43 protein-coding genes are annotated in these 47,903 nt (G+C 64.5%); 10 read left to right on the top strand and 33 right to left on the bottom strand.

Annotated features, from left to right (window positions below):
• The 5 genes from ACREPD_RS08575 to ACREPD_RS08595 all read right to left on the bottom strand — a co-directional run.
• On the bottom strand, positions 1-507 hold a 507-nt coding region (locus ACREPD_RS08575), incomplete at its 3' end, for a glycosyltransferase (protein ID WP_431598925.1).
• Positions 500-1,714 carry a hypothetical protein gene (locus tag ACREPD_RS08580; protein WP_431598926.1) on the bottom strand — a complete coding sequence of 405 codons (1,215 nt, stop codon included), beginning with the start codon at positions 1,712-1,714 and terminating at the stop codon, positions 500-502. The genes ACREPD_RS08575 and ACREPD_RS08580, both read right to left, overlap by 8 nt.
• Positions 1,692-2,105, bottom strand: coding sequence for a hypothetical protein (locus ACREPD_RS08585; protein ID WP_431598927.1), 414 nt, complete (start codon positions 2,103-2,105; stop codon positions 1,692-1,694). Before ACREPD_RS08585 ends, ACREPD_RS08580 begins: the two co-directional genes overlap by 23 nt.
• A gap of 711 nt (positions 2,106-2,816) precedes the next feature.
• Entirely contained in the window at positions 2,817-3,443 is a 627-nt protein-coding gene (locus ACREPD_RS08590) for a CoA transferase subunit B (RefSeq protein ID WP_431598928.1), read from the bottom strand.
• 1 nt (position 3,444) lies between these two features.
• Complete coding sequence (locus ACREPD_RS08595; protein WP_431598929.1) at positions 3,445-4,179, bottom strand: CoA transferase subunit A; 735 nt, start codon at positions 4,177-4,179, stop codon at positions 3,445-3,447.
• Between the two features lie 222 nt (positions 4,180-4,401).
• On the opposite strand from ACREPD_RS08595, the gene ACREPD_RS08600 reads away from it, so the two are divergent.
• From ACREPD_RS08600 to ACREPD_RS08610, 3 genes are all read left to right on the top strand, one after another.
• Positions 4,402-4,950, top strand: a complete 549-nt coding sequence (locus ACREPD_RS08600; RefSeq protein WP_431598930.1) for a hypothetical protein — start codon at positions 4,402-4,404, stop codon at positions 4,948-4,950.
• 224 nt (positions 4,951-5,174) lie between these two features.
• Positions 5,175-6,524 (top strand): phosphomannomutase, encoded by a 1,350-nt coding sequence (locus ACREPD_RS08605; protein ID WP_431598931.1) that lies wholly within the window; start codon positions 5,175-5,177, stop codon positions 6,522-6,524.
• An 11-nt stretch (positions 6,525-6,535) separates the two neighbouring features.
• Entirely contained in the window at positions 6,536-7,939 is a 1,404-nt protein-coding gene (locus ACREPD_RS08610) for a mannose-1-phosphate guanylyltransferase/mannose-6-phosphate isomerase (protein ID WP_431598932.1), read from the top strand.
• A 49-nt stretch (positions 7,940-7,988) separates the two neighbouring features.
• Here the strand turns inward: ACREPD_RS08610 and rfbD are convergent, their stop codons facing one another.
• The 6 genes from rfbD to ACREPD_RS08640 all read right to left on the bottom strand — a co-directional run bounded on the left by rfbD (position 7,989) and on the right by ACREPD_RS08640 (position 12,955).
• Positions 7,989-8,879 carry a dTDP-4-dehydrorhamnose reductase gene (gene rfbD / locus ACREPD_RS08615; protein WP_431598933.1) on the bottom strand — a complete coding sequence of 297 codons (891 nt, stop codon included), beginning with the start codon at positions 8,877-8,879 and terminating at the stop codon, positions 7,989-7,991.
• The gene (rfbC, locus tag ACREPD_RS08620; protein WP_431598934.1) at positions 8,876-9,433 is read right to left on the bottom strand and encodes a dTDP-4-dehydrorhamnose 3,5-epimerase; all 558 of its coding nucleotides are present in this window, start codon (positions 9,431-9,433) and stop codon (positions 8,876-8,878) included. The genes rfbD and rfbC overlap by 4 nt, the downstream gene beginning before the upstream one ends.
• On the bottom strand, positions 9,430-10,317 hold the full coding sequence (rfbA, locus tag ACREPD_RS08625) for a glucose-1-phosphate thymidylyltransferase RfbA (protein ID WP_431598935.1): 888 nt from the start codon (positions 10,315-10,317) through the stop codon (positions 9,430-9,432). The genes rfbC and rfbA overlap by 4 nt, the downstream gene beginning before the upstream one ends.
• 14 nt (positions 10,318-10,331) lie before the next feature.
• On the bottom strand, positions 10,332-11,387 hold the full coding sequence (gene rfbB, locus ACREPD_RS08630; RefSeq protein WP_431598936.1) for a dTDP-glucose 4,6-dehydratase: 1,056 nt from the start codon (positions 11,385-11,387) through the stop codon (positions 10,332-10,334).
• Positions 11,388-11,524: 137 nt separating this feature from the next.
• Positions 11,525-12,289 carry a class I SAM-dependent methyltransferase gene (locus ACREPD_RS08635; RefSeq protein WP_431598937.1) on the bottom strand — a complete coding sequence of 255 codons (765 nt, stop codon included), beginning with the start codon at positions 12,287-12,289 and terminating at the stop codon, positions 11,525-11,527.
• Positions 12,290-12,460: 171 nt separating this feature from the next.
• On the bottom strand, positions 12,461-12,955 hold the full coding sequence (locus tag ACREPD_RS08640) for an EamA family transporter (protein WP_431598938.1): 495 nt from the start codon (positions 12,953-12,955) through the stop codon (positions 12,461-12,463).
• A 69-nt stretch (positions 12,956-13,024) separates the two neighbouring features.
• Here ACREPD_RS08640 and ACREPD_RS08645 point away from each other — a divergent pair, with 69 nt between their 5' ends.
• The 4 genes from ACREPD_RS08645 to ACREPD_RS08660 all read left to right on the top strand — a co-directional run bounded on the left by ACREPD_RS08645 (position 13,025) and on the right by ACREPD_RS08660 (position 16,518).
• Entirely contained in the window at positions 13,025-13,771 is a 747-nt protein-coding gene (locus ACREPD_RS08645) for an electron transfer flavoprotein subunit beta/FixA family protein (RefSeq protein ID WP_431598939.1), read from the top strand.
• Positions 13,771-14,712 carry an electron transfer flavoprotein subunit alpha/FixB family protein gene (locus tag ACREPD_RS08650; protein ID WP_431598940.1) on the top strand — a complete coding sequence of 314 codons (942 nt, stop codon included), beginning with the start codon at positions 13,771-13,773 and terminating at the stop codon, positions 14,710-14,712. Before ACREPD_RS08645 ends, ACREPD_RS08650 begins: the two co-directional genes overlap by 1 nt.
• Positions 14,713-14,813: 101 nt before the next feature.
• Positions 14,814-15,557, top strand: coding sequence for an NAD-dependent epimerase/dehydratase family protein (locus ACREPD_RS08655; RefSeq protein WP_431598941.1), 744 nt, complete (start codon positions 14,814-14,816; stop codon positions 15,555-15,557).
• Positions 15,547-16,518 carry a glycosyltransferase family 2 protein gene (locus ACREPD_RS08660; protein WP_431598942.1) on the top strand — a complete coding sequence of 324 codons (972 nt, stop codon included), beginning with the start codon at positions 15,547-15,549 and terminating at the stop codon, positions 16,516-16,518. The genes ACREPD_RS08655 and ACREPD_RS08660 overlap by 11 nt, the downstream gene beginning before the upstream one ends.
• Here the strand turns inward: ACREPD_RS08660 and ACREPD_RS08665 are convergent.
• Genes ACREPD_RS08665 through ACREPD_RS08675 form a run of 3 tightly spaced genes read right to left on the bottom strand, consistent with a single transcriptional unit; the run spans position 16,502 to position 19,595 of the window.
• Positions 16,502-17,320, bottom strand: coding sequence for a glycosyltransferase family A protein (locus tag ACREPD_RS08665; RefSeq protein WP_431598943.1), 819 nt, complete (start codon positions 17,318-17,320; stop codon positions 16,502-16,504). The two genes, ACREPD_RS08660 and ACREPD_RS08665, sit on opposite strands and share 17 nt — an antisense overlap.
• Before the next feature lie 32 nt (positions 17,321-17,352).
• Entirely contained in the window at positions 17,353-17,799 is a 447-nt protein-coding gene (locus ACREPD_RS08670) for a GtrA family protein (RefSeq protein ID WP_431598944.1), read from the bottom strand.
• The gene (locus tag ACREPD_RS08675; protein WP_431598945.1) at positions 17,796-19,595 is read right to left on the bottom strand and encodes a hypothetical protein; all 1,800 of its coding nucleotides are present in this window, start codon (positions 19,593-19,595) and stop codon (positions 17,796-17,798) included. Before ACREPD_RS08675 ends, ACREPD_RS08670 begins: the two co-directional genes overlap by 4 nt.
• A gap of 117 nt (positions 19,596-19,712) precedes the next feature.
• Between ACREPD_RS08675 and ACREPD_RS08680 the strand changes: the two genes are divergently transcribed.
• Positions 19,713-20,732, top strand: coding sequence for a glycosyltransferase family 2 protein (locus ACREPD_RS08680; RefSeq protein ID WP_431598946.1), 1,020 nt, complete (start codon positions 19,713-19,715; stop codon positions 20,730-20,732).
• Here ACREPD_RS08680 and ACREPD_RS08685 read toward each other — a convergent pair.
• The 16 genes from ACREPD_RS08685 to ACREPD_RS08760 form a co-directional block, all read right to left on the bottom strand.
• Positions 20,729-22,789 (bottom strand): hypothetical protein, encoded by a 2,061-nt coding sequence (locus ACREPD_RS08685; RefSeq protein ID WP_431598947.1) that lies wholly within the window; start codon positions 22,787-22,789, stop codon positions 20,729-20,731. The two genes, ACREPD_RS08680 and ACREPD_RS08685, sit on opposite strands and share 4 nt — an antisense overlap.
• Positions 22,790-22,893: 104 nt before the next feature.
• A complete protein-coding gene (locus ACREPD_RS08690; RefSeq protein WP_431598948.1) occupies positions 22,894-23,262 on the bottom strand; it encodes a hypothetical protein in 369 nt (122 codons plus the stop codon).
• Positions 23,263-23,494: 232 nt separating this feature from the next.
• On the bottom strand, positions 23,495-25,915 hold the full coding sequence (locus tag ACREPD_RS08695) for an LTA synthase family protein (RefSeq protein WP_431598949.1): 2,421 nt from the start codon (positions 25,913-25,915) through the stop codon (positions 23,495-23,497).
• A 171-nt stretch (positions 25,916-26,086) separates the two neighbouring features.
• Positions 26,087-27,094 carry a methyltransferase domain-containing protein gene (locus tag ACREPD_RS08700; RefSeq protein WP_431598950.1) on the bottom strand — a complete coding sequence of 336 codons (1,008 nt, stop codon included), beginning with the start codon at positions 27,092-27,094 and terminating at the stop codon, positions 26,087-26,089.
• Positions 27,095-27,143: 49 nt separating this feature from the next.
• Complete coding sequence (locus ACREPD_RS08705; protein ID WP_431598951.1) at positions 27,144-27,752, bottom strand: D-glycero-alpha-D-manno-heptose-1,7-bisphosphate 7-phosphatase; 609 nt, start codon at positions 27,750-27,752, stop codon at positions 27,144-27,146.
• Positions 27,749-28,447 (bottom strand): sugar phosphate nucleotidyltransferase, encoded by a 699-nt coding sequence (locus tag ACREPD_RS08710; RefSeq protein ID WP_431598952.1) that lies wholly within the window; start codon positions 28,445-28,447, stop codon positions 27,749-27,751. Before ACREPD_RS08710 ends, ACREPD_RS08705 begins: the two co-directional genes overlap by 4 nt.
• Position 28,448: 1 nt before the next feature.
• Complete coding sequence (locus ACREPD_RS08715) at positions 28,449-29,027, bottom strand: D-sedoheptulose-7-phosphate isomerase (RefSeq protein WP_431598953.1); 579 nt, start codon at positions 29,025-29,027, stop codon at positions 28,449-28,451.
• Positions 29,024-30,052 (bottom strand): dehydrogenase, encoded by a 1,029-nt coding sequence (locus ACREPD_RS08720; RefSeq protein ID WP_431598954.1) that lies wholly within the window; start codon positions 30,050-30,052, stop codon positions 29,024-29,026. The genes ACREPD_RS08715 and ACREPD_RS08720 overlap by 4 nt, the downstream gene beginning before the upstream one ends.
• Positions 30,049-33,501 (bottom strand): class I SAM-dependent methyltransferase, encoded by a 3,453-nt coding sequence (locus tag ACREPD_RS08725; RefSeq protein ID WP_431598955.1) that lies wholly within the window; start codon positions 33,499-33,501, stop codon positions 30,049-30,051. Before ACREPD_RS08725 ends, ACREPD_RS08720 begins: the two co-directional genes overlap by 4 nt.
• 39 nt (positions 33,502-33,540) lie before the next feature.
• A complete protein-coding gene (locus ACREPD_RS08730) occupies positions 33,541-34,899 on the bottom strand; it encodes an ABC transporter ATP-binding protein (RefSeq protein ID WP_431598956.1) in 1,359 nt (452 codons plus the stop codon).
• Entirely contained in the window at positions 34,889-35,683 is a 795-nt protein-coding gene (locus ACREPD_RS08735) for an ABC transporter permease (protein WP_431598957.1), read from the bottom strand. The genes ACREPD_RS08730 and ACREPD_RS08735 overlap by 11 nt, the downstream gene beginning before the upstream one ends.
• Positions 35,684-35,685: 2 nt before the next feature.
• The gene (locus ACREPD_RS08740) at positions 35,686-36,876 is read right to left on the bottom strand and encodes a cystathionine gamma-synthase (protein ID WP_431598958.1); all 1,191 of its coding nucleotides are present in this window, start codon (positions 36,874-36,876) and stop codon (positions 35,686-35,688) included.
• 131 nt (positions 36,877-37,007) lie between these two features.
• Positions 37,008-38,378 carry a pyridoxal-phosphate dependent enzyme gene (locus tag ACREPD_RS08745; RefSeq protein WP_431598959.1) on the bottom strand — a complete coding sequence of 457 codons (1,371 nt, stop codon included), beginning with the start codon at positions 38,376-38,378 and terminating at the stop codon, positions 37,008-37,010.
• Positions 38,379-38,633: 255 nt separating this feature from the next.
• Positions 38,634-38,852 (bottom strand): YdcH family protein, encoded by a 219-nt coding sequence (locus tag ACREPD_RS08750; protein WP_421569117.1) that lies wholly within the window; start codon positions 38,850-38,852, stop codon positions 38,634-38,636.
• A gap of 398 nt (positions 38,853-39,250) precedes the next feature.
• Positions 39,251-40,147, bottom strand: a complete 897-nt coding sequence (locus tag ACREPD_RS08755; protein ID WP_431598960.1) for a hypothetical protein — start codon at positions 40,145-40,147, stop codon at positions 39,251-39,253.
• Positions 40,144-40,548 carry a DUF4398 domain-containing protein gene (locus tag ACREPD_RS08760; RefSeq protein ID WP_421569115.1) on the bottom strand — a complete coding sequence of 135 codons (405 nt, stop codon included), beginning with the start codon at positions 40,546-40,548 and terminating at the stop codon, positions 40,144-40,146. Before ACREPD_RS08760 ends, ACREPD_RS08755 begins: the two co-directional genes overlap by 4 nt.
• A 98-nt stretch (positions 40,549-40,646) precedes the next feature.
• On the opposite strand from ACREPD_RS08760, the gene ACREPD_RS08765 reads away from it, so the two are divergent.
• Positions 40,647-41,777 (top strand): PilT/PilU family type 4a pilus ATPase, encoded by a 1,131-nt coding sequence (locus tag ACREPD_RS08765; protein ID WP_431598961.1) that lies wholly within the window; start codon positions 40,647-40,649, stop codon positions 41,775-41,777.
• Between the two features lie 37 nt (positions 41,778-41,814).
• Here ACREPD_RS08765 and maiA read toward each other — a convergent pair whose 3' ends face one another.
• The gene (maiA, locus tag ACREPD_RS08770) at positions 41,815-42,480 is read right to left on the bottom strand and encodes a maleylacetoacetate isomerase (protein WP_431598962.1); all 666 of its coding nucleotides are present in this window, start codon (positions 42,478-42,480) and stop codon (positions 41,815-41,817) included.
• Positions 42,481-42,488: 8 nt separating this feature from the next.
• Positions 42,489-43,478 (bottom strand): fumarylacetoacetate hydrolase family protein, encoded by a 990-nt coding sequence (locus ACREPD_RS08775; RefSeq protein ID WP_431598963.1) that lies wholly within the window; start codon positions 43,476-43,478, stop codon positions 42,489-42,491.
• A 489-nt stretch (positions 43,479-43,967) separates the two neighbouring features.
• Here ACREPD_RS08775 and ACREPD_RS08780 point away from each other — a divergent pair, with 489 nt between their 5' ends.
• Entirely contained in the window at positions 43,968-45,380 is a 1,413-nt protein-coding gene (locus ACREPD_RS08780; protein WP_431598964.1) for a DEAD/DEAH box helicase, read from the top strand.
• Between the two features lie 64 nt (positions 45,381-45,444).
• On the opposite strand, the gene ACREPD_RS08785 is transcribed toward ACREPD_RS08780, so the two are convergent.
• Complete coding sequence (locus tag ACREPD_RS08785) at positions 45,445-47,748, bottom strand: TonB-dependent hemoglobin/transferrin/lactoferrin family receptor (RefSeq protein WP_431598965.1); 2,304 nt, start codon at positions 47,746-47,748, stop codon at positions 45,445-45,447.
• Positions 47,749-47,903 lie beyond the last annotated feature (155 nt).

A 47,903-nucleotide genomic window follows, 5' to 3' on the forward strand; every position in this document is an offset into this window, starting at 1 on the left:
GTGCAGCGCACTGACCTTGATCGCCATGAAGTTGCCGAAGCTGATGGTGCGCCCGGTGAGCAGCTGGAAGATGAATTTGTACACCACGTAGAACGCGCGGAAGCGCAGCGTTTCCACCCGGCTCCTGCGCCGCGCCACCGCCACGTCGACCGTGTCGTCGCGCACCGCGTCCAGCAGCGTGGCGATGGTCTCGGGCAGGTCCTCGCCATCGGAATCCATCACGATCACCCGCGTGGCGTCCGGCAGGTTCTCCTCCACATAGCCCAGACCGACCGCGATGGCCTTCTGATGGCCGACATTGCGGCGCAGCTTCAGCACCACCCCGCTCACCCCGGAGCCGGAGAGCTGGAACGGCTGCACCGGTTCGCGGATGGAGCCGTCGTCCACGGCCACCACGAAGACGCGGTCGCCATACAGGCGCGCCAGCTCGGTGAACAACCGGGTCGAGGCCACGTGGTCTTCATAGACCGGCGTCACCACCACGAACGACTCGCTGGACTCAACCATTGTGTTCTCCTGCAGCATTGCGCGGGGCGGCCTGTTTCCACTGGTCCAGTACCATCACCACCGCGTACATCAACAGCAACTGCACCGGCAGCGCAACGCGCTTGGCACTGGTGGCCAGGTGCCACACCAGGTCGTGCGGGGTACTCAGGTAAACGATGAACAGCACGCCGAAGTAGGCTGCGGCGACAGCCAGCCCGGCCCGGGCGGCGGGCACGCGCCAGGTGCGGGTCCACAGTACCAGCAGCAGCACCAACGGTACCCAGACGGCACTGCGCAGCATGGCCTTCAGGATCAGCAGGGTCGGTGCGATGTCGGGCAGGCGCGCCAGCAGCTGCCCCTTCAGATCACTCTGGGCCAGGTCGTTGCCCAGGTCGGCGCCGGCAACGGCCAGCTTCCAGGCAACCAGCGGCAGCATCGACACGGCGAACGCGGCCAGCAGCGCCCACGGCATGCGGCGGTCGCGCAGCAGCAGGGTGGCCACCGCGACAACGCCCACCAGGATGGCCAGCACCGCACCTTCGTTCTTGATCAGCGTCAGCACCGCCGACAGCGCCGCATACGCAGCGAGGTTGAACCACGCCCCCTCGGCGGGGTCTCTGCGCGGCTGGATCGCCACGGCCAGGGCGGCAACCGCGTAGACGGCCAGGAACGCGTCCATGTACCCGTCAACCAGATACCGGCCGCCCACCTCCAGCACCGCCACCGCGAACAGCCCGGCGGCCCACCACGTGCGCAGGCTGCGCGCGATCAGCAGCAGCGCCGGCAACAGCAGCAGCGTGGCCGCAGCCTTGGGGAAGATCTCGTTCCAGTGGCCGACCACCTTGGCCGACGTGGCCGACCACAGCGGCAGCAGCGAGGGGTAGTCGTTGTGGCTGAAGATGGCATAGCCATCCAGCTGGGCGTACAGCGAGCCCTCCAGGTAGATCCGCTTGGCGTGCAGCATCCAGATCGAGCGTGGGTCCCATTCGTCGGTGGGGCTGCCCAGCGCGAGGACCAGCAGCACGGCCACGATGCCCAGCATCCAGGCCGCGCGGCCGTCGCGCAGGGCCAGCAGCGACCAGAGCGCGCACAGCAGCACGGCGATGAAGGCGATCTGCGCCGGCAGCCCTACCCAGCCGAACGCGGCGAAGGCATAACAGAGCAGCACGCCAGCCAGCATGGCCAGCGCCGGGCGGGCGCCCGCGTCAGTGGCAGTCAACGAGAACAATGCGCTCACTCCTTGCGATTTCGGTGCAGTTTGGCTGCTGGGGGCCCGGCGTGCGCCAGAGCATCAGGCCCTTGTCGGCCCAATGCACACGGCGCGGGTACAGCCCGTCCCATAGGCGCTCGCGCACCAAGGGGTCTTCCCAGAGGCCCGATGCCAATGCAACCGGCGCGCCGCTTTGCTCGTGGCGAAGCAGCTCGCGGGCCTCGACCACTTCGGGCGGTACCGACTCGGTCCAGCCCGCGTCGGCAACGAAGGCTTGGCGCAGGAGCGATCCGCTGAAATCGACGTCTTTGGCGATGCCGCGCAACCCTACTACCAGCGCCGCCGCGATCACCAGACCGGCCAGCCAACGTTGCAGAACGGAGGGGTTCCCCTTCCTGGGCTTTATCACGGCAGCATTCCAGAGTTACCAAGGCCAAGCCGGAAATTCTAGCATTGCGCTGAAAAACGGATCGAAGCAGCAGCCGCGCCGGGAGCAGGTTGTGCCGCGGCCGTACGGCAGCGACGCATCGGCAGCCTGTCCGCCGCACGTAGGAAGCACATTCGCAGCCGACCGCCGGTAGGGTCGGTCCCCAGACGACTGCACGGAACGCCCCAACGTCCGGTAACGCATGACCACAATCGACACCGTGCTCGTCGCGCGTAAAACAGCGCAGCAAATGCCATAAACGCCATCGCGGATTCCCCCGCAACCAACGCAGAACGCCGTGCAGCGGTCCAAATTGCGGACCACATCGCAATATCCAACATCGTTGCCACACAACGCTCTGCAAGCGCATCGAGGCATATCACGTCACAACGATTGATGCCATCAAAGCACCCCACACGCATCAACAGATACAACCAACTTCCGCTACCGTCGCAGCGTACGCATGGTTAACCCTCGGAGTTTGAAAGCTCCTCACGAGTAGTCTTTGCGTTCTGCGTCGGGAGGGTGACGAAATACAACACCCTCGCGGAAATACGTCGCACCGCGTGCCGATAGGCGGCTTTCAACCTCCCGACATCCCTCGCCATTCCGGCGAGGGGCTATCGCCTCCACGCACGTCGGTGAATGGCTGGAAGAAGGCAGCGACGCATGGCGTCGCTCTACGGCGCGAGGTCAGCCGAAGCTGACCCCGGTCTTCTCCTTCAGCTCGTCCGTGCTCACGCCCGGTGCCGCCTCGACCAGCACCAGGCCGGCGTCGGTCACGTCGAACACGGCCAGGTCGGTGATGATGCGGTCCACCACGCCCACGCCGGTCAGCGGCAGCGTGCATTCGGGCAGGATCTTGTGTTCGCCGTTCTTGGCGGTGTGCTCCATCAGCACCACCACGCGCTGAACGCCGGCCACCAGGTCCATCGCGCCGCCCATGCCCTTGACCATCTTGCCGGGCACCATCCAGTTGGCCAGATCGCCCTTGTCGGTGACCTGCATGGCGCCGAGGATGGCCAGGTTCACGTGGCCGCCGCGGATCATGGCGAAGCTGTCATGGCTGCCGAAGTAGCTCGCCCCCGCACGCGCGGTGACGGTCTGCTTGCCGGCGTTGATCAGGTCTGCATCCACCTCGGCGTCGGTCGGGAACGGGCCGATGCCGAGCAGGCCGTTCTCTGACTGCAGCCACACGTCCACGCCCTCCGGAATATGGTTGGCCACCAGGGTCGGCAGGCCGATGCCCAGGTTCACGTAGGCACCGTCGGTCAGCTCGCGGGCGGCGCGTTGCGCCATTTCGTCGCGGGTCCATGCCATGTCAGTTGCCCTCCGCACGCACGGTGCGTTGTTCGATGCGTTTTTCGGGGGTGGGGTTGTGCACGATGCGGTGCACATAGATGCCCGGCAGGTGCACCTGGTCCGGGTCGATGTCGCCCACCGGCACCACCTGCTCCACTTCCACGATGCACAGCTTGCCGGCCATGGCGCAGGCCGGGTTGAAGTTGCGCGCGGTCTTGCGGAACACCAGGTTGCCCGCCTCGTCGGCCTTCCACGCCTTGACCAGCGCGACGTCGGCGCGCAGGGCGGTTTCCATCACGTAGTGCTTGCCGTCGAATTCGCGGGTTTCCTTGCCCTCTGCCACCACGGTGCCGTAGCCAGTGGCGGTGAAGAAGGCCGGAATGCCCGCGCCGCCGGCACGCAGGCGCTCGGCAAGGGTGCCCTGCGGATTGAATTCCAGCTCGAGTTCGCCGGCCAGGAACTGCCGCTCGAATTCCTTGTTCTCGCCCACGTAGGACGAAATCATCTTCAGGATCTGCCGCGTTTCCAGCAGCTGGCCCAGGCCGAAGCCGTCCACGCCGGCATTGTTGGAGATCACCGTCAGGCCCTTCACCCCGCTGTCGCGCAGCGCGGCGATCAGGGCCTCGGGAATGCCGCACAGGCCGAAACCGCCGACCGCCAGGGTCTGGCCATCGGCCACCACGCCCTGCAGCGCCTCGGCGGCGCTGGCGTAGCGCTTGCCGCGCCGACCGCCGTTGTCTGGGGACTTGCTCATCTACGCCCTCACCTCGTTGATGTGAGCCGCCATTGTAGCCGTCCGGGTGGGAACCGTCGGCTTCGCTACCCCGGAAGTTAGCCATGTGGCTCTTCCGGACCCACGTTCGACAACTCCTCAGGGTGACAGACGTTGCGCGACGCCAGTCTCAGTATTTTTGCTGCCTGGAAACGTATATTCATCCTCGCGCAATGAATGCGCGCTTCCAAGGAATGAAAAGGAATGAAGAGGAATTTGGTAATCGGTTTGGCAGCGGCGTGCCTGATGAGCGGCGGAGTAATGGCGCAGGATGGAATGTATCTTGGCCAGAACCAAAATGGCGTCGCTGCTTCGTCCAATGGTGTAGCGGCGATCCCCGAAGGCGTCCTGTTGGTTGAGCTGGAACGATGGGTAGCCAAGGACGACAGTTTCTCTGTGCGTCCGGCCCCGAGCTGGCAGGTGCATCCGGGTCGGCGAGAAGGCGTACTGGGATTCGTCTCGTTTACGGAATTCCCTGGCAGCGTCCCGCTGTACCACTGCATTGCCAACGACTACAGCGACAGGTTTACGTCGCGACAAGCCGATTGTGAGGGGCATATTCCGATGGCGTCTGCCCCCATCACGGGCAATGTCTCTCCCACCCCGCTACCCGGCACCGTCGCGCTCTATCGCTGCCTGCGTACCGGACTCAGTGGTGGTCGTTGGGGAGACCATTTCGACTCTACGGATTCAAATTGTGAGGGTGTGAGATCCACCATCAATGAAGGCGTCATGGGCTACATCTGGCAGTAGCCGGGCGTATATGCGTTCGGATGCGGCTGATCCGACCCAACACGTAGGGGAAATCGCCCTGCTCAGCTGGTCCCGCGCCGCACAATCCCAATGATCCTCCGTCTCCCGCCGGGGCCAGCTTGTTTGGCCCCGGCGGCTGCGTCCGATCCCCAGTGAATGGGCTGTAAGCGCTACCGTTACAGGCCACCGGTTAGACTACCCAACTGACCTGTACGAGGACCGACATGACACTTCCCGCATTCAAGGCATACGACATCCGCGGCCGGGTGCCGGACGAGCTGAACGAAGACCTGGCGCGCCGCATCGGCGTGGCGCTGGCCGCGCAGCTGGACCCGGGCACCGTCGTGGTCGGTCATGACGTACGCCTGACCAGCCCTGCGCTGCAGGACGCATTGGCCGCCGGGCTGCGCGGCGCCGGCCGAGAGGTGTTGGACATTGGGCTGTGCGGTACGGAGGAGGTCTACTTCCAGGTGGACCACCTCAACGCCGCCGGCGGGGTGATGGTGACCGCCAGCCACAATCCGATGGACTACAACGGCATGAAGCTGGTCAAGCAGCAGGCCCGGCCGATCAGTTCGGACACCGGCCTGTTCGCGATCTCCGATGCGGTCGAGGCCGACACCGCGCTCGCGGCCGAACCGCGCGCCGGCATCCAGTCGCACCCGGACAAGGGCGCCTACATCGAGCACCTGCTCAGCTACGTGGACCGCGCCGCGCTGAAGCCGCTGAAGCTGGTGGTCAACGCCGGCAACGGCGGCGCCGGCATCATCGTGGACCTGCTGGCACCGCACCTCCCGTTCGAGTTCGTGCGCATCGCGCACGAGCCGGACGGCAGCTTCCCCAACGGCATTCCCAATCCGCTGTTGCAGGAAAACCGCGAACTCACCGCGCAGGCCGTGCGCGAGCATGGCGCGGACTTCGGCATTGCCTGGGACGGCGACTTCGACCGCTGCTTCTTCTTTGACCACACCGGCCGCTTCATCGAAGGCTATTACCTGGTCGGCCTGCTGGCGCAGGCCGCGCTGGCGCGCCACCCCGGCGGCAAGATCGTGCATGACCCGCGCCTGACCTGGAACACCGTGGAAATGGTGGAAGCAGCCGGTGGCCAGCCGGTGCTGTGCAAGAGCGGGCATGCCTTCATCAAGGAAAAGATGCGCAGCGAAAACGCCGTGTATGGCGGCGAGATGAGCGCGCACCATTACTTCCGCGAATTCGCCTACGCCGACTCCGGCATGATTCCGTGGCTGCTGATCGCCGCGCTGGTATCCGAATCCGGCCGCTCGCTGGCCGACCTGGTCGAGGCACGCATGCAGAAGTTCCCCTGCAGCGGCGAGATCAATTTCAAGGTCACCGATGCCAAGCTCGCCGTCGCGCGGGTGATGGAGCACTTCGCTCCGCATGGGCCGACGCTGGACCATACCGATGGCATCAGCGCCGACTTCGGCCAGTGGCGCTTCAACCTGCGCAGCTCCAACACCGAGCCGCTGTTGCGGTTGAATGTGGAAACGCGTGGCGATGCCGCCCTGCTGCAGCAGCGCACGGACGAAATTTCGCAGTTGCTCAAGGCATCCTGAGGCCCCGCCCGATGAACGATATTCTTCCGGTCATTCTGTCTGGCGGCTCCGGCACACGGCTGTGGCCGCTGTCGCGCGAGGCCTACCCCAAGCAGTTCCTGGCCCTGGCCGGCGAACAGACCATGCTGCAGGCCACTTGGCAGCGTGTGGCGCCTATCGCAGGGCGCGCACCGCTGGTGGTGGCCAACGAGGAACACCGCTTCGTGGCCGCCGAGCAGCTGCAGCAGTTGGGCGTACAGCCGCAGGCGATCCTGCTGGAGCCGGTCGGGCGCAACACGGCACCGGCAATTGCCGTAGCTGCGCTGGAAGCCACGCTGGAGGAAGGCGACCCGCTGCTGCTGGTGCTGCCGTCGGACCACGTGATTGCCGATGAGGCCGCCTTCCGCGCCGCCGTGATCAGCGCGCTGCCGGCCGCACGGGACGGCAAGCTGGTCACCTTCGGCATCGTGCCCACCGGCCCGGAGACCGGCTACGGCTACATCAAGGCCTCCTCGGGTGAGGCGGTGCGCGCCGTGGACCGGTTCGTCGAAAAGCCGGACGCGGACACCGCGCTGCAGTATGTGCAGTCCGGCGAGTATTTCTGGAACAGCGGCATGTTCCTGTTCAAGGCGTCGCGCTACCTGGCCGAGCTGGAAACGTTCCAGCCGGCCATGCTCGCCGCCAGCCGCAATGCCTGGCAGCTGGCACGACGCGATACCGACTTCACCCGGCTGGACAAGGACGCATTCGCCGCCGTGCCGGCCGACTCCATCGACTACGCGGTGATGGAGAAGACCGAAGACGCCGTGGTGGTGCCGCTGGATGCAGGCTGGAACGACGTGGGCTCGTGGACCGCGCTGCGCGATGTGTCGCCGCAGGATGCCGATGGCAACGCGCACCACGGCGATGTCATCGCCATCGACTGCCGCAATACCTACGCCTACGGCGAACGGTTGATCGCACTGGTGGGGCTGGACGACGTGATCGTGGTCGAGACCGACGATGCGGTGATGGTCGGCCGCAGTGACCGCATGCAGGAGATCAAACAGGTGGTGGCGCAGCTCAAGGCCGAGGCGCGCCCCGAAGCGACCTGGCACCGCAAGGTGTACCGCCCGTGGGGCGCCTACGACTCGATCGACAACGGCGAGCGTTTCCAGGTCAAGCGCATCACGGTGAAGCCCGGCGGCACGCTCAGCCTGCAGATGCACCACCACCGTGCCGAACACTGGGTGGTGGTGAGCGGTACCGCCGAGGTCACCCGCGGTGACGAGGTGATCCTGCTGGGTGAAAACCAGAGCACGTATATTCCGCTGGGCGTGACCCACCGGCTGCGCAACCCGGGCAAGCTGCCGCTGGAGTTGATCGAAGTGCAGTCCGGCAGTTACCTCGGCGAGGATGACATCGTGCGGTTCGAGGATACGTACGGGCGGAGTTGACGTACGCGGTAGCACCCAACAAAAAACCCGGCATTGCCGGGTTTTTCGTTTACAGCTCCGCGATCACACGCTTCAAGCCGTCCTGCCAGCTTGGCAGCACGATGCCGAAATCCGACTGGATCCTGGCCACGTCCAGATGCGAATACGCCGGCCGCTTTGCAGGCGTCGGATACTCGGCCGTGGTGATCGCCTCCACCCTGGGCGCACGGGCGAGTTTCCCCTTCGCCACGGCCTCGGCGAAGATCGACTCGGCGAACCCATGCCAGCTGGTTTCGCCCTGCGCGGTCAGGTGCCACGTGCCGGAAAGGCCAGCCGGATGCTGCAGCGCCTGCGCGGTAACGTCGGCGATGAGCGCGGCCGGGGTCGGCGTGCCAATCTGATCGGCAACCACGCGCAGCACGTCACGCTCGGCACCGACGCGCAGCATGGTGCGCAGGAAGTTGGCGCTGTGCGGGGCATACACCCACGCGGTACGGAAGATCAGGTGCCGGCCACCTGCAGCACGCACGGCATCTTCACCGGCCAGCTTGCTCTCGCCATACACACCCAGCGGTGCGGTGGGATCTTCTTCGGCGTAGGGGCGCTTGCCCTGCCCATCGAACACGTAGTCGGTGGAATAGTGCACGAAGGGCACGCCGGCAGCGGCGCACCAGCGCGCGATCACGCCCGGCGCGTCGGCGTTGGTCCGCCATGCCGCGTCGCGCTCACCCTCGGCGCGGTCCACGGCCGTATACGCGGCTGCGTTGACCACCACGTCGGGTTGGACACGGTCCAGCACGGCCATCAGGGTGTCGGGCTGATCGAAATCCGCGGCCTCGCACGGACTGCCGTCGGCGAGGCCGCCGCTGCGGGTCGTCGCCACGATGGTCCCCAGCGGCGCCAGCGCGCGCAGCAGTTCCTGGCCGAGCTGGCCGTTGCCGCCGAACAGCAGGACTTTCATGGCACGAAGACCGGCAGACGATCTTCGGCAATGTCCTTCAGGAACGGCGCGTTCTCGTCCTTGGCAGACAACGTGGGCGCACTGATCGGCCAGTCCACGCCGATATCGGCGTCATTCCAGCGTACGCCGGCATCGAAGTCCTTGAGATAGACCTCCGTGCACAGGTAACTGAACACCGCGCGTTCGGACAGCACGGCGAAACCATGCGCGAAGCCTTCCGGAATCCAGAACTGCTTCTTGTTCTCCGCGCTCAGCACCACCGCCTCCCACTGACCGAAGGTCGGCGATCCACGGCGGATGTCCACGGCCACGTCGTAGACCTCGCCTTCCAGCACGCTGACCAGCTTGCCCTGCGGGCGCGGCCACTGGTAGTGCAGGCCGCGCAGGACACCCTTGGCCGAGGTGGAGACGTTGCTCTGCACGAAACGGTCCGGCAGGCCCAGCGCCGCGAAGCGCTCGGCATTCCAGGTTTCGAAGAAATAACCCCGGGCATCGCCGAACACGGCGGGCTCGATCACGACGCAGCCAGGCAGCTTGGTTTCAATCACTTTCACGGAACGACTCCGCGCAGCGCGAGTGTATGCAGGTACTGGCCGTAGCCATTCTTGATGAGCGGTGCGGCCAGCGCTTCAAGCTGTTCGGCATTGATCCATCCCTGGCCGAAGGCGATTTCCTCCGGGCAGCAGACCTGCAGACCCTGCCGGGTCTGGATGGTTTCGATGAAGTTGGATGCTTCGAGCAGCGACTGGTGCGTGCCGGTGTCGAGCCACGCATAACCACGGCCCAGTGCTTCCAGATGCAGGTTGCCCTCGCGCAGGTAACGCCGGTTGAGATCGGTGATTTCCAGCTCGCCGCGCGGCGACGGCTTCAGCTCCGCCGCATGGTGGCTGGCATTGCCGTCATAGAAGTAAAGCCCGGTGACCGCGTAGTTCGAGCGCGGGTTGGCCGGCTTTTCGACCAGGTCGATCACCTTGCCGGCCTTGTCGAACTCGGCCACGCCGTAGCGCTCGGGGTCGTTGACCCAGTAGCCGAACACGGTGGCACCGTGATCGCGCTGGTCGGCGGTGCGCAGCACTTCGGTCAGGCCATGGCCGTGGAAGATGTTGTCGCCCAGCACCAGGCAGCTTGGCTTGCCGTCGACGAAGTCGCGGCCAATCAGGTACGCCTGCGCCAGGCCATCCGGACTGGGCTGCACGGCGTACTCGATGTTCATGCCCCACTGCGAGCCATCGCCCAGCAGCGTCTGGAACAGGGCCTGCTCATGCGGCGTGTTGATGATCAGTACGTCACGTATCCCGGCCAGCATCAGCACACTGAGCGGGTAATAGATCATCGGCTTGTCATACACCGGCAGCAGCTGTTTGCTGACGCCCTTGGTGATGGGATACAGGCGGGTGCCCGAACCACCGGCGAGGATGATGCCTTTGCGCTGGGTCATGTTGGGTCCTTGATTCAATCCGCGGTGCCGATGCGCTGCAGGCGATAACTGCCGTCCAGCACGCCGTTGACCCATTCCTGGTTGTCCAGGTACCAGTCCACGGTGAAGGCGATGCCCTGATCGAAGGTGTACGCAGGCTCCCAGCCGAGCTGGTCCTTGAGCTTGCTGGCGTCGATCGCGTAGCGGCGGTCATGGCCCGGACGGTCGGCCACATAGGTGATCTGGCTGCTGCGCGGCTGCCCGTCTTCGCGCGGGCGGCGTGCATCGAGCAGCGCGCAGATGGCGTGCACCACTTCAATGTTCTCCTTCTCGGAGTTGCCACCCACGTTGTAGGTCTCACCCACCTGGCCCTTGGCCAGCACGGTGCGGATCGCTTCGCAGTGGTCGGAGACGAACAACCAGTCGCGCACCTGCTTGCCGTCGCCATACACCGGCAGCGGTTCGCCGGCCAGCGCCTTGGCGATCACCAGCGGAATGAGCTTTTCCGGGAAGTGGTACGGGCCGTAGTTGTTGGAGCAGTTGGTGGTCAGCACCGGCAACCCGTAGGTGTGGTGGAACGCACGCACCAGATGGTCCGAGGCGGCCTTGGACGCCGAGTACGGCGAGTTGGGCGCGTACTGGGTGGTCTCGCTGAACTTGCCGGTCTCGCCCAGGGTGCCGTACACCTCGTCGGTGGAGACATGCAGGAAACGGAAGGCCTGGCTCTTGTCGGCCGGCAGCGCCTTCCAATAGTCGCGCACCGCCTCGAGCAGGCCAAGGGTGCCCACGACGTTGGTCTGGATGAAGGCGCCGGGGCCGTCGATGGAGCGGTCCACGTGGCTTTCGGCGGCGAAGTTCAGCACTGCATCGGGCTGGTGTTCGGCCAGCAGGCGCGCCACCAGCTCACGGTCGCCGATATCGCCGTGCGCGAATACGTGGTCCGGATTGCCCTCCAGCGGGGCCAACGTCTTCAGGTTGCCGGCGTAGGTCAGCGCGTCCAGGTTGATGACCCGCACGCCCTTGGCGACGGCTTCCAGTACGAAATTACCGCCGATGAATCCGGCACCGCCGGTGACAAGCCATGTGGGCACTACCTGTTCTCCTGTTCATGTTTCCTGCGCCGCGCTCCCAGAAGGGGCCGGACTCCAGCTCGGAAGCATACAACGGCAGGCCGGCATCGACCTGCCAAGGAATGAACACGCCGCTGCCACCCCAGCCGGACGGCCCCTCAAGAAGCCTGCAGCAGCCAGACCTTGATGTCGGCCGGCATCACGCTCACCAGAGGGCTGGCAACCGTCAGCACCGCGCTGACCGCCAGTGCTTTCGGCGCGGAAACCGTACGGTCCGTGCGGATACGGGCATACAGACCACGCGCGGTCATGGAGGGAAGCGTTCGAACTGCCGCGATGTTCAAGCCCGCATTGGCTCCAATCGCCGCCATGCTGGCATCGTCCAGATAATGCACATGGGGGGAGGGGAAGCCTTCCTGCCACATGCGATCAAACGAGGCCGGCAGGCCCAGCCGCGCCAACCATCTTGACGTCTGGTAGAGCACGCCCGTCCGCGCTGGCGCGTTCACCACCACCACCCCATCATGGCGAAGGTGGCGCACGCAGGCGCGCAGGGCTGCATCGATATCAGGGATGTGCTCCAGCACATCATTGAACACGATCACGTCGAAGCGCTCGTCAGCAGCCAGTACGTCTGGGAAGAAGCCTTTGCGGACCGCCAGGCCTTTGCCGACAGCAAGCGCGGCAATGCGCGCATCGGGCTCGATTCCGGTGGTCTGGAAATGGTGCTGGACGGACTCCATGAACCATCCATGTGCACATCCCACGTCCAGCATGGTCGGGCGTCCAGACGGTCCCGCCGGCTTGCGGCCAACGAGATCGGCGGCCAGCACCTGGAAGTTCCGTTGCCGCAGATGCCCCAACCCTTCTTCACGCCGGGCCTCATCTACAACCTCGACCAGCCCGTCGGTATCAATGTCCACACGCAGCGTGCTGCCTTCGTAGGTACAACCATCACAGACGCGGTGCCATTCCCGCAGTCCACGCCGCAACGTGCGGTGACACGCTGGACACTGCTCTCCCACCTGAACCATTCCCCTCTCCAAAGCCGATAAAACGCGTCAAAGTCTGAGGTGCAGATGCTGCAGCTATAGCTATGCTCTGTTGCCCCACGAAGAAATCACCACCCCCACAAGGATCACGGCTCCTCCCAGCCACGTCTGCGGCCTGATCGGCTCATGCAGCAGCCACCACGCAAACGTCGGGACCAGGAGGAAGGTCAATCCGTAGAAAGGGAAGGCAACAGACAATGGAACCCGAGCCAGTACCGCCAGCCACAGCAAGGTAGCAGCACCATACATCGCCAGTGCAACGAGCAGCGTACCGGACAGAAAGCTTGCCGGGCGGGAGAACGACAGCTGGGCAGACACCAGTTTGAACAGCACCTGCCCGCACGCCAGCATGGCCAGAGTGACCAGGATCATGCCGATCGCGGCCGGGGTGAGCGAGGCGTCTGAACGGGGCATCTGTACGGAAATCCGCAGCGGCTGGGCAGAGGAGGATACCGTGCCGGGCTTGACAATGGATGCGGCGACCTCGCGCACCACCATACGCATTCGCATGGTGGCGCGCAGCCAGTTAGAATCCATGTCCCACCCCCGAACCGGTTGCCGTTCCCGGCGCCGGACGTTTCCCGTTATTGAAGGATCCCGCACCAGATGAAAATCCTCGTCGCGTACAAGCGCGTGGTGGACTACAACGTCCGCATTCAGGTCAAGCCGGACGGTTCCGGCGTGGTCACCGACGGCGTCAAGCTGTCCCCCAACCCCTTTGACGAAATCGCCCTGGAAGAAGCCCTGCGCCTGCGCGACAAGGGCATCGCCACCGAAGTGATCGTCGCCACCATCGCCCCGGCCGACGCCCAGGCGCACCTGCGCAATGGCCTGGCCATGGGCGCCAACCGTGCCATCCACGTGGTCACCGACCAGGCCATCCAGCCGCTGACCGCCGCGCGCACCCTGCTTAAGCTCGTCGAGAAGGAACAGCCGGACCTGGTGATCCTGGGCAAGCAGGCCATCGACGACGATGCCAACCAGACCGGCCAGATGCTGGCCACGCTGTGGGGCCGCCCGCAGGCGACCTTCGCTAGCAAGCTGGACATCGCCGACGGCAAGGCCACGGTCACCCGTGAGGTCGATGCCGGCCTGGAAACGCTGGAAGTGGACCTGCCGGCCGTGGTCACCACCGACCTGCGCCTGAACGAGCCGCGCTTCATCAAGCTGCCCGACATCATGAAGGCCAAGGCCAAGCCGCTGGAGACTCTGCAGCTGGCCGACCTGGGTGTGGACGCCGCCGATACCTTCAAGACCACCCACTACGCCGCGCCGGTCAAGCGCAGCAAGGGCGTGATGGTCAAGGATGCGGCCGAACTGGTCGCTGCACTCAAGCAGAAGGGGTTGCTGTAATGACCAAGATCCTCGTTGTTGCCGAACACCATGACGGCAAGCTCAACGCCGCCACCGCCAAGACCGTGAGCGCGGCCGCCGCGATCAGTGGCGCCAGCATCGACGTGCTGGTGCTGGCCGCCGACCCGGCCGCCGTGGCCGCGCAGGCCGCCGAACTGGCGGGCGTAGCCAAGGTGCTGACCGTGGCCAATACCGCCAACGCGCAGGCGCTTGCCCAGGTGCTGGCCCCGCAGATCGCGCAGCTGGCCACCGGCTACACCCACGTGTTCGGCCCGTCGACCACCTTCGGCAAGGACCTGATGCCGTGTGTGGCCGCCCTGCTGGGCGTCAACCAGGTCTCGGACCTGATGACCGTCGAGGGTAGCCACAGCTTCAAGCGCCCGATCTATGCGGGCAACGCCATCATCACCGTGGACGTGCCGGCCGACCAGATCGTGGTCGCCACCGTGCGTGCGGCCTCATGGCCGGAAGCGGCCAAGGGCGGCGGCGCCGCCGTGGAAGCGGCCAACGTCGACGCGGCTCTGCCCGCCCACACCCGCTTCATCGGCCTGGCGGCCGGTGCCACCGACCGCCCGGACCTGCAGAGCGCCAAGCGCGTGGTCTCCGGTGGGCGAGGCGTCGGTTCGGAAGAGAACTTCAAGGTGATCTTCCAGCTGGCCGACAAGCTCGGTGCCGCCGTAGGTGCCTCGCGCGCCGCCGTGGACGCCGGCTACGTGCCCAGCGACCTCCAGGTCGGCCAGACCGGCAAGATCATCTCGCCGGAACTGTATGTGGCCGTGGGCATCAGCGGCGCCATCCAGCACCTGACCGGGATCAAGGACGCCGGCACCATCGTGGCGATCAACAAGGACCCGGATTCGCCGATCTTCGAGATTGCCGACATCGGGCTGGTCGGTGACCTGTTTACCTTGTTGCCGGAGCTGGAAGCGGCGCTCGGCTGAGCGACCGGCGAGCCGGTGGCACCCCCGGATGACTTGGTCTGCGCGGGCGCGTGCACTATTGTAATGAGCGTACAGGGCCCGCACCGGGCCCTGGTTGCAGGATGATCGGTGGTGAAAAGAATGAAGCCTTCCATGCCTGCCTGTGCGGGTTGCACTGGATGATTATCGGCAGCGGCCTGATCGCACGCGCCTTTGGGCAGTTCGCCGACGATCAGGACACAGTGATTTTCGCCTCCGGCGTCTCCAACTCGCGCGAACAGGACCCGGATGCCTTCGCCCGCGAACGTGATCTGCTGCTGAAGCAGTTGGATGGCGGCCTGCACCTGGTCTATTTCGGTAGCTGCAACGTCGTGAACCCGGGGCAGGATTCCCCGTACTTCGAACACAAGCGGGCGATGGAGCATCTGGTGTCGACATCCGGAAGCGGGACGGTGTTCCGCCTGCCCCAGGTCGTTGGGCGCACCCGCAATCCCAATACCCTGACCAACTATCTTCGCGACTGTATCGTCGACGGCCGCTCCCTGACGCTGTGGACACGTGCGCAGCGCAATCTGATCGACATCGACGACGTAGCCCTGATCGCCACCCACCTGCTGAGCCAGGCACGCAAGCCGTCGGTATTGTCCATCGCAACGCCGTGGTCGCTGGCCATGCCTCACCTTGTGTCGCTGTTCGAGCAGGTGCTGGGTCGCCGTGCCCAGGTCGAGCTGATCGACCGCGGAGAAGAAATGCATATCGACAGCGCGGTGGCAGAAGGCGTCGCCGCTGACATCGGCCTGGATTTCGGTCCAGACTATCCGCTTCGCGTCATCCAGAAGTACTACGGCAGCGCCCATGAATCCTGAAATCTCCATCGTCATTCCGGTCTACGGAAGCGCCACCATCCTGCCTGCTCTCGTGCAGAAGCTGGAAGAAGTGCTGTCGCCCCTCTACGGCGCGGACGGCTTCGAGGCCGTGCTGGTGCACGACCATGGCCCCGACGACTCCTGGAAGGTGCTGCAGGCACTCGGCGCTGAGCGGCCCTGGCTGAAGGGCGTGAACCTGCGCCGTAATGCCGGGCAGCACAACGCAGTGATGGCCGGCTTCGCGCACGCAAGCGGCCGCTACGTGGTCACCATGGACGACGACCTGCAGCACGATCCGGCGGATGTACCGCGCATCGTCGACGCACTGAAGGCCGGAGCCGACCTGGTCTATGTCCGCTTCGAGGACCGCAAGCATGCGCTGTGGAAGCAATTGGGCAGCGGTTTCAACGACTGGGTCGCCAGCCGACTGCTGAACAAGCCCAAGGGGCTGTATCTCTCGCCGTTCCGTGGCATCAAACGGGACGTGTGCCGGGCTGCGCTGGCCTACCGCGGCCCATTTGTCTACGTGGACGGACTGCTGCTGCAGTCCACCGGTAACTTCACTTCGATCACCGCCCGCCATCACGCGCGGCAGGACGGGAAGTCCGGCTACAGCCTGCGCAAGTCCATTTCACTTTGGTTGCAGATGGCGACCAGTTTTTCAATCGTGCCCCTGCGCTTCGTCTCCCTGGCCGGCGTCGCCGCCTCGGCCGCCGCGTTCCTGTTTGGCCTGATCGTGATCGTCCGCAAGTTCATGAACCCCGAGCTGGCGGTGGGCTGGTCGTCGCTGATCGTCGCGATCATGTTCATGGGCGGCCTGCAGCTGCTCGCGCTCGGCGCGATTGGCGAATACACCGGGCGCATTCTGCTCAACGTCAACAACCGCCCCCAGTACGTGGTGGGCGACCTGCTCAACCTGCCGGTCGACGCGGAAGAAGACGGGATTACATCCGTCGCCTGAGCCAGACGTAGGCCAAGCGGCGCGCCCACGCCATCATCCGCGCCTTGAGGTTTCCGCGCCGGACCTGCGCCGGCGTTGCCAGGCCAGGGTGCTCGCGCGAGAACGACTCGTGGAAGGCGATCGCCTGCTCCGCCTGTTGCCGCATGAGGCGCACGCTCCACTGGCTGGCGCTGACCCGGAAGCTGGCCAGCACCTGCGGCAGCGCCACCATGTCACCGCGGATCATGACGTTGCTGTAGCTGGCCTGGTCGATCAGGTACGGGAAGCGCCCGTCCCACCAGCCAGCCTGCTCGAGCGTTTCCCGGCGCATCATCACGCAGCAGGGCTCTCCGAAGATATTGGTCCCCGCCAGGATGGATGCCAGCGCCGCGTCACGCCCGGGCATGCAGCCCTGCAGCCCGGCCAGACCCCGCGCTTTCATCAGCTCGTTGCCCGCCGCGTCAACGAGGTTGCGTCGCGACGCGACGAACACCGCACCGGGATGTGCGTCAAAGGCGGCTACCTGAAGGCGCAGTGCCTCCGGGACCAGCAGATCGTCGCCGCACACCAGCTTGATCAGTTCACCATGGGCATGCTGGCTGACCCGGTTCCAGTTGGCCAGCGCGCCACCACCCGTCGGGGTGGGTTCCAGCACGCGCACCCGGGCATCGCCCGCGAACTGCTGCAGGATCTGGTTCGTGCCGTCGGACGAGGAGTGATCGGCCACGACCACTTCGAAGTCACCGTAATCCTGCGCCAGGATCGATCTCAGTGTTGCCTCGACGTCCCGCGCGTTGTTGTACGCGGGCACCACCACCGACACGCGCGGCTGCGGCTGCGATTGAACTTGCATGGTCACGCCCTTCTGAAGGAGAAATACTTGTGGCCCAGGTAATTGACCACGACCACCACGAACGTGATGGCGATCTGGGTGGGAATGGCGGGCAAGCCGACCACGTCCACCAGCAGCGTCAGCGCACCGGCGTTGATCAGGAAGCTGACCACGTTGACGCCGACAAAGCGTAGAAAGTCGCGCAGGACGTGCCCATTGACCCGGAACACGAGGTGCCGGTACACATTGAACACCAGAACCAGCGACACCACCCAGGCAATGAACAGACTCACTGCCGAGGGGACCTCAGGCCCAAGGAACAGGCTCAGCGCCGCGAACAGCGCGGTGCTGAAGACGGTGTTGGCTCCCCCCACCAGCACGAACAGCACGCGCTGGTCTTTGATCAGGCGCTGCAGCGGTCCGGGTGCTCCGGCGAACAGCGGCTTCTCCGGCTTCAAGTCTTCGTTCATGGTGTCGCGGGCACTGCGCAGCGAACTGCATAGCTGGTCAGGAGTGCCCCCATCGTCGGATCTTCCGCGCCGCCGGTGCCGGCAGGTGACTGCTCCGGTGAGGGGGTAGCCAGCAGGACGATGGGCGTGCGGGTGCCGGCCTTTCCAAGTTCGACGGAGGTGGTGCGGCCAGGTAGCAAGGTCCACTGACCCGTTACGCTTCCCTCTCGCCGCACCTCGATGCGACGCGCATGAAAACTCTGCGGCACGTAGAAATCAGCGACGAAGTCGCAAGCGCAGGAGGCGGGCAGGACAAGGCTGCCCTCGTTGTTCAACCAACGCCCCTGAACCTCGGGCCTGCGCCATCCTTGCCCGTAATGCACTTCCGCGCCTGAGCAGCGCATTTCCGGATGCCCCTCGTAGACAGCAAGCTGGCGCGCGCGCATGACTTCCACACCCTGGCGGGCGTGCGCCAGGGGCGACTGCAGCAAGGCGGCAGCATCCTCGGTCGGGACCGAGTTCAGCAGTGCGCGGTTCATGTCGGCGAACGCCAGAGCCCGGTAAGGTGCGGCGCGCCACTCGTAGTAAAAGGTCCCCAGGTGCGACAGGCCGATCACGGCCAGCATGGCCCATACCAAGGCTGTCGCCGTACGCGGCCGGTCAAGCGCGCGCAGTTCGCGCACCGTCAACCAGACCACGCCAATCAGGCCCAGCACGATGTCCATGTAGTAGCGCGATGCCATCACCCCGCCCGGGCCGGCGGCCCCCCGGGCAAGGGTCACCGATACCGCTACCAACGCCCCATAGGTAATCAGATAGAGCGGCAGCCGCGATCCCGGCGCGCCGCGCCTCAGCCACGTGATCGACGCCAGTACGCCGCCCACCAGCATGCAGGCACCGCCCAGCGCGATGAGCCAGACCGGCAGCCGCTGAGTGATCATCGCCGGGTTTCCAAGCGTTGCCCCCAGCGCGTAGAGGGCGATCAGGGGGGTGTCGCCACTGAGGCTCACGACGTCGGCGTTGCCCGGCGTTTGGGTGACATTGCCCGACGCTAGATAGAGCGCCATCGAAGCAACCAAGGAGACGCAGGGAAGCACCCCGTACCAGCGACCTGCAGCTCGCCAGGCGGGAATGAACGCAAGCAGCTGAAGGGCGAAGACCGCACCGACGAAGGCGAAGTTCCAGCCCATGCCGACCACCAATATCACCACAGGCGCCGTCACCGCCAGCGCGATACTCCAGAGCAGCGGCCTTCGGGACGTTCCCGAAAGAAGCCAGGCATGGGTGCAGAAGAATGCGACGAAGCTGAGGTTCTTCACCCACAGCGGGAGCCCCAGGTCCAGAGTGAACAGCTCGAACCCGGCCCAGCTGTGGCACAGACCCGCGATGGTGATCGATACACCCACCGTGGTCACCGCATCCATCCTGGAACCCTGCAGGCGACGGTTGTCGCCGCACCAGGCCAGTACCAGAATCAGCGAGACGGCTGCGATCACCACACCGGTCAAACGGTTGAAGAGCAGCACGTCCAGATCGAACAGGCTCACATTGGCCAGCAGGAACAGCTGGTTGACGAAGCCGCGATGGGAAGAACCCTGCCCCCAGAAATCCAGGGTCGACAGCGTACCGGCCTCCCACTGCTGGAGCTGCGACAACAGCCGCAGCGAGTCCATGTACAGCGCATCGGGGTGCGCCCGAGACAGGTAGACCTGATGCATGCAGGCGAAAAGCAGCACGGCCAAGAGACCGGCAGCGATGTGGAATCGCGGGCTTGACCAGGTGTTTTCCCCCTTGCGGGTCCTTGTCGACTTCTCCATCAGGCAACACTCCAGGGCCAGGGTGGACGCTTGTCACGCCGTGCGCGTCCGATGTCGTATGGTAGAGAATAGACCCGTCGGCAACCAGCCACCCACCTCTTGGATCCGGTGAACCGCATGCCCCACACGTCTTCGACCCACCGCGTGGCCGTAGTGGTTCCGTGCTACCGCGTCACCCGGCACATCGCCGGGGTCATTGCGGCCATCGGTCCGGAGGTGGACCGCATCTACTGTGTGGATGACGCTTGTCCCGACCACAGCGGCGACATGATCGAGGACAGCAACCGCGACCCACGTGTGATGGTGCTGCGGCATGAACAGAATCAGGGCGTGGGTGGGGCCGTGCTTACCGGGTACGCGCAGGCGATCACCGACGGCGCCACCGTCATTGTCAAGATCGACGGCGATGGTCAGATGGACCCTGCACTGCTGCCGGGATTCATCGCCCCGATCCTGCGAGGCGAGGCTGACTATACCAAGGGCAATCGTTTCTGGGATCTTCGCCAAATCCGGCAGATGCCACTTGTGCGCAGAATCGGCAATCTGGGGCTCAGCTTCCTGTCCAAGATCAGCACCGGCTACTGGGACATATTCGACCCAACCAACGGCTACACTGCCATCCATGCACATATCGCTGCGCGGCTGCCGGCCGCTTCGATCAGTCGTCGCTACTTCTTCGAGACCGACATGCTGTTCCGTCTGAATACGATGCGCGCCGTGGTGATGGACATTCCCATGGATGCGCGTTACGCCGATGAATCGAGCAGCCTGAACGTTCGTCGCGTCCTCGGCGAGTTCCTTGGCAAGCACGTGCGGAATCTGTTCAAGCGCATCGTCTATAACTACTTCCTGCGTGACCTGCCCATCGCTTCGATGGAACTTCTGGCCGGCCTTGGCCTGGGCACCTTCGGCCTGGTGTTCGGCGGCTGGCATTGGTGGCAGTCGGCGCAACGCATGGGCAGTACGCCGGTGGGCACGATCATGATCGCGACGGTAGCCGTGGTCAGCGCCCTGCAGCTGCTGCTGGCATTCCTGAACTACGACATCAACAACATCCCGCGGCGGCCGTTGCACCCTCACCTGGGGCCACTACTTTCGTCCTCAAGAAGCGATCCCGGCCAAAGGTCCACGAACTAGGGCGTGGACGGCTCGGCCTCCCGCTGAAACAGACGACGCGCGATATCGCGTGACTGGAAGAAACGCAGATCGCAGGTAGCATTGCCGCTGCCGGAGGCCGCGTGAAGACGCCACAGCTCCAGATTCTGTTCCTGGTCCTCACGAACGGCACCCAAGCTTTCCAACGCGCGCGCAAGCCCAGGATTCACCGCCGGCTGCGGCACAACCACGTGTGAAACGCCAAGCGCCTGGATGATCTCGACCCACCGTCCGCCCTGTGGATCTTTTTCTGACCAGCTGACCGCACGGTTCATCTGCTGGTCGTACCAGGCAACGGACAACGCCCGCCCCGACATACGGGCAGTGAAGGGCCTACGATCCGTGTTGAGCACACAGGCATTCGGGTTCCGGTCAAGCATCCGGTCGAGTAGTGCATGGTGCGGCGTGGCTCCCCGCACCAATACTGGCAGCTGGGACCTACCGTCGGCCACCAGCGCGGCCCAGGCACCGCCGTTGGTGATCCAGCTTGGACGCGGCAGTAGCGCCAAGTTGACGCCGCAAAGGACCACGAGCGTGGTGACCAGAATCGCTGGCCTTCGCGCCAGGAGTCCTTCCAGAGCAACGGTAGCCAGCACGCCCAGCAGCACCAGACTGGGGAAGATGTAGCGCACGTACTGAATCTGGCTGAAGAGGATCGCCGCAGGAATCAACGCCGCAAGCATGAGCCAACGCGATCTTCCTGGCTGCACAAGCGCCAGCACCGAGCCCCCCAGCAATGCCGTCAATGAGACGCCCAGGGCGCCCGGATAGGCCTCCATGAACCGAGACGTATCGAAGGTGATTTCCCATAGAATCCCTGGCCCGATGCCGGCGAGCCAGCGGTCATCGGCAAAGCTCTCCGGCGGGAAATAGGGCGATTGGAAGATGCTGTTGAACAGTGGGAAAACCGGACTTCCGGTGAGCACTGTAGCGTAGAAATAGCTTGAGCAACCGGTAACCAATGCGACCAGCACCACGCTGCCCCACCAGCCAGGACGCCGGTACCGCACTGCCAACCATGTGATGTAGAGGCACGGAAGCAATACATACACCACGTTGGTCATCTTCAGCGCGAGCATCACGCCTATCAGAGCGCCGGGCACCCAGGCGCTACGTCGCTCGATACCTTGCGTGCACAGCACAGCGGCAAGATGCAGCAGGATTACCGCAGCGGGGCCGTCGACCTGCAGCGTCGTGCTGTAGTACGCCGTCATCGGATGCGACGCGTAAACGGCAGCAGCCAGAAGGGCGGCTCGCGAGCCGGAACCGAGCGCAATGGACAGCCGGTACGCGCCTGTGACACCCAGCACGAGCCAGATGAGATTGACTGCGGCACGGGATTCGGCGCCTAGCAGCATCGCCGCCATGGCATGCCAGGTATTGTTGAACCATGGCTGCAACGACCATACCAGGCTGGCGATATCCATCCTGTAGTAGCCATCGCGGAGCAACTGGCTCTGTACGGTCAGATGTACCGAGTTGTCATCGAAGTTGAGCGATGGCAACCACAAGCCCATGCTTGCAAATCCCGTGACCACCAGCAGCAGCGTCAACAGCAGGGGGTGAGCCGTACCGATCTCGTTGAGTGTGTGGCTGACCGTCCGGGCGTCGCGGGCAAGTGCTTTCCAGCGCAACAGCACGATCAGCCCGAACACCGTCACATAGGTGCGTGGGCCATGCACGGCAAACGGCAGCAACCAGGCAACGACAGATACGGTCAGCGCGGCGCCCAGCAGCATGCGATCCAGAACACCGTGCTGATCCTGGCGCAGCAGCAGCGAGCCCACCGCAAGGGACCCGGCCATCAGCAACAGGGAAACCAGGACCTCCCCCGGTCCAGCGTAGTAGATGAGCTGCACCATCCAGTACAGACCGGTGCCAAGCGCAAGGGCACGCAGCCCCATACGATGGCGCCAGAGCAGCCACGCACCGAACTGCGCCACCCCACATCCAAACAGCAGTGTGGCGAGCATCTGCCAGTGCGCCAGCTTGACGTCCGTCATCAGCTGGCTGACGTTCAAGCCCCAGGCGGTCAGCACGACAGGGCCCAATAGAATCAAGAGCACCAGCCCCCCGCGGAGGAGGCCTGCGGCAGCAGGACGTTTCGGCACCCACGGGCTGCTCGGCGCGTCAGTGCGGGCAGTCACATCTGCGCACATGGCAAGGCCTCCACCGTGTACGAAGCCAGATCGCGTCCGTTCGCCATATCCACAAGATCGAACGTCACACCGGCGCGCACCCAGTCTTGGGCAACGGCCTCGCCGACCGGATCGCCTCCGGCGAACGGCTTGCGCGCCGTCTCGGTGCGGCTCGACACCTGAACCTGGACATTGCTGACCTGCGCGGGATCTGCTTTCCAGCGGATCGTGGCCGTTCCCATCTCCCAGCCCTTGCAGTCCCCGACATAGCCTGGAACCACGGTAAGTTCCGCCCCGGCCCCGCCCATGGCATGGCCCGGCTGCTGCAGCCGCTGTCGGAGTTCGAGCGGATTGATGTCGGAGGGCAGCGGCATGCTGACCGGTTCCCGGGAGCATGCAGTGAAGGCGACGATCAACGCCGGGGCAAGCCAGCGTGGCGCCTGGGAAGGAAGATGACAGGTGCGTCGCATCAAGTGACCAAAGTCGGCTCCGGTCCGGCTAGGGTACAAGCATCATGTGTCAACGCGTGACGGGCACCGGCCGGACAGCCCGGGCGGCGCAGGCCGAGGGCCGCTGGCCGTGCCAGCGGCGGGGGTGAAGCGCGGCCTAGTGTGTAGCGGCCGCGCAGCTGGGGGCCGTCAACACGGCTCGACCCAGCGGCCCACCTGTCTCGTCTTCGAACCACAGCACCATGCCTTCGTTGGCCCAGGGCCCTGTCGAAGAACCGCCCTGAGAGGCGCTCTCACTCCAGAGCTGCCGTTCGCCACCTCCCTGCTGAACGAATACCCGGACGCCTCCAGTGGGGGTGCTGCGCGACCAGTTCACCTTGACCACAGCCTGCTGCATTCCCCCTTCACCGCAGGTGCCGCCTTCAGCCGCTGCCACCACCGATGCCATGCCCTTGCCTTCCAGCCCGACCGCCAGTGGACCGGTCAGCACCGAGGGGGATGCCGCGCCGCCGCCGCGTACATGCATCTTGCCCACCTCCCCCACTACCTTGGTGCCACACACGATCTGCACCGCGTGGTTGCCTGCCTCGTTGATGACGCTGGGCGCAGGCCAAAGACCTGCCAGGATGATGCCCGAGCCCACCACCGGCGTGGTGACCGCCCCGATGCGAAGCTGCGGGCTGCCCTGGATCCTGTCGACCTTGAGCCAGGTCGCGCTCAGGCCGCTTTCCACCTGCTTGTTGAACGGCATGCCCGCCTCGGCGTCCTTGGGACCCCAGTCGGCGACTTCAAGTAGACACTCGCCGGTACCGAACTGCATCGACGTGGGCTGGTTCATCCATGCCCCACCCAGTGCGTTGAACATGCTGCGCGAGTCAGTGAGCAACGCATTGCGAAGCGCGCGCTTGCGGTCATACAACTCGACCGCATCGCCACACGCGGTCGCCTCGACGGGACGGTCCTCGCAGAGGAGCCATTGACCCCGTTCGCGAGTCAGCACATTGCCCAGGAAACGGGTGCTGTCCTTCGCGCGTTCGCCGACCATATCGTCGGTGAGGTACGGTAGACGCCCTGGCTGCATGCCCAGCGCACGGGCGATGGCGACCGGCAGGAACTCCAAGGGCATGGTCCCGACATTGACTGCGCCTTTGCGACCGTCAATGAACACCAGAGGCGTACGCGACATCGCCACCAAGGTATCAGCTCCGTCAAACGGACGGGCGCTGGTATTGATGCCCGAATCCGCATAAGGGCTCTGGTCCGGCGGCAGTGCGGGCGCATGATCACCGAATGCGACGATCAGGGCGTCCGGATCGTCCTTCCTGACAGCCTCGACCCAGTCCATGAACGCCTTGCTGGAGTAGGCAAGCACGTTTGCATAGTCCTGCACGACAGGAGTGGCGGGTTTGACGCTTACCAGCGGCGGCCGACGATCGCCGTTGAGCTGGTAGGGGTAGTGAGAGCTGATGGTGACCAGGTAGTTGAAGTAGGGGGTGCTGCGATCAAATCGCGAGACCACTGCACGGTTCTGGCGATAGAAGCTGGCATCGTTCAGAAACACACCATCCAGGTCGTCTCGCACGAAAGCTTCATAAGCATTGAAATTGGCGAAGCCCATGTACCGGTATGCGGTGTCCCTTCCCCAGGAGTCCTGACGGTTGCTGTGCGAAGCGAGCGTCTCGTAACCAAGTTCACGCAGCATCCGGGGCAGACAGGGTAGAACGTCCTTGAGTCGGTTCTGAAACACGGCGTCTTCGGTCGCGGGGAGGCCGCAAAGTGCCTCAAACTCGGCATTGGCAGTCAAGTGACCGAAATGCGGGGTCATCACTGCGGAATTACCCCCCTCTTCGAGCAACTTGCGGAAGCGTGGGTCGAAGGGATCGCGACTGAATTGATAGGCCTTCAGCACGTTGGGATCCCAGAATGTCTCAAGCAACACGAGATGCACGTTGCGCCGCGCCGCCAGCTGCGGGCGTGCGTCCAGGTGGAGGCCGTCAAGTATGTTGCGCCCCTTCAACGCGAGCTCGTGCTTGCGTGCGCGCTGATCGAGCAGGAACTGCATGCCGCCGCGTCGCTGCAGGTGCGTGACGTAGTCGTTCGCGTTCTCTGTCAGCAGTGAACCGACAAGGCGGGCCTCCAGGGGCGCGCCGTAGTAAAGAGCGACGGGAAACAACAACGCGGCCAGCGACCACGGCAGCCGCGCACGTCCTGCAGGCCACACACTGCACAGCAGGAGACCGGCCAGTGCCGCGAGCACAAGGCACGCGGTGCCAACCTGCCACGGCGGCAGTACCGTAGCGAGAACACCCAAGGTAGAGACATCACTGAAGAAGACCGGCGAGCCGAGTGCCATCAGCTTCAGTACGTGGCTGACTTGGAACAGCAGCAGCCAGAGGACAAGTGCCGTGACCAGGCGCCGACGACCGGCACCTGCCGCGCGCACCAGCATCAGGAAGATCGTGGCGAACAGCGCATCGAGGATAAGGCCCGCGACGCCTGGGGCTCGATCCACCACCATCCAGCGTCCGGCGGCACCGATCAGCGTCCCTATCCCGGCGGCCGAAAGCGCGAACAGCATCGTAGGACGCTTGGCAGTCCCGTTCGAATCCTTGAATCCGCTCAATTTGAAACAATTCCTTCACCGATTCTTCACGGCGTAGGATAGCAAAACCGAATCGTCGGGTGTTTTGCCGATTACGCTTGATGCGGCAACGTCGTGCCGATTACGACGAAGGACTGAGCGAGATAATCATGAATAGGCGCGAGCACTCTCACGGCCCAGTATGTACATGACTTCGCCGATTTCAGCCGATGTCAAAATGTTGACGTTTTCAATTTCTGGCGTCCAGATGCGATCGGCCATCGGCAGGTCGGTCCTCGGCGAACTACCCGGCATTTCCACGATGAACGCCCAGCTTTTCCCAGGCAAGGCGTGCACCTGGAAGCCCAGCGGTTCAAACACACGCCGGGCAGCGGTCACCGACCAACAGGTGATATGGCCCCTGAAATAGGGATCAAGATAACCAGGGTCTTCGTGGCGGACATACTCGGTGAGTCCCGTGTTGAAGAGGTATAGCGAACCAGGCACCGATACTTTTGCAAGTGCCTGGGCAATCGCGATGGCCATTGCCGGGGTCAGGTGTTCCAGCACTTCGACGCAGAGGCCGCACTGGAATGTGAGCCCGACGTCGGCCAGATCCGAACACAGATAATTGTGGCTTTCAGTCTGGTACCGCGGTAGCGGCGGATATTTTTCAACGCCATAGAAACGATGCGCGCTGTGCGGCAGGTAGCGCGCCACAGCATCGAGCAGGTAGCCAGGACCGGTGCCGATGTCGATGAAACGCTCTACCGGGACCGTGCAGTAAAGCAGTGCCTCCGCAAGACGCGCAATCGACGAGCCAAAGGAGCGCTGGCGCGCCGAGGCCAGCTCGGCAGCCCAGTAATTCTCGTCGTACTCGCGGGTTGCGAGTCCCTGGTCGATTCGCGCCAGCAGATCCGGGTCGGCAAAAATGAAGTCGCAGGTGTCGCAGCCGTGATAGGCCACTTCTGCCACATCCCTATAGTGAGGGGCCGCGGTTCCGCACAGAGGACAGGGCGCAGTGAGCACGGGCTCGCCAGCAGTCTGCCCGTCCTCACCCTCCATGTGCGGGCGGGTGCTGATGTCAGCATCACCGGAAAGCTGCGAAGCGACAGGTTCGCCATGCAACGCTACAACAACAGATTCATCACGCACTTCAGACTGATCACGACTCACGACGCGCCTCCCTGTTGCTGCATTCTGCTGGAGTAGCAGCCAGGCTGGATCAGCCGCTGCCCTGGATCACCCGCTGCGCCTGCAGAAGGGAATCCACGTATACCACGTCATTCCTTCGTTCACAGTCACGCAGGTCCGAATCGTACTGGATGCAACGTCCCACCCCGGCCGCCCGCGCAGCGAGCATATCCGACGCCTTGTCCCCGATCATGATCGACGTGGCCAGGTCGATACCCAAATCCGACGCGGCCGCCAGAATCATCCCGGGTCGCGGCTTTCTGCATTCACATTCAACGCGATACTCCCCCAGCCCGGCGACAGGATGATGGGGGCAGTAGTAGGTACGGAGTATCTCGATATCGTGCGCGGCCAACTGATCCATCATCCACAGGGTGTAGTCGGCAAACTGGGCTTCCGTATACAGCCCCCTGCCTATTCCGGCCTGGTTGGTCACCACGACCAGACCGAAGCCCGCCGCCTGCGCGGCACGACAGAGATCGAAGATACCCTCGACCCACTGCGTGGTGTCCGGGGTATGCACGTAGCCGAAATTGACGTTTATAACGCCGTCGCGGTCCAGCAGCAGTGCCCGCCGCGTAGCAGGCAGGCGACCTGGGCTGGCAGGATTCAGCACCAGTCCTGGCACTGCAACGTTCATTGGTCCGTGACGCCGAACAGCAGCTGGGCACGGGCGAAGTCTTCCGGCACGCCTATGTCGATGAATCCGTTGGTTTCGGCCATGGCTCCCACGCTACCGCGTGCGACCCATGGCTCCAGCACTTCCTGCTCGAACGAATAACGCTCGAGCGGCGGCAGCGCAGCCAAGCCTTCGGCAGTCAGGAAATAGCAGCCCGCATTGATCTTGCCGGCACCGCCGCCGCCCTTCTCCCGGAATCGCTGGACACGGCCGGCAGCCACCTCGACCGCGCCATATCGTCCCACGTCGGGAACGGTGGCCAACGCGATGGCGATGGGCAGCCCTGCAGCCGCCTGCTCCAGGGCGTCCGGCGCATATTCCAGGTAAGTGTCGCCATTGCAGACGTGCAGCCCCGCTCCGGACGAAAATCGCGCTGCCTGGGCCAGCGCCCCACCGGTTCCCAGCGGGCTCTCTTCACGGGAGTAGAGGACCTCCATACCCATCCAGCGCGAGCCGACGGTCTGTTCCACCCGCTCCCCCAGATATCCCGTGGCCAGGATCACCCGTTGCATGCCCAAGGCAGCGTAACGGTCGAGCAGGTAGGCCAGGAACGGCCGCCCTGCCACCGGTGCCAGAGGCTTGGGAAGGTCCGGCACCTCGGAACGAAGTCGGGTACCGAGTCCACCCGCGAGGATCAGAACATCGCGTACGGCCATGTCAGCGCGGGAACATTTCGCTTTCGATCAGCCCGCACAGCAGGTGACCGATGAATTCATGCCCTTCCTGGATGCGCGGCGTCTCGTTGGACGGCACCCTGAAGCAGATCTCGCAGCGCTCCTTCATGTCGCCGCCGTGCTCGCCGGTGAAGCCGATGACGTGCACGCCCTTCTCCTTGCAGGCGTCCAGGGCACGCATGATGTTCTTGGAACGGCCCGAGGTGGAGATGGCGACAAAGACATCGCCCTGCTGGCCGAGGGCCTCGATCTGGCGCGCGAACGTGTAGTCGTAGCCGTAATCGTTGCCGATGGCGGTCAGGATGGACGTGTCGGTGGTCAAAGCGATGGCCGGCAGGCCGGGGCGATCATAGTAGAAGCGGCTGACCAGCTCGCCGGCCCAATGCTGGGCGTCAGCCGCGCTTCCACCGTTGCCGGCGAACAGGATCTTGTGCCCGGCCTTCAGTGCATCCACGCACAGTGCCACTGCCTGCTCGATCTGTGCTGCCAATGCCGCATCCGCAGACATGCGCTGGAAATTCTCCAACGTTTTGCCGAACTCGGCCTTGATGAAGTCATTCATCCGATTTTCCATGCGGTTGCCCCTTGATGGGTGAAATGAGTATCAAAAACGGTGCCGCCGGCGCCTGCCAACGCGCGCACCAGATCGACCCGGTGTGCCGGATCGCAGAGGAACATCATGAAGCCGCCACCGCCTGCGCCAGAGACCTTGGTCGCGCGCGCGCCATGACGCATGGCGAGGGCCTCTATCTCATCGATCATCGGATTGGAAATACTGCTCGCGCTGAGCTTCTTGGCTTCCCATCCGGACTGCATGACCTGCGCCAAGCGCTCGAAATCACCCCGCAGCAGCGCTTCCTTCATCTGGCTGGCTTCGATCTTCAAACGATGCATCGCATCCAGCGAGCCGGCATTGCCTTCCCGGATGTTCCGCGACTGCTCATCGATAATCTTGGCCGAAGCCCGCGACACACCGGTGAAGTAGAGCACGAGGCCTGCTTCAAGCTCCGACCAGATCCAGTCCTTGATCCGCAGCGGGTTCACGATGACCCGATCCGCGTCGTAGAACTCCATGAAATTGAAACCACCAAACGCGGCCGCGTACTGGTCCTGTTTGCCGCCGGAGAGCTGCAGGTCAACCCGCTCGATCCGATAGGCGAGCTGGGCGATCTCGTACTCGCCCAGGGGCAGCGCAAAGTACTCGGCAAATGCCGTGACCAGCGCCACCACCATGGTCGAGGACGATCCGAGCCCGGACCCCGGGGGCGCGTCGGAATGCGCACGAATTCGGATAGCTGGCCGATCACCGTTCAGGTATTCGTTGCACACCCGCAGGTAGACACCTTTCATGAGCTGCAGCGGGCCCGGGTCGGCCACCACGGCGGACGGCTCCACCCATTCGCAGACGCTGGCATCCTGCGCGTGGAAGCCGACCCTGCCGTCGGGTGACGAATCCAGCGTCGCATAGGCGAACTTGTCGATGGTGACGTTCATGACGAAGCCACCGAACTGGTCGCAGAACGGCGATACATCGGTGCCGCCACCGGCCAGGCCCAAGCGCAATGGGGCGCGCGAACGGACGATCATGCGACGACTCCATTTGCATGTTTCAAGCACAGCGCATCAGCGAGCACGCCTGCCATGGCCTCGGGTGAAAATCGATCGCGCACGAACAACGATGCGTCGCGGGACACACGCAGCCACTGCGCGTCATCACCCAGAAGGACGAGAAGGTCTGCGGCGATCGCCTCGGGACTGTCAGCAAAACGCATCACCTGTTCCAAGCCTGCCAACCCCTGCGCGCCTACCGACGTGGTGACCAGCGGCAACCCCTGCTGCATGGCTTCCACCACCTTGCCCTTGACGCCTGCGCCGAAGCGCAGAGGCACCACAGCGGCACGCGCGGCGGCGTAGCGGAGTACCAGCTCTTCATCGCTGACAAAGCCGGTCACCTCGACCTTGTCGCTGGCCAGGTTACGCACGTCGGGCGTCGGATTGGAACCGACCAGGGACACTCGGGCCTCCGGCATGCTCCGCCAGACAATCGGCATGATTTCTTCAACCAGCCAACGTGCCGCATCGACATTCGGAGCATGCGCGAATCCGGCCACGAACAGGACGTCCTTGCGGCCAGCAGGCTGCGCCTTGTCGTTGAAACGCGTGAATGCGTAAGGTGCCACCACTCGGACGTCCACCTCGGGCTGAAGACGACGCACGCCATCCACCTCGGCAGACGAGGGATAGAGCACCACGTCCGACTGCTTCCAGGCATTCATTTCCAGCGCCTTGATTCGATTGGACTCGTTCAGCGACTGGCCGGACTGAGCTGCCTCCATGGCCAATCGCTCGAAATGCAGGTCGTGCCCGTAGTAGACGATACGGGCGTCACTGCTTGCGCGGATGGTCCTGAAATAGTCCTTGGCGATATGCGGCCGCGAAAGCAGCACGGCCGTGATTCCGGGATTCTGCTGCAGGTAACCTGCGAAGCCACCCAACCACTTGGGACCGTAGACAACTTCAACGCCCTTCTCCTGCAACTGATGGGCGTAGTGGGGGTCCTGATGCAGATTGTCCGGCCAGAACTTGACCACGCATCCCATCGAAAGCAGCGTATCGATGAAAGCCGTCATCGTCCTGGAGCCGGCATCGCGGTCAGGCTGCGGAACGTAGTGATCGACGATCACCACGGTGTCCTTACCCCAGGAACGGTCGCGGGCCATCATGACGTTCTGTCCGTTGGGCTGGTGCGCGGCCAGCTCCTGTTTCCATTTCGCCAGCAGCTTCTTCTGGTTCTCGACCTGGTATGCCTTGATTCCGGTGCCCACGTCCGTGCCGTGGGATACCCCTTCGTAGTGGACGACTTCAGAGAAGGGGGTGTAATACACCTGCTTGCCGGCCTGGCGAACCTTGAAAGCCAGATCCGAATCCTCGCAGTAGGCGGGGACGTAGATCGTGTCAAAACCCTCAAGCTGGCGGAACAGCTCGGCAGGAATCATGAGGCTTGCCCCGCTGCAATAGTCAGCCGGACGGATGTAATTGAACTCGGGGTCTGCCGGATTCTGCAGACGGCCGTAGTTCCAGCCGGAGCCATCTGACCAGATGATGCCACCGGCTTCCTGTAGACGCCCGTCCGGATAGATCAGCTTGGAACCCGCCATCCCGGCATCCGGGTGCAGGTCGAACACGCGCACAAGCGCATCCAGCCAGCCCGGGCGGACTTCGGTGTCGTTGTTGAGGAAACAGATGTACTGCCCCTTGGCCAGATCCAATGCCTGGTTGCAGGACAACAGGAAACCGAGATTCTTCGGGTTCCTGTGATAGCGCAGGCCTGGAATGGATGCGAGCCGGTCGATGTCCGGGTCGCCAGATGCATCCTCCAGGACGAGCACCTCGAAGGTCACTCCTGCGCCCGCTCGTGCGATGGAGTCGATGCAAGCCAAGCTCTGGGCAAGGTTGCCGTAGGTGGGAATGACGATGCTGACCACCGGCGATTCGACACTATCCAGGCGGACATGGTCGAGAACCGCCTGCGGGTCCATGCTCACCTCTTCCAGCCTGAGCCCACCTGGCGGCGAAATCGCCGTATCTTCGGGACGAATCAGTGCCTTGCGCACCATGGGTACCAGAGGTGCCAGCGCGGGATGTCGCGCCAGCCCGGAGGATCGCAGCGAACTGACCACGGCCGCGCGATCACCGCGCAGGACCCGCGACAGGAAGCGTAGCGGCTTCGTCGCTTTCCACGACTTGGACTGCAGCACTGAATCCAGGGTCCCACGCAGCGACTCGATCTGATCGCGATACTCTGCGATGACGCCGTTGATATCTGCCGAACCAGCCGCATGCGGAAGACCATGCACGGGCGCGGAACCGATCTGCATCTGCAACTGCTCGATCCCTGGCTGATTGTCCGAGATGGACTGGCTCAATGCGGCCAGGGCATTGGAAAGTGCCTCGGCGTTCGCATCGGCGTTGCGCTGGGCCTCCGAAAGTGCCTCGGCGTTCGCCTCTGCTTTGTGCTGGGCCTCTGCAAGCCTCGCCTCCAGCTCCGCACCACGCTCTCGGATTTCACGCAACTCGTCGGCGCTCACAGCGTCGCCAATGGCATCGCGGAGGGACTGCACTTCCTCGTTCAGCCGCAGTGCCCACTGCGTGCGCTCTTCGTGTTCTTTCTCCAGGTGCTGATAGTCGCGCCTGGAATTCTCCAGGTCAGCTTCCAGCGTAAGCGCCCACCTGTAGATCTTGTCTTTTTCCTGCTTCAGCTCGGCGGATTCCTGCTGCGACGTCTCCGCCTGGACCCGATCGGTGCAAGCAGCTCCAAGGCGCGAGAATGCGTCACGAACAAGGCACTCTGCCGACGGGGACCCCGTGCAGGCGAACAAGGCCTTCATGGCATCTTCGATCTCGTCCCCAACCGCAATGACGCCCAACCCATTGCCATGCACGAACTCAAAGCTCGGGTAACGATCGCGAAGCGGGGCAAAGAAGCGCTGGACGCCAAAGCCCTCGGTATGCACGTTCGTATCGTGGAAAAGCACGACACCCCGCTCGGACATCTTTGGCAACCAGGTCGCGAAGTCGTGGGACACGGCCTCGAAAGTATGGAGCCCGTCGATATGCAGAAGGTCGACCGATCCATCCGGAATTTCGGCCAGCGCTTCATCAAACGTCATTCGAAGCAGGGTCGAGAAATCGGCATAGCTGCGCTCGTTGCGCTCCACGACACTGCGATGAATGTCGTTCTCGTAGTATCCAGCCTGGGAGTCGCCTTCCCAGGTATCAACGGCATGGCAGCGCGTCGGCAGATCCAGCGCTTTGACGGCCTGACAGAACGCAAAGTAGGAGATACCACGATGTGAACCCAGTTCCACGAGCGAACGCGGCCGATGGGCCTGCGCCACCCAGAACGCGAACGGGACGTGCTCCAGCCAGCCGGAGGTTTCCAGAAACTCGGGACGCATGAACATCGCGCCTTGTTGAAAAACGGGAACGGCCGGGTCCGCGTGCTGGTTCCTGGTCAACTTGTCTTCCGCTGCCATTCTAAATTTCCTTCGATTGTTGCAGGCGCATTGGCCAGCTCAGGCATCATTGTTCTGCAGCGTGATGTTCAGCATCGGTATGCCAATCAGCCCAAAGCGCATCGTCTCATCCAGCGCACGGAATTCGAGTGCATCATGGATCCAATGCTGCTGTGTGTGGTCATGCAGGTCACCTGAGGCTACTGCGGTATCGATCATGTAAGAGCCCGAGGGCAGTACCGGCATCCGAAACTCGAACGACGCCAGTACGGTCTGCCCTTCAGCGCCACCGACTGGAGCGTCTTTGCACGCGAACCAGCTGTTGTCGCCAAACAGACGCTGTCCCAGACGATCCTTGACGTAGAAGCCGATGATCAGGCTTTCGAGAGCCTGCTCCAGGCGTACCGAGATCTGCAGGGTAACCAGCTCGCCACCCTCAACCAGGCTCAGCGATGCCCCGTCGGTGCCCCTGATGGCCACGTCGATGATTCTCGCTCCCTTGGCGCCAAACTCCTGCCCGACATTGTCCGGATCAAACTCGAACAATGCGACGCGATTGCTGACCCCTGCCTCCTGGAGGCGCTCATGCCGAAAATCCGGACCGTCGGCAGCGACCTTGCGCTGCTTCTTCTCGACGACGATTTCCTCTCCCCCAACCTCTCGCCGACCAACCACATGCTGTTCGGTCATGTAGGCCTCCACGACCTCCTGCGAGGTACCGGACAGCCGCATGCGACCGTTCTGCAGCCAAACGGCGTTCTCGCAGAGATTGGTGACAGCGGCAGCGTCGTGGCTGACGAACAGCAATGTGCCATTCTTCTGGAACTCGCGGAGGAAGCGCATGCACTTCTGCGAGAAGAATGCATCACCCACCGCCAATGCCTCATCGATGATCAGAATGTCGGCATCCACATGGGCAATCACAGCAAACGCCAACCGCACTGACATGCCGCTGGAATAGCTGCGCACCGGCTGATCGATGAACTCACCGATATCGGCAAAGGCCAGAATCTTGTCCAGACGCTGCTCGACCTGCGCACGGGACAACCCGAGGATGGCAGCATTGAGAAAGACATTTTCGCGACCAGTGAATTCCGGATTGAAGCCACTGCCGAGCTCCAGCAATGCGGCGACCCGGCCATTTACCTTGATCGAGCCCTCAGTGGGGTTGAGCGTCCCGGCAATCATCTGCAAGAGGGTGGATTTTCCGGATCCGTTACGACCCACGATGCCCACGGTTTGGCCCTTGCGCACACTGAAGCTCACCTCACGCAGTGCCCAGAAATCCTTGTAGAACGATTTCCGCTTCCCAGCCAGAGCCTGCCAAAGGCGATGCGAAGGACGCTCGTACATGTGGTAGCTCTTGCCCACCCCGCGAACGTCGATCACGACATCTGAATCGACATGGTCAGAGCACATCGGCGAACCCCACACGCAATTTGTTGAAGATGCGATGGCCCACCAGCGCCACCAGACAGGCGATCAACGCATAGATACCCAATCCCTGCCAATCCGGCAGACGCCCCCATATGACGACTTCGCGCACCTGGTTGATGATGAACGTCAGCGGGTTGAGCTCGAACACGATGCGGTAGCTCGCCGGCACGGATTCCGGCGGGACGATGGCCGAAGACAGGAACAGCATCGCAGTCGCGATGACACCTGCGATCTGTCCGATATCCCGCAGATAAACACCGAGCGCCGAGACGATCCAACCTACGCCGACCGTGAGGATGACCAATGGAAGAATCACCACTGGCACAAGCACCGCTGTCGCTGGGATGCTGCCTTTCACCGCAAGATGCAGCAGCAAAAGGACGACAATATTCATAAGCAGATGGAACAAAGCGGAGAACGTCATGCTCCACCCGAGGATGTCGAGTGGAAACACAACCCGCTTTACATAGTTGGTATTTCCGACGATGAGCTGAGGCGCGCGGGTGAAGCACTCAGCGAAGAAACCGTGCACGGTCAAACCGGCGAACAGGATCAGCGCAAACTCCGTGGTCGACCCGGTGGAACCAGGCCACCTTCCTTTCATGATGTAACCAAATGCCATGGTGTAGACCAAGAGCATCAAGAAGGGGCTGATCAGCGACCACAGCAAACCAAAACTGGCACCGCGATAGCGACCCAGCACTTCCCGCTGGGTGAGCTCGAACGCCAGCGAGCGATGCTTCCCGAAGACCGAGAGAATGCTCATGTTTAGCGCATCTCTCCCAACGCCCTTTCCAGATCCACCTGCAGGTCCCCCAAGTCCTCAACGCCCACGCTCAACCGCACCAGCGCATCACTGATGCCCAGCTGGTTGCGGCGTTCCACCGGAATGGAGGCATGCGTCATCACCGCCGGGTGGTTGACCAGGCTTTCCACGCCGCCGAGCGATTCGGCCAGGGTGAACAGTTCGGTTTTCTCGCAGAAGCGCTTGGCTGCCTCGAAACCGCCCTTGAGCACGATCGAAACGATGCCGCCGTAGCCGTTCATCTGGCGCGTGGCCAGTTCGTGCTGCGGGTGCGAAACCAGACCCGGGTAGATCACCTTTTCCACGGCCGGGTGCTTCTCCAGCCACTGGGCCAGGGCCAGCGCATTGGCGCAATGCGCCTTCATGCGTAGCGGCAGGGTCTTCAGGCCACGCAGCGCCAGGAAGCTGTCGAACGGCCCCTGCACGGCGCCGATGGAGTTCTGCAGGAAGGCCATCTGCTCGGCCAGCTCGGCGTTGTCGCCCACCACCACCATGCCGCCGACCATGTCGGAATGGCCATTGAGATACTTGGTGGCCGAGTGCAGGACCAGGTCCGCACCCAGTTCCAGCGGGCGCTGCAGCATCGGCGAGGCGAAGGTGTTGTCCACCACCACCAGCAGGCCATGGCGCTTGGCGATGGCGGCAACCGCGGCGATGTCCACGATCTTCAGCATCGGGTTGGTCGGCGTCTCGATCCAGACCATCTTCGTCTGCGGGGTGATCGCCGCCTCGAGGGCAGCCAGATCGGTCAGGTCGACGAAGCTGAACTGCAGGCCGGCGGTGCGCTTGCGCACGCGCTCGAACAGACGGAACGTGCCGCCGTAGATGTCGTCCATGGCCACGACGTGGCTGCCGGCGTCCAGCAGCTCCATTACGGTGGAAGTGGCGGCCATGCCCGAAGCGAAGGCGTAGCCGCGGCTGCCGCCTTCGAGCGAGGCCACGCAACGCTCATAGGCGAAACGGGTCGGGTTGTGGGTGCGCGAGTACTCGAAGCCCTGGTGCTCGCCGGGGCTGGACTGGGCGTAGGTGGAAGTCGCGTAGATCGGCGGCATCACCGCGCCGGTGCTCGGGTCCGGCGACTGCCCGCCATGGATGGCCAGGGTGGCCAGCGCGAGTACACGGTCGTTGTGCCCGGAGGATGCGTGGTCGGACATGTCTATATCCCAGCAATTGGAAGCCCCGATTGGGGCTCCCACAAAAGGAGCGGAAGTCTATCAGCGGCGGCTTAATCGCCCGTTGACGCGGATAAACGCAGGTTCAGAGCCGAACGTCGACCATCTTGCCTTTATTGCACCCGACGGCGCAGGTAGTTCAGCAGGTCGATCCGGGTAATCAGCCCCAGGAAACTGGTGCCGTCCATGATGATGGCCACCTGGCCGCGGTCGAACACCGGCAGCAGCGCCTCGATGGGGGACTTCACGTCCAGGCGGTCCAGCTTGCTGACCATGGCGGTAGCGACCTTGTCGCGGAAGCGCGATTCGTCGCCATAGACATGCAGCAGCACGTCGCTTTCGTCCACGATGCCGACCAGCTGGTCGCCGTCCATCACCGGCAGCTGCGAGACGTCGTACAGCTTCATGCGCTGGTAGGCGGTGGTCAGCAGATCGTTCGGGCCGATCACGACGGTGTCGCGCTGGCCGTATGGGCGCAGGATCAGGTCGCGCAGGTCGCCGGTCTGCGGGCGCTCCAGGAAGCCGTTGTCCAGCATCCAGTAGTCGTTGTACATCTTGGACAGGTACTTGTTGCCGGTGTCGCAGACCAGCACCAGCACCTTCTTGGGGGTGGTCTGTTCCTGGCAGTACTTCAGCGCCGCCGCCAGCAGGGTGCCGGTGGAGGAGCCGCCGAGGATGCCTTCCTTGCCCAGCAGCGCACGCGCGGTGTGGAAGCTTTCCGCGTCGGTGATGGCATAGGCCTTGGTGACCCGGCTGAAGTCCGCGATGGACGGCAGGAAGTCTTCGCCGATGCCTTCGACCAGCCAGCTGCCCGACTTGTCGTTGAGCACGCCATCATTGATGTACTCGGCCAGGATCGAGCCGACCGGGTCGGCCAGCACCAGCTCGGTCTTCGGCGACAGGGTGGCGAAGGCGCGCGACAGGCCGGTCATGGTGCCGGAGCTGCCGCAGCCGAACACGATGGCGTCCAGGTCGCCGTCCATCTGCTCCAGGATCTCCGGGCCGGTGCCGAACTCGTGGGCGGCCGGGTTGTCCGGGTTGCCGAACTGATTGATGAAGTAGGCGCCGGGGGTTTCTTCGGCCACCCGCTGGGCCATGTCCTGGTAGTACTCCGGGTGGCCCTTGGCCACGTCGGAACGGGTCAGCCGCACTTCGGCGCCCATCGCCTTGAGATTGAAGATCTTCTCGCGGCTCATCTTGTCCGGCACGACCAGGATCAGCTTGTAGCCCTTCTGCTGGGCGACCAGGGCCAGGCCCAGGCCGGTGTTGCCGGCGGTGCCTTCCACCAGGGTCGCGCCCGGCTTGAGGTCGCCCCGCTGTTCGGCGGCTTCGATCATCGACAGGCCGATGCGGTCCTTGATGGATCCCCCGGGATTGGCGCTTTCGAGCTTCAGATACAGCTCGCAGACACCGGTATCCAGACGCTGGGCCTTGACGATCGGGGTCTTGCCAATGAGTTCGAGTACGGAGGAATGGATTGCCATCGGGTCACATCGGTTCGCGCCGCAATGCGGCCGGACCCCCGATTATCCGACAGATGGTAGAGACACGCCATGCGTGTCTATCAGACCGCTCCGCAAAAGAAAGCGCCGCGGACGGCGCCCGTCGACGAGGAGACGGACGCCGCCTGCGGCGTTTGGCGGCACGTGCCGACCGCGGGTCGGCACTTCAACGGCGGGTACCGACCTTGGCCGGCACGTTCACGGTAGGTGCCGACCGTTGGTCGGCACCCAGGGTTTTCAGTTCAGGGGGGAGGCGTACAACCTTTCCAGCTTCCGCTTCGTATCGAGTTTCTCAAGTTTCATCTGGCCCAGGGTGGAACTCGCTATCGGAAGTACGCCCAGTTCGGCATCCATACACTTCTTGTTCAACTTCTGGTGCCGTTCGTAAAGCGCCTTGAATTCCGGGTCACGCTTGCGGCGTGCGTCGATTTCACTCTGGGGCTGACCTTCAAACATGATGAACCTCCTATCGCGTTTACTGCACAAACAAGAACGCCCCGGCCGGAACGGCACGGGGCGTTGCTTCGGGAGGAGCGCCGGCGTCCACCGCCGCTGGCATGCCCAGACCCACAGCCGGGACTGCCCGGACTGCTGACTGCTCTGGTGCGTGCCCTCGGTACATCGGCCCGGCCCTCCAATCGTCCGGGTCGCGGAAGGCAACCCGGACAATCGACCCTACGCCTGCCCAAGGGCTGGTTCAAGGGTTTCGTTTGAAATCGCCGGTGCGCTCCAGTCGGGGTTCAGGCTGAACACGCACTTCAACGAAATTTAAACAAAAACAGAGGGTTGCGTCATTCGGACGCAGTCACGACCAACGGTCGTGACCTACCGCCCATCGCAACGATCGGGCCATCTCACGGCGCGATGATCACCTCGGCCGACCGCGCCTTGGTTGCCGCCGCCTTCTTGCCACTGACCTGCAGGCGGCTGCTGCTCACACCGGCGGCGACCAGCGCGTCGCGCAGTGCCTCGGCCCGCTGCTGCCCTACAGCGGCCGCGGCATCGTAGGCCTCGATCCGGACCCGGCCCTTCTTACCGATGTTCAGATACTCGGCCAAGGCCTTCGCCTGGCCCTTGGCACCGCCCGACAGGGCGCCCTTGCCGCTGGCGAAGGCATCGCCACCGAAGGTGAACACTTCGCCGCGGGTGTCGAACTTCGAGCCCGGCAGCTTGCTCCCCGAGACCAGTTCGGCCTCTTCGCGCGCCAGCTTGGCCGCGTTCTGCTGGGCCGCACTGAGCCGCGCGGTCTGCTTGCCGGCCACGCTGGTCAGCGCGGTTTCGGCGTCCTGGCGGGCCAAGGCCTCCTGTTCGGCCGCCAGCCGCAGGCGCTCGGACTCCTCGGCCTGGATCTGGGCCTGCGTGCGCAGGCGCTCGATCTCCTGGCGGGCACGCTGGGCGTCGCGGCGGTTGGCTTCGATCAGCAGGTCGCTGCGGGTGCGCTCGAGCGTGGTCACCTCGCGCTTGGCCAGGCCGGCGCGCACGCTGGTCTCGGCGATCTCGACCCGGCGGTCGGCCAGGTAGCGGGCCTGGTCCTGGTCGCGGCGCTTGGCCTTGGCCAGCTCGGCCACGGCCTGCTGGGCCTGCAGGCGCTCATAGGCGGCCAGTTCGGTGGTGTCCGGGTTGGCCTGGATCGCCATCAGGCGCTGGGTGAGCTGGGCGACGGCCGGGTCTTCGGCGGCGCCAGCCAGCGGGGCCAGGGCCAGGCCGGCGGCGAGCAGCAGGGGCGACAGGCGCAGGGCGGTCGTTTTCATCGGCCATTCTCCCCGGCGGCCAGCTGGCGTTCGAGCTGGGTCACCTCGTTGCGGCGCAGCTGCAGCTGGGCGGTCGCGGTGGCTTCCTCGCTGCGGGCCCGGGCCAGGTCGGCGTCGGCGGCCGCGCGCAGGGCCATGCCCGGCGCGTTCTTGCGCTCGCGGCGGTCGCCGGCGGCGCGCTGGGCCTGCTCCAGGCCTTGCCGTGCCACGGCGATCAGGTCCGGGGCGTACTGGTCGGCGTCGGCCTGGGTGGCCTTGTCCACGGCTTGGCGGGCCTGCATGAGCTCAAGCGCGCCGTCCTGGGCCAGGGCCGGGCCGGCCAGTGCGAATGCGCACGCCATCACGCAACTCGTCAAAACTACATACGGGGTACGCCGCATTTGTGCGAAGCTAGGATTCATTGGGGGTGCCGTTCGCCTGAAGAAGGTGCGCGGCCATTGTCGGAAGCCTGCGGCGTGCTTGCAATGGCATGTCGCCGATTGTTGGGGAAACATTTCGCATGGATATCGGCTATTTCCTGAAGCTGATGACCGAAAAGAACGCTTCGGACATGTTCTTGACCACCGGAGCCCCGGTGTACATCAAGATCGAAGGCAAGCTTTACCCGCTGGGCAACACTGGCCTCCCGCCCGGGATGGTCAAGAAAATCGCCTATTCGCTGATGGACGAGGGCCAGGTGCCCCAGTTCGAGCGCGATCTTGAGCTCAACATGGCCATCGCCCTGCCCGACGCGGGACGCTTCCGCGTCAACGTGTTCAAGCAGCGCGGCGAAGTGGGCATGGTGATCCGTGCGATCCGCAGCAAGATTCCCACCATCGAAGAGCTCAACCTGCCCCAGGTCCTGAAGGACGTCATCATGACCCCGCGCGGGCTGGTGCTGGTGGTGGGCTCGACCGGCTCGGGCAAGTCGACCTCGCTGGCCTCGATGATCGACCACCGCAACAGCACCACGACCGGGCACATCCTCACCATCGAGGACCCGATCGAGTACCTGCACAAGCACAAGATGTCGATCGTGAACCAGCGTGAGGTCGGCCTGGATACCCACGCCTTCCACAACGCGCTGAAGAACGCGATGCGTGAAGCGCCGGACGTGATCCTGATCGGCGAAATCCTGGATGCCGAAACGATGGAGGCCGCCATCGCCTTCGCCGAAACCGGCCACCTGTGCCTGGCCACGCTGCACTCCAACAACGCCGACCAGACGATCGAGCGCATTCTCAACTTCTTCCCCGAGAGCGCGCACCGCAACGTGCTGATGAACCTGTCACTGAACCTGCGCGCGGTCGTTTCCCAGCGCCTGGTCAAGGGCCAGGACGGGCGCCGGCTGCCGGCCACCGAGGTGTTGATCAACACCCCGATGATCCGCGACCTGCTGCGCCGCGGCCAGGTGCACGAGATCAAGGCGGCGATGGAGGCCTCGCTGGAAGAAGGCATGGAGAGCTTCGACCAGTGCCTGTTCCGGATGGCCAAGAACGGCATCATCGAGCAGGAAGAGGCGCTGCGTGCGGCCGATTCGCGCGATGGCCTTGCCCTGAAGTTCCGCCTCTCCGAAGGCGGCAGCGGCGAGCACGACCCGTATGCGGATTATTCGGCGGCAACGCCGGCCGCGATCACGCACGGGTTTTGATTGATGGGGGTATCGACCAACGGTCGATACCTACCGGTTACGTGGCGTCGGCCTGGTTTTCCGGCCGCGCCGCATCGAATGCCGGCAACGCCAAACACGCTTCATCAATCCGCGCCAGCGTCGGATACGGCGTCATGTCCACGTTGAAGCGCCGCGCGTTGTACAGCTGCGGCACCAGGCAGCAGTCGGCCAGGGTCGGGCTGTCGCCGTGGCAGAAGCGGCCTGTCTCGACCGACTCCACCAGCATGCGCTCCATGGCGTCGAAGCCCACCCGCATCCAGTGCCGGGTCCAGTCTTCGCGCTCCGGTTGCGGCACGTTCCAGGTGTCACTGAAGAACTGCATCACCCGCAGGTTGTTGAGCGGGTGGATGTCGCACGCCACCAGCTGGGCCAACGCGCGCACGCGCGCACGGCCGGGCGCGTCGTCGGGCAGCAGCGGCGGATCGAGGAACACCTCGTCGAGGTACTCCAGGATCGCCATGGACTGGTGCAGCACGCGCTCGCCGTGGCACAGCGTGGGCACCAGTTCCTGCGGGTTGAGTGCCGCATAGCCCTCGCTGTGCTGCTGGCCGCCGTCGCGAACCAGATGCACCGGGGTGATCTCGTGTTCCAGCCCCTTCAGCTTCAAGCCGATGCGCACGCGGTAGGCCGCACTGGAGCGCCAGTAGCTGAACAGCTCGATCCGGTCCGCGGGCACGTTCATGGCGGCGCTCAGGGCCGCTGGGCCTGTTCGATGCGCTGTTCGATCGCACCGAAGATGCTCTCACCGGCCGCATTGAACATCTCGATGCGCACCACGTCGCCAAAGGACATGAACGGCGTGCTCGGCTTGCCGTCGCGCAGGGTTTCCACGGTGCGCAGTTCGGCGAAGCAGGAGGCGCCCTTGCTGGTGTCTTCGTTGGCGATGGTGCCCGAGCCGACGATGGCGCCGGCGCCCAGCGGACGGGTCTTTGCCGCATGCGCGACCAGCTGGGCGAAGTTGAACTGCATGTCCACGCCCGCTTCCGGCGCGCCGAACCAGGCGCCGTTGACGTGGGTCACCAGCGGCAGGTGCACCTTGCTGTCCTGCCAGGCCTCGCCCAGTTCGTCGGGGGTGACGAACACCGGCGACAGCGCCGAGCGCGGCTTGGACTGCAGGAAGCCGAAGCCCTTGGCCAGTTCGCCCGGAATCAGGTTGCGCAGCGAGACGTCGTTGACCAGGCCCACCAGCTGGATGTGGCCGGCGGCCTGCTCGGCGGTGACCGCCATGGGCACGTCGTCGGTGATGACCACCAGTTCGGCCTCCAGGTCGATGCCGTATTCCTCGCTGATGACCTTCACCGCATCGCGCGGACCATGGAAGCCGGCGCTGGTGGCCTGGTACATCAGCGGGTCGGTGTAGAAGCTTTCCGGCACTTCGGCGCCACGGGCGCGGCGCACGCGCTCGACGTGCGGCAGGTAGGCGCTGCCGTCGACGAATTCATAGGAACGCGGCAGCGGCGCGGCGAGCGCCTGCAGGTCGATGTCGAACACGCCGTCGGCGCTGCCGTCGTTGAGCGATTCGGACAGGGCGTTCAGGCGCGGCGCCAGGTGGCTCCAGTCTTCCAGCGCCTGCTGCAGCGTCGCCGCAATCCCGGTGGCGCGCACGCCATGGCGCAGGTCGCGCGAGACCACGATCAGGGTGCCGTCGCGGCCGCCTTCCTTCAAAGAACCAAGCTTCATGGGTGGGTATCCGGGATCGCAGAAAAATAGGTTTCGAGTGTAACCAAATGCGCGGTGGTGCCAAGGTGCATTGCGGCAGAACGAACATAAACCATCCGAATGATGCTGGCGTGGTTGCTTGCCAAGGTCGTCCGGCTGGGGCCGGCCGCCACGAATTGCTACGGGCTCCGGGGAGTCATGGATACGTCTGGGGTCGCCCGGTGAACCTGAACGGGGGATTTGGCCTTGTTCGCTCGCTTCCGCTACAATGCCGGGGTCTGCAGCGGCCGTCCGTTTCCCTTCGGGATCGCCGGCGACCGGGATTTCCGTCCCTCGCCCGCCCCCACTCCGACGCCATTCGTCATGCATTCCAGTCTGCGCACCGCGCCGGCTGAACCCAATTCTCGCAGCGCGGTTTACGGGAACGCTCCGAGTCAGCCGATCACTTTTGATCTGCCTCGCGTCCGGCCATTCGGCCTGGCGTTACTTCGTCTTTGGAGCTTCCACCCGATGTCTTTTGAAAACCTGGGCCTGGCCCCGTTCCTGCTGCGCGCGTTGGCCGAGCAGGGCTATGAAAACCCGACCCCGATCCAGGAGCAGGCGATTCCGCTCGCCCTGGACGGTCGCGACCTGCTGGCCGGTGCACAGACCGGTACCGGCAAGACCGCCGCCTTCGGCCTGCCGCTGCTGCAGCACCTGGGCACCAACCCGCAGGCCGTGAACGGCCCGCGCAAGCCGCGTGCGCTGGTGCTGACCCCGACCCGTGAACTGGCCACCCAGGTGCATGACAGCCTGCGCGGCTACAGCAAGTACCTGCGCATTCCGAGCGCCTGCATCTACGGCGGCGTCGGCATGGGCAACCAGTTCGACGTGCTGCGCCGTGGCGTGGACCTGCTGGTGGCCTGCCCGGGCCGCCTGATCGACCACCTGGAGCGTCGCAGCGTCGACCTGTCGGGCATCGAAATCCTGGTGCTGGACGAAGCCGACCGCATGCTCGACATGGGCTTCCTGCCGTCGATCAAGAAGATCCTCGCCAAGCTGCCGCGCCAGAACCGCCAGACCCTGCTGTTCTCGGCCACCTTCGAGGAAAGCATCAAGCAGCTGGCGCTGGAGTTCATGCGCGACCCGGAACAGATCCAGGTCACGCCGAAGAACACCGTTGCCGAGTCCATCACCCACCGCGTGCACCCGGTCGATGGCGCGCGCAAGCGCGAGCTGCTGCTGCACCTGCTGGCCCAGGACAGCCGCGAGCAGACCCTGGTGTTCGGCCGTACCAAGCACGGCTGCGACAAGCTGGCCATGTTCCTGGACAAGTCCGGCATCAAGACCGCGGCCATCCATGGCAACAAGAGCCAGGGCCAGCGCCTGCGTGCGCTGGGTGACTTCAAGGCCGGCCGCGTGACCGTGCTGGTGGCCACCGACATCGCCGCGCGCGGTATCGACATCAACGAACTGCCGAAGGTCATCAACTACGACCTGCCGATGGTGGCCGAGGATTACGTGCACCGCATCGGCCGTACCGGCCGTAATGGCTCCACCGGCCAGGCGATTTCGCTGGTGGCCCAGGACGAGGCCAAGCTGCTGCGCCAGATCGTGCGCCTGCTGGACAAGGACCTGGACATCCGCGATGTGCCGGGCTTCGAGCCGCAGACCCCGATCCGCTGGGGCAACAGCGCGCCGGGCAAGGCGGAAGTGCCGGGTGGCGATCGTACGCCGCGCAAGCACGCACGCCGTCCGCATGGCGAGGCCCCGCGCCACGCCCATGCCGGTGCCAAGACCGGCGGCGGCCAGCGTGACGGTGCCGGTCGCGGTGCGAGCCGTGGTGCCGGCAACGGTGCCCCGCGCGGCGGTGCGCCGTCGGGCCAGCGCCGTGGCGGCGGTGGTGGCGGTCGCGGTCCGGGCGGCGGCAACCGCGCCGGCTGATCGCTTCACCGGCTGCACAGTGAAAAGGGCGACGCAATGCGTCGCCCTTTTTTGTGGCCGCCGTTTACCAGCTGTACGCCACGGTCATCCGCGCGTTCCGGCCCGGCTCGCTGTAACGCCCGATGCCGTCATCGTTGACGTAGCCGTACAGCGTGTTGGTGCCCTTGTTGACGGTACGCACGCGCTGCCACAGGTAGTACTCGCGGTCGGTGAGGTTGTAGATGCCGGCGCTGAGCCGCCACTGCGGGGTGATGTTCCAGCTGCCGTAGAGGTCCAGCACGGTGTAACCGTCGGCCTTATCGACGAACGCCGGGGTGGTGACCGTGCCGTTGGCTGCGGTGGTGTACGCGTCGTCGGCATGCTTGGCCACCGCGTGGGTGACCGCGGCGGTGACGTTCCACACCGGCGAGGGCGCGTAGCGCACGCCGAGCACGGCGCTGGCCGGCACGATGCTCTCCAGCGGGTCGCCATTGCGCTTCTCGCCTTCGCTGTAGGAGGCGGCCAGGCGCGTGGACCACGCATCGCTGATCTGCCAGCGGCCTTCCAGCTCCACGCCCTTCACGGTCACTTCGCCGGCATTGGTCGGCATGGTGTAGGCGCGCTGGTACAGGATGGGGCCGGTGGCGGTGGTGCGGAAGCCGCCGGGGATGGACTGCATCAGGTTGCTGTATTCGATGAAGTTGTCATAGCGGTCGCGGAACACCGACAGGCCCAGCTGCGCGCGCTCGGTGCTCCAGCGGTAGCCCAGCTCCACGTTGAGGCTCTTTTCCGCCGACAGGTCCGGGTTGGACACGGTGTCGTTGAACACCAGCGGTTGCCCGTTCTGCGCGTTGATGAGCGTGGTGGTGCTGGTCGGCGAATACATGTCGGCCACCGACGGCGCGCGGAAGCCGCGGCCCACCTGCGCCCACAGCGCATGGTCCGGCAGGAAGCGGAACTCGGCGCCCACCTGCCAGCTCGGCGAGGCGAACGACACATCGCGCACGGTGCCGGTACGGTCCACGAAGGTGGCATCCACCTGCGGCGAATAATCGTAGCGGTCGTAACGCGCCCCGGCGCTCAGGATCAGCCGCTCGTCGAACAGGCGCACGCTGTCGCGCAGGTACACGTTCCAGTTCTGCACGTCGGTCTTGGGCACCTGGCGCGGATCCACTTCCACGCTGGCCACCGCACCGGCGGCATTCCAGCGGGTATCCACGGCGGTGAAGTCCACGTCGCGCTGCTGCCAGGCCAGGCCGTACACCAGCGCGTGCTGGGCGGCGCCGGTGGCGAACACCTTGGTGAAATCGGCGGCGGCGCGGTCCAGGGTCTGCTTGGTGGCGCGGTTCTCGCTGCGCAGGCAGGGAATGGCGCCGCCCGGGCACCCGCTGCCGGCCAGGATGGTGGTGATGCCGCGGCTGTCGGTGACCTGGCGGTCCAGCTGCGCCTCCAGAGTGTCGAACAGCACGTTGTTGGCGCGCCACTCGTAACGCACGCCATAGCGGTCGCGGTCGTTGCTGTCGTGGCCGCGGCGTTCCAGATAGCCCGGTGCATACACGCGCGACAGGTTGTCCACGTCGTTGGTGGCGCGGCCGCGTTCGATCATGACGCCCAGCGTGTTGGCGTCGTTCAATTGCAGGTCGATCTTGCCCAGCAGGTTGTCGCGGGTGCTGTCGACCGGGTCCGGGGTGCGCCGGCCGACACCGATGCGATCAACGGTGGTGTCGTAGTACGACTCGGTCTCGTGGCCTTCGCGGCGGGTGTAGACCAGCATCGATTCAACGATGCCGGTGCGGTTGGCGAAGGTCAGGGTGCCCATCGCCTCATCGTTGGCGCCGGAGTAGCCCGCCTTGAAGCCGACGTGGGTGTCGTTGCCGGTAGGGGTGAGGTAGTCGGCCGGGTCCTTGGTGGTGAACACCACCGCGCCGCCGAGGGCGCCGCTGCCGGCGCTGATCGAATCGGCGCCCTTCACCACGGCCAGGCTCTTGAGCGTGTCGATGTCCACGTCGCCGCGGCCCCCGCGGAAGAACTCGTAGGAGCGCGCGGTTTCCACCGACTCGCCCAGGCTCAAGCCGTCCACGGTGATCGCGACGCGGTCGCTTTCCAGGCCGCGGATGTTGAAGCCGTTGTCGCCGAAGCGCCCCATGTCCACGATGCTGACACCAGGGATGTAGCGGATGGCCTCTTCCATGCTGTTGGCCATCTCGGCATCGAGATCGGCGGCGGTGAGCACGGTGACGTTCTGGTTGGCGGAGCTGGACTGCCGTGCGCGTTCGGCCTGGACGCGCACGGTATCGAGGGTGCTGGCGTCGGCGGGGGCTTCGGCATGCGCAGGGGCGGACAGGCAGGCGGCAACCGCCAGCGCGAGCAGGGTGTGGGACGACTTCATGGAGGAACTCCGCAGGAAAGAAGGGAAAGGCGATGGAGGCCGTTCCTGGCTGCGGCGATCGGGCGATCGTGCGGGGCTGGGGGGCGTGCGAAGGGGAATTCGCAGGATCAGGCGTGGTAGCGCCGGCCGTTGGCCGGCCCAGGCGGTGCATGGGC

The organism is Stenotrophomonas sp., assembly GCF_050737075.1.
Classification (GTDB): domain Bacteria; phylum Pseudomonadota; class Gammaproteobacteria; order Xanthomonadales; family Xanthomonadaceae; genus Stenotrophomonas.

What these genes read in the sequence shown, in the direction of transcription:
- ACREPD_RS08695 (WP_431598949.1), bottom strand. Translation starts at nt 25,915, where the DNA reads ATGCTGTTCGCGCTTTCGGCCGCCGGGATAGGGACGCTGATCGGTGCC.
- rfbA (WP_431598935.1), bottom strand. Translation starts at nt 10,317, where the DNA reads ATGACCCAGCGCAAAGGCATCATCCTCGCCGGTGGTTCGGGCACCCGC.
- ACREPD_RS08745 (WP_431598959.1), bottom strand. Translation starts at nt 38,378, where the DNA reads ATGGCAATCCATTCCTCCGTACTCGAACTCATTGGCAAGACCCCGATC.
- ACREPD_RS08670 (WP_431598944.1), bottom strand. Translation starts at nt 17,799, where the DNA reads ATGAACGAAGACTTGAAGCCGGAGAAGCCGCTGTTCGCCGGAGCACCC.
- ACREPD_RS08775 (WP_431598963.1), bottom strand. Translation starts at nt 43,478, where the DNA reads ATGAAGCTTGGTTCTTTGAAGGAAGGCGGCCGCGACGGCACCCTGATC.
- ACREPD_RS08785 (WP_431598965.1), bottom strand. Translation starts at nt 47,748, where the DNA reads ATGAAGTCGTCCCACACCCTGCTCGCGCTGGCGGTTGCCGCCTGCCTG.
- ACREPD_RS08720 (WP_431598954.1), bottom strand. Translation starts at nt 30,052, where the DNA reads ATGATCGTCCGTTCGCGCGCCCCATTGCGCTTGGGCCTGGCCGGTGGC.
- ACREPD_RS08675 (WP_431598945.1), bottom strand. Translation starts at nt 19,595, where the DNA reads ATGGAGAAGTCGACAAGGACCCGCAAGGGGGAAAACACCTGGTCAAGC.
- ACREPD_RS08715 (WP_431598953.1), bottom strand. Translation starts at nt 29,027, where the DNA reads ATGAATGACTTCATCAAGGCCGAGTTCGGCAAAACGTTGGAGAATTTC.
- ACREPD_RS08780 (WP_431598964.1), top strand. Translation starts at nt 43,968, where the DNA reads ATGTCTTTTGAAAACCTGGGCCTGGCCCCGTTCCTGCTGCGCGCGTTG.
- rfbD (WP_431598933.1), bottom strand. Translation starts at nt 8,879, where the DNA reads ATGAAAGTCCTGCTGTTCGGCGGCAACGGCCAGCTCGGCCAGGAACTG.
- ACREPD_RS08750 (WP_421569117.1), bottom strand. Translation starts at nt 38,852, where the DNA reads ATGTTTGAAGGTCAGCCCCAGAGTGAAATCGACGCACGCCGCAAGCGT.
- ACREPD_RS08705 (WP_431598951.1), bottom strand. Translation starts at nt 27,752, where the DNA reads ATGAACGTTGCAGTGCCAGGACTGGTGCTGAATCCTGCCAGCCCAGGT.
- ACREPD_RS08640 (WP_431598938.1), bottom strand. Translation starts at nt 12,955, where the DNA reads ATGGATTCTAACTGGCTGCGCGCCACCATGCGAATGCGTATGGTGGTG.
- ACREPD_RS08760 (WP_421569115.1), bottom strand. Translation starts at nt 40,548, where the DNA reads ATGAATCCTAGCTTCGCACAAATGCGGCGTACCCCGTATGTAGTTTTG.
- ACREPD_RS08590 (WP_431598928.1), bottom strand. Translation starts at nt 3,443, where the DNA reads ATGGCATGGACCCGCGACGAAATGGCGCAACGCGCCGCCCGCGAGCTG.
- ACREPD_RS08660 (WP_431598942.1), top strand. Translation starts at nt 15,547, where the DNA reads ATGAATCCTGAAATCTCCATCGTCATTCCGGTCTACGGAAGCGCCACC.
- ACREPD_RS08740 (WP_431598958.1), bottom strand. Translation starts at nt 36,876, where the DNA reads ATGTCCGACCACGCATCCTCCGGGCACAACGACCGTGTACTCGCGCTG.
- ACREPD_RS08755 (WP_431598960.1), bottom strand. Translation starts at nt 40,147, where the DNA reads ATGAAAACGACCGCCCTGCGCCTGTCGCCCCTGCTGCTCGCCGCCGGC.
- maiA (WP_431598962.1), bottom strand. Translation starts at nt 42,480, where the DNA reads ATGAACGTGCCCGCGGACCGGATCGAGCTGTTCAGCTACTGGCGCTCC.
- ACREPD_RS08680 (WP_431598946.1), top strand. Translation starts at nt 19,713, where the DNA reads ATGCCCCACACGTCTTCGACCCACCGCGTGGCCGTAGTGGTTCCGTGC.
- ACREPD_RS08730 (WP_431598956.1), bottom strand. Translation starts at nt 34,899, where the DNA reads ATGTGCTCTGACCATGTCGATTCAGATGTCGTGATCGACGTTCGCGGG.
- ACREPD_RS08600 (WP_431598930.1), top strand. Translation starts at nt 4,402, where the DNA reads ATGAAGAGGAATTTGGTAATCGGTTTGGCAGCGGCGTGCCTGATGAGC.
- ACREPD_RS08605 (WP_431598931.1), top strand. Translation starts at nt 5,175, where the DNA reads ATGACACTTCCCGCATTCAAGGCATACGACATCCGCGGCCGGGTGCCG.
- ACREPD_RS08735 (WP_431598957.1), bottom strand. Translation starts at nt 35,683, where the DNA reads ATGAGCATTCTCTCGGTCTTCGGGAAGCATCGCTCGCTGGCGTTCGAG.
- ACREPD_RS08710 (WP_431598952.1), bottom strand. Translation starts at nt 28,447, where the DNA reads ATGGCCGTACGCGATGTTCTGATCCTCGCGGGTGGACTCGGTACCCGA.
- ACREPD_RS08765 (WP_431598961.1), top strand. Translation starts at nt 40,647, where the DNA reads ATGGATATCGGCTATTTCCTGAAGCTGATGACCGAAAAGAACGCTTCG.
- ACREPD_RS08610 (WP_431598932.1), top strand. Translation starts at nt 6,536, where the DNA reads ATGAACGATATTCTTCCGGTCATTCTGTCTGGCGGCTCCGGCACACGG.
- ACREPD_RS08595 (WP_431598929.1), bottom strand. Translation starts at nt 4,179, where the DNA reads ATGAGCAAGTCCCCAGACAACGGCGGTCGGCGCGGCAAGCGCTACGCC.
- ACREPD_RS08650 (WP_431598940.1), top strand. Translation starts at nt 13,771, where the DNA reads ATGACCAAGATCCTCGTTGTTGCCGAACACCATGACGGCAAGCTCAAC.
- ACREPD_RS08655 (WP_431598941.1), top strand. Translation starts at nt 14,814, where the DNA reads ATGATCGGTGGTGAAAAGAATGAAGCCTTCCATGCCTGCCTGTGCGGG.
- ACREPD_RS08690 (WP_431598948.1), bottom strand. Translation starts at nt 23,262, where the DNA reads ATGCCGCTGCCCTCCGACATCAATCCGCTCGAACTCCGACAGCGGCTG.
- ACREPD_RS08725 (WP_431598955.1), bottom strand. Translation starts at nt 33,501, where the DNA reads ATGGCAGCGGAAGACAAGTTGACCAGGAACCAGCACGCGGACCCGGCC.
- ACREPD_RS08645 (WP_431598939.1), top strand. Translation starts at nt 13,025, where the DNA reads ATGAAAATCCTCGTCGCGTACAAGCGCGTGGTGGACTACAACGTCCGC.